Source organism: Streptomyces zagrosensis (assembly GCF_014203645.1).
Lineage (GTDB): Bacteria > Actinomycetota > Actinomycetes > Streptomycetales > Streptomycetaceae > Streptomyces > Streptomyces zagrosensis.
Genome location: NZ_JACHJL010000004.1, coordinates 402,643 through 459,058, shown reverse-complemented (window position 1 = coordinate 459,058; position 56,416 = coordinate 402,643). Strand labels below are relative to the sequence as shown.

Genomic DNA, 56,416 nt, shown 5'->3' with positions numbered 1-56,416 from the left:
CGGCCACGGCGCGGGCTCGACCGGGCCGGGGCATCCCGGCTACGGAAGCGGCGGACAAGGCGCCGAGTACGGCGGCGAGAGACTCCACGACGACGGCGGCAGCGGAAGGCAATCGGGATGACGGGAACCACGGACGGTGTCGGCGCCGCCACCGTGCCTCAGTCGGCGGGTGGCGCGGCCCCCGCACCACCACCGCACGGACTCGGCGTATCCGTACCGCCACTCGACGCCACCGCCAAGGCGCAGGGCGTCTTCCCGTACGCCGCCGACCTGTGGGCCGAGGGGCTGCTGTGGGCCGCGGTGCTGCGCTCCCCGCACCCGCATGCGCGCATCGTGTCCATCGACACGGCGGCGGCGGCCGACATGCCGGGCGTACGAGCCGTGTTGACGCACGCGGACGTGCCGGGAGATGCCGCGCACGGGCGCAGGGTCGCGGACCGGCCGGTGTTCGCCAAGACCCTGGTGCGCCACCACGGCGAGCCGATCGCCGCCGTGGCCGCCGATCACCCCGACACGGCACGGCTGGCGGCGGCGGCGATCGCCGTCGAGTACGAGGTGCTGGAGCCGGTCACCGACCCCGAGCAGGCGTTCGGCGCCGAGCCGCTGCACCCCGATGGCAACGTGATCCGGCACATCCCGCTGAGCTTCGGTGATCCGGAGGTCGTCGGCGAAGTGATCGTCGAGGGGCTCTACCGGATCGGGCGGCAGGACCCCGCGCCGATCGGCGCCGAGGCCGGGCTCGCCGTGCCGCGCCCGGACGGCGGCGTGGAGATCTACACCGCCTCCACCGACCCGCACGCTGACCGCGACCTGGCCGCCGCCTGCTTCGGCCTCCCTCCCGAGCTCGTCAAGGTCGTGGTGACCGGGGTGCCGGGCGCGATGGGCGAGCGGGAGGACTCCGGCATGCAACTGCCGCTGGGAATGCTCGCGCTGCGCACCGGGCATCCGGTCAAGCTCGCCGCGACCCGTGAGGAGTCCTTCCTCGGCCACCCGCACCGCCATCCGACGCTGCTGCGCTACCGCCACCACGCGGACAGCGAGGGCACGTTGCTCAAGGTCGAGGCGCAGATCCTGCTGGATGCCGGCGCGTACGCCGACTCATCGGCCGACGCGCTGGCCGCCGCCGTTTCCTTCGCCTGCGGCCCGTACGTGGTGCCGCACGCCTTCATCGAGGGGTGGGTGGTCCGCACCAACAACCCGCCATCGGGCCATGTGCGCGGCGAGGGTGCGATGCAGGTGTGCGCCGCGTACGAGGGCCAGATGGACAAGCTCGCGGCCAAGCTGGGCCTCGACCCGGCCGAGTTGCGGATGCGCAACGTCATGGCCACCGGTGATCTGCTGCCCACCGGCCAGACCGTGACGTGCCCGGCGCCGGTGGCCGAACTGCTCACCGCAGTACGCGAGGAACCGCTGCCGACGTTGCCCAAGGACGACGCGGACACCGACGCGAGCGAGTGGCTGCTGCCGGGCGGCCCGGACGGCGCGGGCGACCCGCAGGCGGTACGCCGCGGCGTGGGTTACGGCCTTGGCATGGTGCACATGCTGGGCGCCGAGGGCGCCGACGAGGTGTCCACGGCGACGGTGAAGGTGCAGGGTTCGGTCGCCACCGTGATCTGCGCCGCCGTCGAGACGGGGCAGGGTTTCAGCACGCTGGCCCGGCAGATCGTGCAAGAGACGCTGGGCGTGGAAGAGGTGCACGTCGCGCCCGTCGATACGGACCAGCCCCCGGCCGGGCCCACCGCGCGCGGGCGGCACACCTGGGTATCGGGCGGTGCGGTGGAGCGGGCCGCGAAGATGGTGCGTACGCAGCTTTTGCAGCCTCTCGCCCACAAGTTCGGCATGTCCACGGAGCTGCTGACCATCGCGGACGGCAAGATCACCTCGTACGACGGGGTGCTCAGCACCACCGTGGACGAGGCCCTTGAGGGCAAGGAGTTGTGGGCTACGGCGCAGTGCCGCCCGCATCCGACGGAGCCGTTGGACGACTCGGGCCAGGGCGACGCGTTCGTCGGGCTCGCGTTCTGTGCGATTAGGGCCGTGGTGGATGTGGACGCGGAGTTGGGCTCGGTACGCGTCGTGGAGCTGACGGTGGCCCAGGACGTGGGGCGGGCGCTCAACCCGCGGCAGCTCAGGGCCAGGATCGAGGCGGGCGTCACCCAGGGCATCGGCGCCGCACTCACCGAGAACCTACGCACCTCGCGCGGCATCGTGCGCCACCCCGACCTCACGGGGTACGCCCTGCCGACCGCGCTCGACGTGCCCGACATCCGGATCGTGAAGCTGGTCGAGGAGCGGGACGTGGTGGCCCCCTTCGGCGCGAAGGCGGTGAGCGCGGTCCCGGTCGTCACCTCCCCGGCGGCGATCGCAGCCGCGGTACGCGCCGCCACGGGGCGGCCCATCAACCGGCTGCCGATCCGCCCCCAGGCGGCCGTTGTACAAAGCGAGCGGCGGTAGCGGGCCGGACCTGCGGCCTCCGGCCTACGGCATTTTCGGCACCTGGGGCTGGACCGCGCGATGCGGCCCAGCCCCACGCTTGTACGCAAGCTCGGTGTGGTGGCGGTCGGGGCTGTTGCGGGTCAGCTCGTCATCGCGCGGGCGAGGCTGGCCGGACGCAGGTCCGTCCAGTGGGCCTCCACGTACGCGACGCACGCCGCGCGCGTGTCCTGCGGGTGAGCCACCGACCAGCCCGGCGGTACGGCGGCGGAGGCGGGCCACAGCGAGTGCTGGCCCTCGGCGTTGACGAGCACCAGGTAGCGGGCGTCCTCGTCGTCGAACGGATTCGTCATGAAAGGTCCTTTCGGCGCGGGTGAGTGGCGGGGGTCAGTGAGCGAGCGCGGGACGGTGCGCCGCGGCGGTGGGCACGGTGGACGCTTCGGCAGCACCCGCATCATCGGATACGCCGTACGCATCGGGTACGCCGGGCATGCCAGGGCCCGGCGCGGCTCGTCCGGCGCCCAGCGCCGCTGCCACCACAGGGCCGATGGAAGCGACGTGCTCGGGGCGCATCAGGTGGTAGTGCTGCGCCTGGACGTGGTGCACATCGAGCAGCCCGCCGACGTAGGGATGCCACGCCTGCGGGGTGTGCGCGGGGTCGCGCTGATAGCCGGGGATCGCCAGGTCGGCCGTGAACAGCAGCATGTCGCCCGCGTATCGCTCGGGCGTGAACTTCTGCATCAGCTCCAGATCGTTGCGGAAGATGTCGAGCAGCGGGAAGCTCGCCCGCCCCTCCAGGAGGTGTACGGGCAGCCCCGTATCCCGGCTCAGGTCCGCCGCCAACTCTTCCTCCGCCGGGCCTGCCAACTCCGCTGTGCCCGCTGTGTCCACTGTGCCCGCTGGTCCCTGCGGTGCCTCCGCGCCCGGTCGCGCCTCGGGCGCCGGTGCCATCAGCTCGCGCCCGCCGACGTCATCGAGCAGCAGCCCGAGCCACTGCCGCTTGCTGAGCCGCGGCAGATCGTCAAAGGTGTGCCGGTAGTCCGGGTACGCGTCGAGCACGGCCAGCAGCCCGGTCTTCTCGCCGCCGCGCTGGAGCTGGACGGCCATGGAGTGCGCGACCAGGCCGCCGAACGACCAGCCAAGGAGGTGGTACGGGCCCTGCGGCTGGATGGCACGGATCTGCGCCAGGTAGTCGGCGGCCATCTCCTCGACCCGCGAGGGATGCACGCCGGATTCGCTGAGCGCCCGCGCCTGAAGCACGTACACCGGTTGGTCGGTACCGAGATGCGGGAGCAAACCCGAGTAGAGCCAGCCGAGCCCGCCACCCGGGTGGATGCAGAACAGCGGTGGCTTCTCGCCATCGGCGCGCAGCGCGAGCAGCGGGTCCAGGCCGTGCTGCTTGGCGGGGGCGGGTCCGCCGACGAGCGCAGCATCGAGCCGCTGTGCCAGCCGCTCCGGGGTGGGCGCTGCGAACAGGTCGCGGATCGTCAGCTCCACGCCGTGCGCCGCCCGCACCTGGCTGACGAGCTGCGAGGCGAGCAGCGAGTGCCCGCCCAGCTGGAAGAAGTCGTCGTCGATGGTGGCGGCGGGCAGTCCGAGCACCTCGCCGAACATCGCGCACAGCAACTCCTCGTGCGGCGTGCGCGGGGCCCGCCCCGACGCGCTGGCCGTGACATCGGGTGCGGGCAGCGCCGCCCGGTTCACCTTGCCGTTGACGCTCAGCGGCAGCGCGTCGAGGACCACGAACGCGGCGGGCACCATGTAGTCGGGCAGGGAGCGGCCGAGCTGCTCCCGAATGGCCGGGACGTCCAACGGCGTCTCAGCTATCCCAAGCGTCTCGCCGGTGAGGTACGCGGTCAGCCGCTGGTCACCCGGGGTATCGGTGCGTACGAGCGCCACCGCCTGACCGACACCGGGCAGCGCGCGCAGCGCCGCCTCGATCTCGCCCAACTCGATGCGGAAGCCGCGCAACTTGACCTGGTGGTCGGTGCGCCCCAGATACTCCACGCTCCCGTCCGGGAGCCAGCGAACGAGGTCGCCGGTGCGGTACATGCGAGCGCCTGGAGCGCCGTAGAGCTCACCGTACGGATCGGCGACGAACCGGCCCGCCGTCAGTGCCGGCCGCCGGTGGTAGCCACGGGCCAACTGCACGCCCGCTAGATACAGCTCGCCGGGCGCACCGGGCGGGCACGGCCGCAGCCCCGCGTCCAGTACGTACAGCCGGGTGCCCGGCGCCGGCCGGCCGATCGGCACCGGGCCCGTCGCGTCCGGTTCGACCGCGTGCTGCGTGACGTCAACGGCGGCCTCGGTCGGCCCGTACAGGTTGTGCAGCTGGGCCTGTGGCAGCACCGCGTGGAAGCGCTCGGCGCTCTGGCGGGACAGCGCCTCGCCGCTACAGAACACCCGGCGCAGGTCCCGGCAGTGGGCGGCGTCGGGCTCGGCGAGGAAGACATCGAGCATCGGCGGCACGAAGTGCGCCGTGGTGATGGCCTCTTCGCGCATGACGTGCGCCAGGTAGACCGGGTCCTTGTGGCCGCCGGGGCGTGCGAGGACCAGCGTGGCGCCGGTCAGCAACGGCCAGAAGAACTCCCAGACGGAGACGTCAAAACCCGCTGTGGTCTTCTGCAACACCCGGTCATCTGCGCCTAGTTGGTAGGCGTCTTGCATCCAGCGCAGTCGATTGACGATGGCCTGGTGCGGTACGGGGACGCCCTTGGGGCGGCCGGTGGAGCCGGAGGTGTAGATGACGTACGCCGGGTGCAGCGGCAGCACGGTGTACGGCAGCGGCCGGCCGGTCGCGGGTAGGGCAGCGAGTGCCTGGCTGACAACGTTGTTGTCCAGGACGAGCGTGGGCACCGTGGACGTTGCGCGCTCGGGTGGTGTGCTGTCGGACCGGGTGACCAGCAAAGCGGGGTCCGCGTCGCCGAGTAGGTACGTGAGGCGCTCGGCCGGATGGTCAAGGTCGAGCGGCAGATACGCGGCGCCCGTCTTGAGCACGGCCAACAGCGTGATGACGAGGTCGGCCGAGCGGGGGAGCGCCACGGCGACGGTGCGTTCGGGGCCGGCGCCGCGGGCGGCGAGCAGGTGGGCGAGCCGGGTGGCCGCCGCGTCCAACTCGGCGTAACTGAGCCGGCTGTCATCGCACACGACGGCCGGTTGGTCGGGGGTGCGGGCCGCCTGCGCGGCGAGCAGGTCGGGGAGCGTGTGCGCGCTGTGATCGGCCGGGACTTCGGCTGGGGCCTCGATCGGGGCCCCAGCCGAAGCGGTGGCCGGCGCGCTGGCCGGCTCGGGGGCCGGGTGCGAGGCGGGTGCGGGGGCCTTCGTGCCGCCGCTCCACGCGAAGAAAATGCGCTCCCGCTCCTCGGCGCTGAGCAGTTCTATGCCTCCGACGGTGCGCTGCTGCGCAGCCGGGTCGGCGTCGGCGAATGCGGTCACCAGGTCGATGAAGCGGCGCCGATGGGTGGCGAGTTCTGGCTCGGTATACAGACTCGTGTTGGCGTTCAGGTCGATGCGGATGCCGGTGCCGTCAGAACGGTCATACGCCATGATCGCCAGGTCTTCGACCAATCCATTGGAGAGGTTGTGCGCGGTGACGCGGTGCCCGGCGAAGGTGAAGTCGTAACCGAAGGACATGATATTGACATGCGGTCCGTTGAATGCCCGGCCGCCGTCCGGCAGATGCAGGTCCCGTGCGAGATCGATTTTCCGATACCGCTGATGCCGCAATGCCTGCCGCACCTCGCGCGACACCTGCTTGAGCAGGTCACGTATACGCGTTTCGCCGTTTACCGAGACCCGAAGTGGCAGCAGATTGGCGAACATGCCGGGAACCGTGCGAAGTTCGGCATCGGTGCGCGCGGCAACCGGCAAGCTGAGGACGATATCCCGCTCGCCGGTAAGGCGGTGGAGATAGGCGGCCGTCGCCGCAATCATCAGCGCCGACCAGTGTGTTCCAGCGGCGCGCGCCGAGGCCCGCAACCGGACCGCTTCGGCCTCACTGAGGAATACCGTTTCGCGGATACGAGACTCGAACACGGTCGCCCGGCGTCCGGCGAGCCTGGCGGGCTCGGGATAGTCGCGGAAGCGCTCGGACCAATAGTCACGGTCCTTGCCGAAGTCGTCCGATGCGCGGTATGCCGCGTCCTTGTCGAGCAGCAGCCGCAAGGGGCCGAGGGGTGAAGGGGGGACGTCATCGCCGGCGGCGTGGGCGCTGTAGATCTCGGCGGTGCGGCGGGCGATGAGGGCTCCGCCCGCCGCGTCCGTGACGATGTGGTGCAGCCCTTGGTACCAGGCGTACCGCTCGGGCCCGAGCTTGAAGAGCGCGTAGCAAAAGAGCGGGTCACTCGACAGATCGAGGATGCGGCCGAGGTCGGCACGCATCCACTCCTCGGCCGTCGCCTGGGGGTCCGCCGCGTCGCTGACGTCGAGGAAGGGGAAGTCCCATGCGGTGAGTGGCTCGTGCACCTGCCAGGGCACCCCGCCGTCCTCACCGAATCGGGTATTGAGCGGCTCGGCCTCCGCCACGGCCTGCCGTATCGAACGTTCCATGAGCCCGGGATCGACCGGCCCGTGTATTTCTATATATTCACCGATCCGGAACTGCGTGCTCTCCGGATCGAGTTGCTGGCTGAACCAGATCTCATTCTGGCCGTTGGACAACGGGAGTCGCGATTCGCGAATCTCAGACCGCAAGACTTTCACCTCGTGCACTAGCGAAAAAAGAGGGTATCGGCTCGGCCGCTGGCCGGTGTGAGCAACCACGGCGACAGGTAAGCCGCACAGTGATCCTAGAAGCCGCATGGCACCCGCCGTGAACTCGGCAGGGGGGAACCGTCCACATGGTGGGGGTTGCCAGGTGGCGCCCCTCAACTTAAGGAGATGACGAGACAATTCCGTAACGGTCATGTGAATAGAGCTCGCACACCCGCAATGCATCGGACTTCGCTAGGGGCGGTATAGGGGGGACTTTAGGGGGAGCGCTGACCAGTGGTGACAGTTCACTTGGTGTGGGTTGGTGTTACTTCGCGTACGCCACATTTCCCGTTCTTGGCCGTAATCCGCGTGTTTCGGTCAGTGTGGTTCCTTCGCGGCACCGAAACGACCACCTGGAACGACCACGTCAGGGATGTGAGGTGCGCCTCATCGGTGCCACCGCCGCGCGATAGATGGTCAGCACCGCGGTATTTGTCGTATCTCGTGCGGAACCCGCACGGCGCGGCGCCTTCGGTTCAGTGCTGTGCGGCCGGAGCGTGCTCGCGCGCGCCAGAGTGCCTCCGAACTCGCTGTCGCACCAGCAGGCGGCCGTCACGGAATCAGAGTGTGAGGGCCTGCTGCGGGGTGTGCCCGGACCACACATCGCAGCAGGGCGAGGATGTGCTCTCGGCGAGAAGTTGCGGCGCTGATCCGAAGGGCCGTCGTCATGCGACGAGCCTGGGCAGTCGCAGGGGATTCCAAGGCGCGCCGAATGTGGCGCGATGCGGTGGCGGAAACAGACAACACCCCGAGCCGGCCCAGCGACTTACCCACCGCCTGGGTGGCGCGCTAGCGACGCTGCTTCTGGGAGGAAATCCCAGGTTGGAGGCCGTGGCGGGAATCGAACCCACGTAACTCGCTTTGCAGGCGAGCCCCTAAACCACTCGGGCACACGGCCAAGTTCAAGCGTGCTGTGCTCTTGCTGTTTTTCGCGATCCTGCTGTCCTGCTTGCTGTCCTGCTGTTCTTGCTGTGCTTCCGACTCCCTCTCGTTGTCGCTCGCGCTGCTCCGGTTAAGGATGAGCTCGGGCGGCCCGCTGAGGGTTCGTTGCGGTGGTGCTGAGATGACTAAAGCCGGTGCGGGCCGGATTGGTCAACGAACGCGCGGCCCTCGCCATACGACCGCAACATTCTCGCCATGGTCAAAGCCGACCGAGGTGTTCGACGAACCGCCCAGGTGAGCGCCGGTACACACGATCGAATGACGCCGCTCAGCGGCCCCACGAGCATGCCCGATAGGGCAACAAGACTTGCCCTATCGGTCCACTCGGTGAGGGCCGATAAGGGCCATCAGCGCCTCCCTCACGGCACCCTGCCGATTCCCCCGCGCATGCCCCTTGGGGGTGGCGGCCCGGACGAGGGACGTAAACGGCGCCCCGATCGAGTGAGCAGCCTGGCCCGCGAGGGAATTCCGGCCCCCGGGGCTGGTGGTTGGGGCCGTGGCAGGCGGCCTGGGCCCGCCGCGGGCGGCTCGGCTCGGCCCTGTGAGATGGCCGGGCCGCCAGGAGTCGCCGGAGCAACCAGGGCCCGTGGCAGGCGGGACCCGCCGGGTAACCGAGGCTCACGGCAGGCGAGGGGCCGCGAGCCGCTGAAGCGACCAAAGCCCGGGGCCGCCGAGCCGCCTAGGTAACAGGGGCCAGCGGCAAGCGACCCGCACGCGGGTCACACCCCGCGGAGAAAGTCCTCCACCACCGGGCGGAATAGTTCCGGTTCGTCCACCCACGGGTAGTGGCCCACCTCGGGCAGCGGCCGGACGCGGGACTGGGGAAAGGATTCCGCGACCACTTCCCCGGCGCGCATGCCGGTTACCCCGTCCCGGTCGCCGGTCACCACCAGCACCGGGCACTCCACCGCACGTAGCCGCTTGATCAGGGCCAGCCGCGCCGCCTCGTCCACGCCCTGCCAGAACCCGGCCCGCGGCACGGGCCCGAGTTGCCCGCCCTCGCTCTGCGCGTGGGCGCGCTGCGGTGCGTCCCACCGCCCGTACGCCATGGGCGCGGCCCGCCACAACAAATCGCGTACCTCAGCTAGGCCGGTTGCGGTCGGCAGCGCCTGCACGGCCGCGTACGCGTCCTGCCACCAGGGCTCGCCCGCTCGGGCCTCGAAGATCTCCCGGGCGTCGTCGGGAAGTTCGCCTTGCAGCCGGGCGCCGGGGCAGATCAGGAGAAGGTGGGTCAGCCGCTCGGGGTTCGCCGCCGCGTATGCCTGCGCCGTCGCCGCGGCGGCGTCGTGCGCGAGCAGCGCGAACCGCTGAAGTCCGAGGTGCCGGCGCAGCGCTTCGAGGTCCTGCGCGAGGCCGGGGAAGGCGTACTCGCGCGGGTCCGCCGCGGGCGGCGACGCCCCGGTACCTCGGCTGTCGGGGATCACCAACTGCCGGTGTGCGTCGAGTCCGCCGAGGTCACCGAGGTAGGCGGCGTTCCGCCCCGGCCCGCCGGCGAGGCAGACGAGCGGTGGCACGGCGGCACCGTCGCGCGGGGCGAGGACGCGGTAGGTGAGTTCCGTCCCGTCGTACGAGGCGTACTGGTGAGCGCCGGGACGCAGGGCATGTGGTGCGGTGTCATGCGGCATTCGTCCAGCTTGCCGCATCCGCCCCATGGGCCGTGGAGCGGCGTGCGGGGTGGCGGGCGAGCCGCGTACTGGCTGCGCACCGACTGCGTGCTGGCTGCCCACTGGCCGCTTACCGGTCGTGGGCGGGGCTGATCGGACGGTTCGGCGACGCCGAGTGCGCGGGATGACGCTGCGAGGCGTACGCACCCGGCTCGGCATCGCAGCGCGCACAACTGACGGTGGCGCACGAGCCCGACGTGCTGAGAACGGCCACAGATCCCGACGCGCTGAGGACGGCCGCACATCCCGATGCGATGAAGGTGGCCGCAAAGTCGATCCGTAAAGGCTGAGCACGGTGCGTCACCAGAGCGGGCCGCAACGCGCATTCCGTAACCGACCGTGATTTTTGATGCGTGCTGCGTCATGGTGTGCAGCGTGTGAGGTTGCGGCGATGTGTCGGCGCATTCGGGGTTCGTTGAGAGATGCCGCTTCTCCCCAACATCTGCTTATGATGCATGCGTGTTCGATTCCCGGCACATCAAGACCTTCCGCGAAGTCGTCCAAGCGGGCTCCTACTCGGGAGCCGCCCGATCGCTCGGCTATACGCAGCCCGCGATCACCCAACAGATGAAGGCTCTCGAACGCGACGTCGGCACCCCGCTGTTCACCCGGGTTGGTCGGCGGATGCGGCTGACCGAGGCGGGCGAGGCGTTGGCCCGGCACGCCGACGTCATCCTCGACAGCATCGCCGACGCCCAGCAGCAGATGGACGCCATCACTCGGCTGCGCTCGGGCCGGGTGCGGGTGTGCGCGTTCCCCAGCGCCAGCGCGACGCTGATTCCCGAGGCCATGGCCCGACTCGCCGCCGGCCACCCCGGCATCCGCATGGAGCTCCTCGAAGGGGAGCCACCCGACTCGCTGCGCCGGCTGGTGCGCGGCGAGTGCGACATCACGCTCGCCTTCACCTACCCCGGACTGGACGAGGAGGTACCGGACGAGGTGGTGGAGGTGCGGCTGTTCGAAGACCAGCTCATCGTGCTGCTCCCGACCGGGCACCCGCTGGCGCGGCGGCGCGCCGTCAAGCTCGCCGACCTTGCCGACGAGCACTGGATCGCCGGCTGCCTACGCTGTCGCGCCAACTTCCTGCACGAGTGCGCTGAACAGGGCTTCGCCCCCGACATCGCCTTCACCACGGACGACAATCTGGTGGTGCAGAGCCTGGTTGCGGCGGGTGTGGGGGTGGCGATGATGCCTGCCCTGGTGCTGTCCTTCCTGTGCCATCAAAAGGTGACGGGGCGCGCCCTGGACCCGGCCTCACGCCGCCAAGTATCGGCGTACGTACTCCGCGAGCATCTGCGCATCCCGGCCACCGCTCTCGTTCTCGACGAGCTACGGACCGCTGCCGAACGCCGCGTCGGCTGCTGACCAGGTGGCGGAACCATAAGCAGTTCCCCACACTCGGCCAACGAACTGTTGTTAGACGCAATGACTCTGGCGGCCCGACGCTTCGAGTATGCGTACTCCGACCGCTCCCACGCCCTTCCGGGCCGCTCGCACGACCACGCGTCTCAACGCACTCGTCGAGGACGTCCGCGAGGCCGTCGGCCGAGGTTTGCCGCCGGACCCGACGGCTTACCTCGTGGGCGAACGGCTCGGCCCCCATCTGACCTGTAGCGACCTCCTTACCGACGAACAGTGCGAGGGCGACACCGACCACTACCGGCAACATCTGCTGTACGCCGAGCCGGACGGCAGCTTCTCGATCGTGGCCCTGGTGTGGCTGCCCGGCCAGTTGACCTCCATCCACGACCACGTTTCCTGGTGCGTGACCGGCGTGCACGAGGGCGAGGAGAGCGAGCGCCGCTACCGCCTCGTCTCCGATGGCGCCACCTCGCGACTCGTCGCCACCCAGGACGTCATCAACCCGCGCGGCTCGGTCAGCGGCTTTGCGCCCCCCGGAGACATCCACCGAGTCAGCAACGCCGGTAACGACACGGCCATTTCCCTCCATATCTACGGAGCCAACGTCGCGCGGCTCGGCACCAGCGTGCGCCGGGTCTACGAGCTACCCGCGGACGAGCTGTGAGCCGGCCGCGTACGGCACGTCGGACGCACCTGCACGCCGTGCGCCCCCCGCACACCCCAGAGCCGACACGGCCAGCCCGCACCACGGCACGGACGGACACGCCGGGCATGCCGGGAACGATGGGGGCCGCGGCAGCGCCGGGCACGACCGACACGACGGACGCGGCGACACACACGACGGACGCGGCGAGAGCGTCCGGCACGGCGGGTCTGACGCAGGCGCGGCGAGCCGCCGAAACCATAAGCGAGGCAAAGACGCCACGCGGCGCCGATACGGCGCCGGCGACGGCCGATGGCCTGCGCACCGCCGTGCCCCCACCACCCTCCGAAGTTGCCCGATCGAGCAGTCCAGCAGGGGACAAACCGCCCCCTAAAGTTGCCCTTTCGGGCAAGGCGAACGGGCTTGCGCTCGCCGTTCTCGGCGTCGCCGTGGCCTGGTTGGCGCATCACCTGGCGCCCGCCGTACCGATGTTGACCATCGCGGTGGTGCTCGGCATCGTCGCGGCTCATCTGCCGGGCCTGCGCACGCTGGTACGGGGCAGTTGCCGCGCCGGCCTCTCGTACGCAGGAAAGCGGCTGATGCGGCTTGGCATCGTGCTGCTCGGCCTCAAACTCAGCTTGGACGATGTCCTTGACCTGGGATGGGCGACGGTGGGCATGGTGTTCGCCGTGGTTGCGGCCACCTTCTTCGGCACCCTGTGGCTCGGCCGCAAGCTCGGTCTGAACGGCGACCAGCCCCTGTTGATCGCCACCGGCTACTCGATCTGCGGCGCGTCGGCCATCGGCGCGGTCAGCGAGGCATCCGAGAGCGACGAGCGTGACGTGGCCACCTCGGTGGCCCTGGTCACCCTGTGCGGCACCCTCGCCATCGTCGTACTGCCGCTACTCCAACACCCCCTCGGCCTCAGCGACGCCGAGTTCGGCCGCTGGGCTGGGGCGAGCGTGCACGACGTGGGCCAGGTGGTGGCCACCGCGCAGACCGCCGGTTCCGGCGCGCTGAGCGATGCGGTCCTGGTCAAGCTGATGCGCGTGGCGATGCTCGCCCCCCTGGTGGCGGCCGTCGCCCTGTCCGTACGCGCACGGTCTCGCTCTCGTACGGCCCCCCGAGAAGCCGGGGTTGACGCGACGTCCACCGCATCCGCGAACCAGGCCGGTACGGCTGCGGGCGCCACCGATGCCACCGATGCCGCCGCGCCGGCGGCCCGACCCAGCGCCGGGCCCGGGGCGCGGCGCCCGCCCCTGGTACCGCTGTTCGTCCTCGGCTTTTTGGCGATGGTCGCGCTGCGCAGCACCGGGTGGCTGTCCGGCGGCGCCATCGACACGGCCGATCATGCGCAGGAACTCCTGCTCGCCGCGGCGCTCTTCGGCCTCGGCAGTGCGGTGCACCTGCCGTCGCTGGCGCGCACGGGCGGCCGGGTCGCGGCGCTCGGCCTGTGCTCATGGCTGGTAATCGCCGGTGCGTCGTACGCGGGCGTCCTGCTGACGACCTAGCCTCCCACTGCCTCCACTGCCTCCACTGCCTCCACTGCCTCCACTGCCTCCACTGCCTCCACTGGCACCACCACCACCTCCCCAGCCGGTCCGCCCGGTTCCGGGCCCACCACCCCCGGGCCCGGGGCCGGCGCGCGGGCCCTGCCGCCGCCGCGGGACCCTCAGCCGCTCCCTACGGAGCCGTTACCCCGACCTCCCGCAGAGCCGTAAGCGTCCTCCTAACAGCCGTGATTCAGCCCCCAACGCGGCAGCACAGCCGGTACTCCGACCCCGAGACGTAGGCCGGATGGACGAGGCGAAGCCCATCGTGCGACAGGGGTGTACACGGCTCATGGCCCTTACGCTGACGCCATGACCGACCTCGATCCGCACGGTGTGGACACGGCCGGGGCCCCGGCCCACGCCGTCGGCGCGGGTGCGGCTCCCGCCGCCCCCGACATATCCGGCTCCGCACCCGGCCCCACCGCCGTAACCCTTCCCAGCCCCGCCACCGAAGCACCACCCGCCACCTCCGCCACTGCTGCCTCCGCTGCCACCGCCGCTGTGGCCATCGAATCGGCCCCCACCGTGCCCGGTCCCGACCTCATCGCCACCCCTGGTCCCGTGCCCGGCCCCGACCTCACCCCCACCCCCACCCCCACCCCCGGTCCCGACCTCTCCGCCGAGCCGGCTGCCGACGAACGCACCGTGCTCAGCCGGGCCTACCGCGCGCTCACCCTCGGCATCATCTCCGTCGTCTCGCTCATCGCCTTCGAGGCCAGCGCGGTCAACACGGCGATGCCGGTGGCCGCGGAGAGCCTGAACGGCGTGGAGTTGTACGCCTTCGCCTTCTCCGGCTACTTCACCGCCAGCCTGTTCGCGATGGCGCTCTCCGGCGAGTGGTGTGACCGCAAGGGCCCGCTCGCGCCGCTGTTCGCGGGGATCGCCGCGTTCGGGGCCGGCCTGGTGGTCGCGGGCTCGGCCCAGCAGATGTGGATGTTCGTGGCCGGTCGTGGCGTCCAGGGCGTTGGCGGCGGCCTGGTCATCGTGGCGCTGTACGTGGTGGTCGGCCGCGCCTATCCCGGGCGGCTCCAGCCCAATGTGATGGCCGCCTTCTCGGCCGCCTGGGTGCTGCCGGTGATCGTCGGCCCGGTGGTGGCCGGGACGATCACCGAGCACATCGGCTGGCGCTGGGTCTTCCTCGCCATCCCCCTGCTGATACTGCTGCCGCTCGCGGTGATGCTGCCCGCGCTGCGCGGGCTCCCGCCGGGTGAGCGCAGCCCGGCGATGAACCGCCGCCGCATCCTGCTGGCCCTCACGGCCGCTGCGGGGGCGGGGCTGCTCCAGTACGCGGTGCAGGACCTGCACTGGCTCTCCCTCATACCTGGCATCGTCGGAGCGGCGCTGCTGGTGCCGTGCATCCTGCGGCTGCTGCCAGCCGGCACCTTTCGCGCCGCGCGCGGGCTGCCATCGGTGGTGCTGCTGCGCGGCCTGGCCGCCGGAACCTTCCTCGGCGCCGAGAGCTTCGTTCCGCTGATGCTGGTCACCGAGCGCGGCCTGTCGCCCACGGCGGCCGGTCTCTCGCTCACCGGCGGCGGCCTGACCTGGGCCCTTGGCTCGTACACCCAAAGCCGTCCACGCCTTGAGGCGCACCGAGAGCGGTTGATGGTCCTTGGCATGTTGCTGATCGCGATGTCCATCGGTCTTGTCGCGACCGCGCTGATCGACGGGGTGAGCCCCTGGGTCGTTGCAGTGGCCTGGGTCATCGGCGGCATGGGCATGGGCATGACGATCTCCGGCGGCAGCGTGCTGCTGCTCAAGCTCTCTGGCCCGCAGGACGCGGGCTCCAATGCCTCGTCCCTCCAGGTCTCCGACGCGCTCGGCAACATCACGCTGGTCGGGGCGAGCGGTGTGCTCTTCGTCGCCTTCGGCGGCGGTTCGGCGACCGGGACGCACGACGCGTCGGCCGCCGCCGGATCGTCCAGCCACCCGGCCGCGTTCGTGGCCGTCTTCCTGGGCATGGCCGCGATGGCGGTGGTGGGGGCGGCGGTGGCGACGAGGTTGCGGCCAGGAAAGGAGTAGTACCGCGTGGTACTACGCGGTACTGTTAGGCCATGGCTGGTCTGAATCTGAGATTCACAGAAGAAGAGCTAGACGCCCTACGAGAGCGCGCGGAGGCGGAGGGGCGCAGCATGCAGTCGTTCGCCCACGACGCCGTGGTATCCGCGATCAACGAGCATTCCCGTCTCTTCAACGAGGCGGCCGACCACGTGCTGAAGGTGAGCGCCGAGCTCAATCGGAGGCTCGCCTGATGCGTTACCTGGCACTGCCGCAGTTGCTGGGCCTCGCGGAGCGTCTGGGGGCGAGCGAGGTACGCGACTACGGGCTGTTGGAGTCCGCGCTGGCTCGCCCCCAGGCCAGCGTGTTCGGCCAAGACGCCTACCCCGATGTGTGGCAGAAGGCCGCCGCACTCATGGAGTCCTTGGCCCGTAACCACGCCATGGTGGATGGCAACAAGCGCCTCGCCTGGTACGCGACCTGGGTCTTTCTCCACATCAACGGCCACCCGCTGGCCGAGGGCTTTGACGTGGACGAGGCCGAGCGTTTCGTACTGAGCGTGTGCCAAGGCGAGCTGGACGTACCCAAGACCGCGGAGTCGCTGCCGCGGTTCGCCGCAGCCGAGCAGTAGGTCGCTCACGTCACGACAAGCCGGACCGGGACCGGGGGAGTGTGAGCTGAGTCCCACCCTCAGCCACCCTCCCCCCATCCGTCCGTGCCGGGCCCGGCGGCACAGGTAGGCTGACGCGGTTGCCGATCCCGAGTCCAGCCCGACGGAGACCGTGACTACCACAGCGAATCACCACCTCTCACCTGCCTTTCCCGGCCGGGCCCCCTGGGGTACCGCGAACAAGCTGCGAGCCTGGCAGCAGCGGGCGATGGAGAAGTATCTCCAGGACCAGCCGCGCGACTTCCTGGCCGTCGCGACTCCTGGCGCAGGCAAGACCACCTTCGCCCTGACGCTGGCCTCCTGGCTGCTGCATCACCACGTCGTGCAGCAGATCACCGTGGTCGCCCCGACCGAGCACCTGAAGAAGCAGTGGGCGGAGGCCGCGGCCCGGGTCGGGATCAAGCTCGACCCGGAGTATTCGGCGGGCCCGCTCAGCCGCGAGTACCACGGCATCGCCGTGACGTACGCGGGTGTCGGCGTGCGCCACATGCTGCACCGCAACCGCTGCGAGCAGCGCAAGACGCTGGTCATCCTCGATGAGATCCACCACGCGGGCGACTCCAAGTCCTGGGGCGAGGCGTGCTTGGAGGCGTTCGACCCGGCGACCCGCAGGCTCGCGCTGACCGGTACGCCGTTTCGCTCCGACACCAACCCGATTCCGTTCGTGGTGTACGAGGAGGGCAACGACGGCATCCGCCGCTCATCGGCCGACTACACCTACGGCTACGGCAACGCGCTCGGCGACGGCGTCGTCCGCCCGGTGATCTTCCTGTCGTACAGCGGCAACATGCGCTGGCGGACCAAGGCGGGCGACGAGATCGCCGCCCGGCTCGGCGAGCCGATGACCAAGGACGCCATCTCGCAGGCGTGGCGCACCGCGCTCGACCCGCGCGGCGAGTGGATGCCCAATGTGCTGGCCGCCGCCGACCGCCGGCTGACCGAGGTCCGCAAGGGCATCCCGGACGCCGGCGGCCTGGTGATCGCCAGCGACCAGGAGCAGGCCCGCGCGTACGCGAAGCTGCTGCGCGGCATCACCGGCGAGGGGCCGACGGTCGTGCTCTCCGACGAGACGGCCGCCTCACAGCGGATCGATGACTTCAGCGCGTCCGACAGCCGCTGGATGGTCGCCGTCCGGATGGTGTCCGAAGGCGTGGACGTGCCCAGGCTCGCGGTCGGCGTGTACGCCACGACCGTCTCGACGCCGCTGTTCTTCGCGCAGGCCGTGGGCCGTTTCGTACGCTCGCGGCGGCGCGGCGAGACCGCGTCCGTCTTCCTGCCGACCATCCCGACGCTGCTCGACTTCGCGAACGAGATGGAGGTCGAGCGCGACCACGTCCTCGACAAGCCCAAGAAGCAGAACGAAGAGAACCCGTACGCGGAGGAGGACAAGCTCCTCCAGGAGGCCGAGAAGCAGCAGGACGAGGACACCGGTGAGCAGGACCAACTCTCCTTCGAGGCGCTGGAGTCGGACGCGGTCTTCGACCGGGTGCTCTACGACGGCGCCGAGTTCGGCATGCAGGCCCACCCCGGCAGTGAGGAAGAGCAGGACTACCTGGGCATCCCGGGACTCCTGGAGCCTGACCAGGTGCAGCTGCTGCTCCAGCGCCGGCAGGCGCGGCAGATCGCGCACAGCCGAAAGAAGCCCGACGAGGAGGCCGACCTCCTCGAAATCCCCGCCGAGCGCCGCCCCGTCGTCAGCCACAAGGAACTCCTCGCCCTGCGCAAGGAACTCAACGGCCTGGTCGGCGCGTACGTCCACCAGAGCGGCAAGCCGCACGGCGTGATCCACACCGAACTGCGCCGCGTGTGCGGCGGCCCCCCCAGCGCGGAGGCCACGGCCGGCCAACTCCGCGAGCGGATCATCAAGGTCCGCGAGTGGGCCACGCGCATGCGCTGACGCCCGTGCTGCGGCAACTCCCGCGGCGGAGGGACCGGCCGGTCGCTAGGTTTCCGCGGTCGTACGGAACACCGTCGCGGGGCCGCGGGGGTGCCGGCGGCGGTGGGCGGCTCGGCGGCGTGGGGGAGCGGATTCCCGTACGTGTACGACCTCTCGGCAGCGACGCCGACGTACGGCTGCCGGACCGCAACCGGCCACCGCCCCGGTCAACGGCCCCACGGCGTGCCCACTAACCCGGCCCATCGCCTCAAAACGGGGCGGGCGTGGGGCGCGGAGCGGAACGGGTTGACCGGATTGTGGACGAACTCTTCCGCTGAGCGGACTCGCTCGCTAGCGTTCCCCCACGCACACGCCCCGTGGCAGCGCCGCCGCGGAGCGCGGCCGGTACGTGCGAACCGCGACCGGTGGCCTCTTCCGCGCGCTGCCGATGGGACCGGTGGCGCTGGCACGGATGCAGCCGCCACTCACCCGAGGAGGGGCGTCGTGACCGCGGAGACCTCTCAGACGCTCGATCGAGGACTACGTGTCCTCAAATTGCTCGCCGACACCGACCACGGCCTGACCGTGACCGAACTGTCCAACAAGCTCGGTGTCAACCGCACCGTTGTCTACCGTCTACTCGCCACACTCGAACAGCACGCGCTCGTCCGCCGGGACATCGGCGGCCGGGCACGCGTGGGCCTGGGGGTGCTCCGGCTCGGCCGCCAGGTGCATCCGCTCGTCCGCGAGGCGGCCATGCCCGCATTACGCTCACTCGCCGAGGACATAGGCGCCACCGCCCACCTCACCTTGGTGGACGGCGCCGAAGCGCTCGCCGTTGCTGTCGTCGAGCCGACCTGGACCGATTACCACGTCGCCTACCGCGCCGGCTTCCGGCACCCGCTGGATCGGGGTGCTGCCGGGCGGGCCATCCTCGCCGCGCGCAAGGCCCCGGCCGACACCGGCTACGCCTTCACACACGGCGAGCTTGAGGCGGGCGCAAGCGGCGCGGCGGCACCACTGCTCGGAGTGACGGGCATCGAGGGCAGCGTCGGCGTGGTCATGCTCGCTGACTCGGTGCCCGAACGCGTGGGCCCCCGCGTAGTAGAGGCCGCGAAGGAGGTGTCGGACGCCCTGCGCTGAAGCCGGTCCTTAGCTGTCCGGGGTCCGCTGGCTCCGCACCGGCCGGGAGCCGCCGGCTCCCGGCACCGGCGCCGAGCACACCTACCAGTTCGCCGTGGGCCGCCCTGCGCGAGGGGGGCGGCGCGCGGGTCCTTTAGGGTGGCGGACGTGTCCCTTCGCGCTCGTATCCTCGCGGTCTGCTCCGCGCTCGTGCTCGCCCTGCTTGCGGCCGTGGCGTTCGCGCCGTTGCCGTTCTCGATCGCCTATCCCGGGCTGACCGCCAATGTGCTCGGTTCCGACAAGGGCGAGCAGGTGATCACCATTTCCGGTGCGGAGACCCGCAAGACCACCGGGCAGTTGCGGATGACGGCCATCGTCGCGACCGGGCCCACGGTGGACGTACGGCTCAAGGACGTGATCAGCGGCTGGTTCGACACCGGACGCGCGGTCATGCCGCGCGACTCGGTCTACCCGGTCGGCGACTCTCCCGAAGAGGTGGACAAGCACAACCTCAAGGAGATGAAGGAGTCGCAAGACACCGCCGTCCAGGCCGCGTTGAGCTACCTGCACCGCTCGCCGGAGAAGGTACGGATCACGCTGCGGCTCGGCAAGGTCGGCGGCCCGAGCGCAGGGCTGATGTTCTCGCTGGGCATCATCGACAAGCTGGACGGCGACGGCCGCGGCGGCGACCTCACCGGCGGGCGCATCATCTCCGGTACGGGGACGATCGACGCCGATGGCAAGGTCGGCCCGGTGGGCGGCGTGGGCCTCAAGCCGAAGGCCGCCAAGCGCGACGGGGCCAGCGTCTTCCTCGTACCCAAGGAACAGTGCTCCGACGTGACGGAGGAACTACCCAAGGGGCTGAAGCTCATTCCGGTCAAGGAATTGAAGGACGCGGTGTCGTCCCTCCAGGCCCTCGCGGCCGGTAAAGAGGTCCCGAGCTGCTGAGCGGCCGGCTGACGATCCGCAGACCGATCCCGACCAGGGCCCAGCCGAATCGGTCCCGTACGAGGCTGCGCGGAGTGCGCCGATGGCCGTGCCGCGTGGCCTGCGCCCGGCCGTGGGCCAGTCGCCAGACGTCGGCCTCTGTCTGCAACTGCGTCGCGCGGTAGCCGTGCGAGAGCGCGTGGATGTCCGAGTGCATTACGTGGCTTCCTCTCTGGGCTCGTCGTGGTCTCGCTCTTTCGGCTCGTCGTGGTCCCGCGCTGCGCGCTGCTGGCCGCCTTCGCGCGGGAAGGCGTGCAGGTGCAGCCGGACGGAGGCGGCGCCATCGGCATCGGCCGGCACCTGGCCTTGGTACTCCTCGATGACCTCCCGTAGCCGCCCATCGAGCTCGCTCATCAGCTCCGGCGTGAGCCACAGCGTGTGGTCGCTGATGTTCCCGCGGCTGCGCCACTCCTGCGGCCAGGTGTGCAGCGAGCCGAGCCAGGTGGACAACTCGCTGGTGTGGATGCTGGCGATCTCGTGCAGCAGCAGGTCAACGGCGCCGCGTACCTCGGGGTCGGCGTGGCGCAGGAACGTCTCTGGGTCGTCGACCTGGATGCCCTCGTGCATCGCCTTCCACCACCGCTCACGCGCCGTACCGCGCCCGGTCTCTTCCTCGACAAAGCCGTAGGAGGCGAGTTGCCGCAGGTGGTAGCTGGTGGCGCCGCTGGACTCGCCGAGCCGGTCGGCGAGCTGCGACGCGGTCGCCGAACCGTTCTGCCGCAGCAGTTCGAGTAGCCGTATCCGCAGCGGATGGGCCAGACCGCGCAGCGAGCGAGCATCGAGCTGCCGCACGGAGCGCGGCGCCTTCTTGGGGGAGGCCGCTGCGGGTGGATTGGGTGGCGGCGCCTCGGGCGGATTCTCTTCGGTGGCCATACGGCAAGCGTAAGCATGCAAAGAAACCCTTGCAAGGGTTTCTTTGCATTGAATGCTTTGCATTGCTTGCTTTGTAAGGTTCGCTGCTCGGCGCAGTCGTTCTCACCGGCAGTCGTTCTCACCGGCACCAGCCATCCCGATGGCCCCACGGCCTACCCGATGGCAAGCCGGCGGAAGAAGGTCCTGATGTCCGCGACCAGCAGCTCCGGCTGCTCCACGGCGGCGAAGTGCCCGCCCCGCTCGTACGACGTCCACTGCACGATGTGGTTGGTCCGCTCGACGATGTGCCGCAGGGGGATGAAGTTGTCCTGGGGGAAGTCGGCTACGGCGGTGGGCGCGGTGGACGGCGCAGGGGCTGTGCCCCAGGAGTCGGCGTGGGCCCGCTCGTAGTAGATGCGCGCGGCGGAATTGGCGGTACCGGTCAGCCAGTACAGCATCACGTTGGTCAGCAGCAGATCGCGGTCCACAGCCCCCTCCGGACGATCTCTCGAATCGGTCCACTCCACGAACTTCTCCGCGATCCACGCCAGTTGGCCGACCGGCGAGTCCGTGAGCCCGTAGGCCAGGGTCTGCGGCCGGGTGGACTGGATGTCCGCGTACCCTTGCCGTTCGCGCATCCACTGCTGGTTACGTTCCCAGGAGGCCAGCGTGCGCTGCCGCTCCGCGGGGCTCAGCGCGGCCAGCTCGGCGGCGGTGGGCTCGTGCGCCGCCGCCCCGGGCACCAGATTGAGGTGAACGCCGATGACGGCGTCGGGATGCGTCCGGCCGAGCTCGCGCGAGATGCCCGCTCCCCAGTCGCCGCCCTGCACTCCGTACCGCTCGTACCCCAGCCGCCGCATCAGTTCAGCGAAGGCGGCGGCGACCCGGCCCAACTCCCAGCCGGTCTGTGTCGTGGGCCCGGACAGACCGAACCCGGGAATGCTGGGCAGCACGAGGTGAAAGGCCTCAGACGGGTCGCCACCATGGGCCCTCGGGTCGGTCAACGGCCCCGCGACCCGCGCAAACTCAACGATGGAGCCCGGCCAGCCATGCGTCATCAGCAGCGGCGTCGCACCGGGCTCCGGGGACCGGATATGGGCGAAGTGAACGCGCGCCCCGTCGATCGTGGTGACGAACTGCGGCCACTCGTTGAGCCGGGCCTCGGCACCGCGCCAGTCGTAACTGTGCCGCCAGTAGTGCGCCAACTCCTGGAGATATCCGAGAGGCACCCCGTACGCCCACCCGACCCCGGGCAACTCGTCGGGCCACCGAGTGCGGTCAAGCCGCTCGTGGAGATCGTCCAGATCTGCTTGCGGGAAGTCGATACGGAATGGATGCAGGTCTACGGGATGTGTCATGGCCGCCGATGCTAGGGCCGCTGGGCCGCGGCTGGCGAACGGCATTGACCACATGCGGCGGGAGGTCAGCGGCGGGCGGCGGGCCCTCGGCGGCCCTCGGGGGCGAGGCGGCAGGCTCCTGCGGAAGAGTCAGACTCTCGCGGAAGAGGTGGGGGCGCTGGAGTGCTCCCGCACGTACGAAGCCCCGCCACTCTCCGAGTGACGGGGCAGTTTGCGCTGGCGGGTCAGACGCCGAACTCTTCCGCCTTGACTCCGGCGACGAACGCCGACCAGGCTGACGCGGTGAAGGCGAGGGCGGGGCCGCTGGGGTTCTTGGAGTCGCGAACGGGGACGACACCGGTTGTGGCCGAGTGTGCAGGGGCCCACTCGATGCACTCGCCACCGTTGGACTGGCTGTAGGACGACTTCAACCAGATATCTTCAGGGATGGTCATTTCGGTGGTCATTGATAAACCTCCAGCACGTGCCGGATGAATTGCGCGGGCTCAGTCGTTGAACTCGCCTGTTTTAATGCTGGTGATGAATGCGTTCCAGGCGGCTGGTTCGAAGGTGAGGGTGGAGCCGTGGGGGTCCTTGGAGTCGCGGACGGGAACGGTGGTCGGTATCCCTGCGCCGACCTCTACGCACTGGCCGCCGTTGCTGCTGCTGTAGCTGGAGGTGCGCCACGTGACGACCATTTCCAGGCTGTCAGTTGTCACTGCTCAATCTCCTCAATATGCGCGCGAATCAGTTCAGCGGAGCTGTCAGGGGATGCCGCGAGCCCTAGAAGTAGATCGTACGCGTGTCGCGCGTCAACCACTTCTTCGCGCGACAGCGCAGCCCGGCCCTGCGAGAACCCGTCGACGTAGAGCACGTCACCACCTCCGTCGAAGCTGAGCAGCGTGAAGGGGCCTTCGATGCCGGGATGCGCCGCAACCTGGCGCGGGATGATCTGGACGACGCACAGAGGGTTCCGTGCGGCATCAAGCAGCCGATGAAGTTGTTCGCGCATCACATCGCGACCGCCGATGTGCCGCATTAAGGCCATCTCATCAAGTACCACCCACAAGCGTGGGGGGTTCTCGCGCTCGAGAACTTGCTGCCGGGTCATCCGAGCGGCCACCAGGTCATCGAGCTGGGCCGGGCGCCGTGCGGCGAGAACGCTTCGCGCGTATGCCTCGGTCTGGAGCAGTCCGGATACGAGTTGCGAGTCAAAGATCCGGATAGCCGTGGCTTGGCACTCAAGTTCGGCGTACGGACGAAACCAATCCGGGTACACGTATTCGAGCACTAGCGAGTGCATCTCGCTGAAGAGGTCAGTCTCAAAGGCGACGTCGAGATCTTGAGCCAATTGCTCCGTAGGGATGCGCTTGGCGTTCTCGATGTAACTAATCATGGCGTTCGTGCTGTGCGCCTTCAGTGCTGTCACTTCCTGTGACCAGCCCATATCCTTCCGGACCTTGCGCAGTCTTCCGCCGAAGAACTGCAACATGCTGCCGCTTTCGGAAGTATGACCACGGTCGTCGGTCTCCATGGGCATGGGCGTTCGACCTCCCTTTAACTTCGCGGGTTTAAGGCCTAGGTACTTACAGCCTACGCACACCTAGCGGATGCTGTAAGTGCTTGATCACACTCAGTGGCCAAGCCGACTCCCTCATTATCTACGTGATTATCTGACGTGCAGTCAAGTCGCTTGCGCGCGAGGGAGGTTGTCGCACACTTCCTGGAGTAAAAGTCATGACGACGATGACCATCAAGGTCTACCGCCGACGCCCCGGCGAGGACCCGCCTCGGATCAGTCGGGCCGCGACGGTTTTCACCATCGAACCCGACGACGTGACGCCCCGGTGGCTGAGAGAGCACTACCCGGCCCGGTGGCCGGACTGCGCTTGCCCCAGCTGCCGCCACCGTGACGGTGGTTGATCCCCATGCAGAAGCCTGAACACTGGCCGCCAGCCCCGGAACCAATCGACGCCAAGCTGTCTCAACTACTAGCGCTCAACGATCAGTTGGCGTCTGACGTACCCCTGGTGGAAGACGCCGACGCCGACGCCAAGCCCAGCACTCAGCCCTGCGCCACGTGCCGGGCGGTGGCCATCGTCCGGGACCGGGCTCGCGCGTTGCGGGATTGGCCGCAGTACCGAGAAGCCGTGGACGCGCTGCACGCGCACCGGGGCGCGGGGCACCGGCGTGAGAACAGTGGGCCGCCCGTGAGCAGTCCGGGTAAGCGGAGCTTGGTGCTGACCGGGCAGCACACCGTACGAACGGTCCAGGGAACCGTCTTGCGGTTCTTCCTCGCCAACGCCAACGCCAACACTGACCGGTCCGACCCCGTAAACGGGTGGGAGCCCGCTACAGACGTAGAGTTTCAACAAGCTTACGAGGGCGCGCTGTTCGACCCGAAAGCTCTAGCGGAAGGCGAGCTGCGTACCAACCCCCACCGCATCCAACTGCCGCTGGACGCGCTCGCCGGGGCGGGCGGATTCTTCTGGTCGGATGGCGCGGATGCTGCCGGGATCATGACCACCAACGGCAAGACACCCAGCGACTGCGGGCTCGACCACCTCGCCGACACCCCCGCCACCCCAGACAGCACCCCATGAGCGCCCGGCAACTTCGCGTAGCCCTGCTGATCTGGAAACCCCGCAACCCCCACGCACCAGGCGATGTGACCGGCGGTCTGCCGCAGGTTCTCCTCGTGCACGAGGGTGCGCCGCCGTGGTATCTGCCTGGTGTCATCCTGCGCCCTGGTGAGTTGTTGCTGTCCGCAGCCGCACGCACCGCATGCGCACTCGGGCTGCAACTGCCACCTCGCCATCGCGTCCTGGCCACGGACTTCCGCCGCCCCGAGCGCATGACCCTGGTCGTCGATGGCGGATGGACCTCCGGCACCGACGCCCAGGTGGCGGCCGGGGAATTTAGCCTTTGTCACTGCCACCCCACACCCCACCGCCGTCGCTGGGTCGCAAGCGAGGGCTTGGACGACGTCATCACCCGCGCCCTACACGCCGCCCTCACCACCCCACCCCGAAAGGAAACCCGACCATGATCCCCCTGCCCCGCCACTGGCAGACCCACCGGCACGGCTACGCCGCGTTTTGCCTGGGAGACGGCGACGAGTGCGAAGCCGAGGCAGACGACAGGCTCACCATCGCCGAGGTAGACGTGTGGATGGCCACTCACCGTGCCCACAGCGGCCACGCCCGCTTCCACGTCTCTACCTTCGGCACCGCCGACCTCTGCGAAAACGAACCACCACTCCGCCTACCCACCGCCACCCCCGCACTCCAACTCCTCGCCACCACCGCACTCACCCACATCAACCACCTCTGGACCCACCACTACACCCGCACCCTCGCCCACCTGAACCAGCGAACACCACGACGCACAGGCAGCAGGCGATCGGGCAGGTAGCGGACACCCGCACGGGCCCCGATTCGCGGCTGGGGCCCATGCGAAACACCACTGCCGGGAAGGTTTCGATCAGCGAGTTGGACCGCCACCTCCGTACGAACCGGAGACCACTGCCTCCGGCGGCCCGGCCGGGATGGCGCTCGCGCACACGCTGTTCCACACGGACAGTACCGGCGTACTCGGCGGCTAAGGCCGTGCGCCCCCACCTCGCCTGGGTGCTGGCCGTCACAACTGCCCGGCGAGATCGCGCACCTCCGCACCGCCGTGACCGTCGTTCTCGCGGGAGCCGCATGGCACAACGAAAAACGGAATGTTCAGCACCAAGCTTCGGGCGAAGTCGCGGCCATCGCAGTCCCTACCCGGCACCAATCCAGCGCAAGTCCAACCAGCACGTCCCCAGCACGTCCCCAACACGCGCCCGCCGCTAAGCGGGGCCGTCCACCGCCATGGTCTGTTGTGTACACATGGGTCACTCGGTACGCTTGAGCGCATGACGCAGCCTCTGCCCATAGAGTCCATCCGCGATGTGCGCGCCCACCTTGCCGAGGTGGTGGAGCGCGCTGATCGCGACGACGTGCCCACTGTCATCACGCGCCGCGGCAAGGAGGTCGCAGCGGTGGTCTCCATCGAGGTGCTGCGCAGGTACCAGGAATGGGAAGAGCGCGAGATCAACCGCATCATCGACGAGCGCATGGCCAATTCGGCACCCGGCATCCCGATCGAGGAGATCATGAGGGAGACGCTGGCGCGCAGTGAGTGAGTACCGCACCGTCTTCCGACCCGACGCCCAAGCCGAGCTTCGCAAGATCCCGCGCGACATGGCCCTCCGTGTCCTGGCCAAGCTGACCGAGCTGGAGACCGACCCGATGGGGCTCAAATCCACCGCTCTGGTCTCCCAGCCCGACCGCCGCCGCCTACGGGTGGGCGGCTATCGGGTGCTCTACACGATCGACAACGGCGAGCTGGTGGTGTGGGTGGTACACGTCGGGCACCGCCCCACCGTCTATGACACCTGAACGCCCCTACACGAAGTCAGGTCCCGCACCGATCCAGCACGGGATCGCCGCTGGGGTGGTCGGGCTCACCAGAGCCCGACCACGTGCCCCGCGGACCTCGACGCGCGCCACCTCAGCCCTCCAAGCCTCAGCCCCCTCCAAGCCTCAGCCCCTCCAGGAACCAACCCGCCCCCGAATCAGCCCTCCTTCACGAACCCCTCGTCCACCAGCCAGTCAAGCGCCACGTCGTGCGGGTCATCGCCGTCCACGTCCACCTTCGCGTTGAGCCGCTGCGCTACCGCGTTGGTCAGCTTCTTGGTGATCGGGTTGAGCACGTCCGCGATCTCGGGGTGCTTCTTGAGCGCCTTGCCGTTGATCTCCGGGGCGGCGTTGTAGTTGGGGAAGAAGTGCTTGTCGTCCTTCATCACCACCAGGTTCATCGCCTGAATGCGCCCATCGGTGGCCGTGACCTCGCCGAAGGTGCAGGCCGAGCCCTTGCTCACCTCGCGGTAGATGACCCCGGCGTCCATCTTCCGCACCCGTGAGCCGGGGAGCTTCATCCCGTACGCCTTACGCATCCCGGGCAGGCCGTCATCGCGCACCGAGAACTCGGTCTCCACACACAGCGTCGGCGGCGAATCCCGTTTGGTCGCCGCGGCCACGTCCGAGAGGTTCTTGGTGCCGTACTTCTTGGCGTTCGCCTCGTTCGTCGTCAGCGTGTACGTGTTGTTGAGCTGGCCGGGCTGTAGCCATTCGATGCCGCTCTTGTGGTCCGCGTCGCGTACCGCGAGCCACTGCTCGTGCGGATCGGTGATCGGCTTCTCGTTGCCCTGGTAGGTGATCCAGGCGGTGCCCGTGTACTCGTACATCGCGTCCGCGTCACCGGACTTGATCGCCTCCCGGGCCCCGATCGAGCCCTGGATTCCCGTGCGGTCAAGCACCTTCGCCCCGGCCGCCTGGAAGGCGATGCCCATGATCTGGCCCAGAATGATCTGCTCGGTGAACTCCTTTGACGTCACGGTCAGGTCGGCGCCCTTGAGCGGCTTACCTTGGCCTATCGTGCCCGGCTCCACATCGTCGGCCATGATGCTTCCGCTGTGCAGCCCGCAGCCGCTCAGCAGCGCCGGGGCCAGCAGCGCCGCCGCGAGTCCCGCGCCGAGCACCGTCCGACTCCGCCGCGGGGCACCCATGCGGGCGCTCACCCGGGCACTTATTCGGGCGCCCAACCGGGTGCGCCCCTGGGCAGCCCCCTGGGGCGGGCTCGTATCAGGTGTCCTCATGCGTCCCCCTCAAGCCCGCGCGGGCGCAGCAGCAGTTCGACCACAGACGCCAGCCAGTCCACCAGCAGCGCGAGCGCCACCGTGAGGATGGACCCGAGCACCAGGACCGGCATGCGCTGGTTGTTGATGCCGGTGGCGATCAGGTCGCCGAGGCCGCCGGCGCCGCCGAAGTACGCCAGCGTCGCCGTGCCGACGTTGAGCACCAGGGCGGTGCGTACGCCAGCCAGGATCAGCGGCACGGCCAGCGGCAACTCCACCCGCCCCAGCACCCCAAGTGCCGACATGCCGATGCCGCGTGCGGCCTCTACCAGTGTGGGATCGATGGCGCGTAGGCCCGCGACCGTGTTGGAGAGTACGGGTAGTACGGCGTACGCGACGATGCCGAACAGCGCCGCTTTGGTGCCGATGCCCATCCAGATCACCAGCAGCGCCAGCAGCCCGATGGCGGGGGTGGCCTGGCCGATGTTGGCGATGGCCATCACCACCGGGACCGCGGACCGCAGCTTGCGCCGGGTGAGTGCGATGCCCAGCGGAATGGCGATGATCAGCACAAAGAACGTGGAGATCACGGTGAGTTCGATGTGCTGCCGCAGCCGCAGCCACACATTGCCGTCCGCGATGGCGTTGCGCGCGATGGAGTCGAGATCGGCGCCTTGGAACCATAACCAGGTGGCCAGCAGTCCGACCGCGACGGTGACGGGCAAGAATGTGAGCTTTTGCCAGGTCAGCCGGGGTGCCGGGGCGATTGCCGGGGCGAGCGGCTGCCGTTCGGGTTCCTCGACGCGTAGGTCGTCCCGGAAGGCCAGGCCGCGCACCTCGTGCTCACCGGCCGGCCGGCCTCCCTGCATCGGCTCGGGCCGCACGCGTTCGCTTCGGCCGCGTTCCACCCGGTCCGGGCTGTGGTGCCTGCCACGGTCGTGACTCGACCCAGCGCCTGACCTGGCGCTTGACCCACTCCCCGATCCATTCCCCGCCCCGCCGCCCGATCGGCCGGGTTCGTCGTCGCCGTTGCGCTTCATCCGGCTCATGCGTCGTCCTCCTGGCCCGGCACGCGCGTCGCGCCGCCGCCGGGGGCGCCCTCCTGCTCCGCGTGCGTTTGGTGGGCGCGCGCCTCTTGCAGCTGGTGTTGGTGCTCTACGGCGTCCAACCGGTCCGCCTCAAGAAGCTCGTGTACGGAGTTCATCAGCGTCTCCATGTCCACCACGCCGGTGTACTCGCCGCGCCGCCCCGTCACCGGCACCCGACCGGCGTTGTCGGTCAGCACGGCCTCCAGCGCATCGCGGAGCGTGGCATCGCGGGTCACCGTGTCGTGCACCAGCGTGCCGGCGCGGGCGAGTGAGCCCTTGGCGCGGCTGAGGTCGCCGCGGCGCAGCCACTTGTACGGGCGCCGGTGTCGGTCGAGCAGCAGCACCTCGTTGATCGAGGCCGAGCGGAACAGGTCGAAGATGGACTGCAACGGGTCGTCGATGCCGGCGGTCGGGATGTCCTCCACCTCCACATCCCGCACCCGGGTCAGGTTCAGCCGCTTGAGTGCGGCTCCCGCGCCGACGAAGCCGGAGACGAAGTCGTCGGCCGGGTTGGTGAGGATCGCCTCCGGGGTGTCGAACTGGGCGATGTGCGAGTGGTCGCGTAGCACGGCGATCCGATCGCCCAGCTTGATCGCCTCGTCGAAGTCGTGGGTGACGAAGACGATGGTCTTGTGCAGCTCGTGCTGGAGCCGGATCAGCTCGTCCTGGAGGTGGTCGCGAGTGATCGGGTCGACCGCGCCGAAGGGTTCGTCCATGAGCAGTACCGGGGGATCGGCGGCCAGCGCCCGCGCCACTCCCACCCGCTGTTGTTGGCCGCCCGAGAGCTGGCGCGGGTAGCGGTGGTGGAACTCCCGCGGATCGAGCCCGACGAGGTCGAGCATCTCCTCGACCCGGGCCTTGATGCGGCCCTTGGGCCAGCCGGCCATCTTGGGCACCAGGGCGATGTTTTGCCCGACCGTCATGTGGGGGAAAAGTCCCGATGACTGGATGGCGTAGCCCACCTTGCGGCGTAGCTTGACCGGGTCGATGCCGGTGACGTCCTCGTCGCCGATGCGTATACGGCCCGAGGACGGCTCTATCAGCCGGTTGATCATCTTCAGTGTGGTGGATTTTCCGCACCCGGACGGGCCCACGAAGATCACGGTCTCGCCCGCCTTGATCTCCATGTTCACGTTGTCCACGGCAGCCGCTTCACTGCCTGGATAGCGCTTGGTGAGGTTCTCCAGCTCAATGGTGGCGCCGGTGGTGGGGCCGCGCTCGGGGGCGTTGCCGATGCGCTGGCCTTCGGTGGTGTCAGGCACGAATCCCCCTGGATATGGTCAGGCGTCCAATCAGTACGTACACGGCGTCGAAGATCAGCGCCAGCAGGACGATGCCCAGCGTCCCCGCGAGGACCTTGTTCTCCGCGTTGGCGCTGCCGAGCGAGGCGACGCCGCGGAAGATCTCGTTGCCAAGGCCGGGCCCTGAGGCGTACGCGGCGATCGCGGCGATGCCCATCAGCATCTGCGTGGAGACCCGGATGCCGGTGAGGATGGGCGGCCAGGCCAGCGGCAGCTCCACCCTGATCAGCCGGGCCAGGCGCGACATGCCGAGCCCCTTCGCGGCGTCCACCAGATCGGGGTCCACACCGCGTAGCCCGACGATCGCGTTTCGCACGATGGGCAGCAGCCCGTACAGCACCAGCGCGGTCACCGTGGGCGCGACGCCCAGCCCGGTGAGAGGGATGAGCAGGCCGATCATGGCCAGGGACGGCACGGTGAGGATGGTCGCGGTGACGGTGATGGCGAGGTTGCCCGCCCACTCGCTGCGGTAGGTCAGCACGCCGATGAGCACCCCGAGGACGGTGGCAAGCACCATGCACTGAAAAACGGCGCTGGCGTGCTGGTAGGTGTCTAACAGCAACTGGGCGCGCCGGTTGCCGACGTACTCCCAGAAACTCATGGTGTCTCTCCTCGTTCTGCGGACGGATCAGTCATCTGCTGCCTGTTTCACCAGCGGAATGATCCGCAGCGGGACGGGGTTCTCCATCACGATCGCCGTCGAGGCCCGCACGATGCCATCAAAGCCCACAACCCGGTCGATCACCCGCTGGAGATCGGCGTTCGAGCGCGCCACCAGTCGGCACAGCATGTCACCGTGGCCGGTTGTCGTATGCAACTCCAGCACTTCGGGCACCGTCGACAGGTGGCTGCGCACGTCCGCGCCCTGTCCCTGCTTGATCTCCAGCGTCGCGAACGCCGTCACCGGGTAGCCGAGGGCCGCCGGGTCCACTTGCGGCCCGAACCCCTTGATCACTCCGCCTGCCTGCAACCGGTCAAGCCGCGCCTGCGCTGTCCCACGCGCCACCCCCAGTCGTCGCGACGCCTCCAGGATGCCGATGCGAGGCTCCTCCGCGAGAAGTTCGATCAATCGACCGTCCAGTCGGTCAATGCTCATCGCGGCCCTTTCCGTCCCCATTTCCCTCACCCCGTTTTATGCCCATGCGGCCTGGCCACCTCCGTGATAGTCATCCTGTACAGATCGTCCGGCGAAACTCGGAAACCACTAGTCATGTTGCCCAGTAGATGCACAAACTATTGCGCACCTTGTGGATCGGAGAGAGCCTGCCAATATGACAGAGACCATGGATCAGACCCCCGAGACGGCCAAGCAGGCCGACTCCTTCCCGGTCAAGGGAATGGACGCGGTCGTCTTCGCCGTAGGCAACGCCAAGCAGGCCGCTCACTTCTACGCGACGGCTTTCGGCATGAAGCTCGTCGCCTACTCCGGACCGGAGAACGGCAGCCGCGAGACCGCCAGTTACGTCCTGGTGTCGGGCGGCGCCCGATTCGTGCTGACCTCCGTCATCAAGCCCGCCACCGACTACGGGCGCTTCCTCGCCGACCATGTCGCCGAGCACGGCGACGGTGTCATCGACCTCGCCATCGAGGTCCCGGACGCCCGCGCGGCATACGCCTACGCCATCGAGCACGGCGCCACCGGCCTGGATGAGCCGCACGAGGTGAAGGACGACCACGGCACGGTAGTGCTGGCCGCCATCGCCACGTATGGCAAAACCCGACACACGCTCGTCGAACGCTCCGGCTACGACGGTCCGTACCTGCCCGGTTTCGCGCCTGCCAACCCCATCGTCGAGCCGCCCGCCAAGCGCAACTTCCAGGCCATCGACCACTGCGTGGGCAATGTCGAGCTCGGCAAGATGGACGAGTGGGTCGGCTTCTACAACAAGGTCATGGGCTTCACCAACATGAAGGAGTTCGTTGGCGACGACATCGCCACCGAATACTCCGCGCTCATGTCCAAGGTCGTCGCGGACGGCACCCGCAAGGTGAAGTTCCCGCTCAACGAGCCCGCGGTCGCGAAGAAGAAGTCGCAGATCGACGAGTACCTGGAGTTCTACAACGGCCCCGGCGTACAGCACATCGCGCTCGCCACCAACGACATCGTCGCCACGGTACGGGCCATGCGCGCGGCGGGAGTCCAGTTCCTGGACACCCCCGACTCGTACTACGACACTCTCGGCGAGTGGGTCGGCGAGACCCGGGTGCCGCTCGACACGCTGCGCGAGCTGAAGATTCTCGCCGACCGTGACGAGGACGGCTACCTGCTACAGATCTTCACCAAGCCCGTTCAGGACCGTCCGACCGTCTTCTTCGAGATGATCGAGCGGCACGGCTCGCTGGGCTTTGGCAAGGGCAACTTCAAGGCCCTCTTCCAGGCCATCGAGCGCGAGCAGGACCTCCGCGGCAACCTGTAACCCAGGCGCCGGCTCCCGACGGGGGCCGGCACACCACCGCGAAGCAGCGTCGCGCCGGTCGGCATCTTGCCGACCGGCGCGAGACACTCGCGAGACACTGACGCGACCCGCCCCGTCTGTTGCGGGGCGGTGCGGTGCTATGCGGGGCGGTGCGGTGCTATGCGGTGTGAACATGGAGAAGGCCCCAAGGCCCGTGAAGTAATTCCACGGGACCCGGGGCCATTCTTCCCGGAAAGAAATCTTCCGGAGGGAACAGCGCTGGCGGCTCAGCGCTGTCAGTTAACGGCGGAGCCCAGCAGCCCGATGGGCAGGCCCGGGGCGTCCGAGTTGTCGATCTGCGCCGCCTTGTCGTGGATCGTGTTGCACTGGTTGGCGCGCGCTTCGTCCAGCACCTCGATGGTGATGACGTCGATGTCCTGAATGGTCGGGCACAGGTCGTCGATGATCTGGATGTTCTGCTCGAACCGGCCGGAGTCCTTGCTCTCGGCGGCCATCGCCGGAGTGACGGCGAAGCCGGTGGCGGCGAGGCTGAGCATCGAGCCGGCGAGCACCTTCTTGGCGTTCATGCGGTGACCTTCCTAGGTATGCGTTGGGCACTAGGCGCCGTGGAGGCGTCCAGACACAGTCACTAACTGCGGTGCTCGCCAACGGTTGCCGTCGAAGTCGCCCGTTCATCCCAACGCACCGTTTCTGGCCGCCAACCGGGTGCGGGAGCGTGACCTTTTCGCCGCTGCTGCGTATACGTGCCCAGCTTTGTCCTCGTCCCTTGCCACCCGCTTTCGACAGGCCGCGCGCCTTGGGTCCCGACGCACCAGTCCTTCCCCGCACCGCCGGCCGTCATGCCGCCGTCCCACTACCGGGCGTCGCAGAGGGCGTCGAAGCGGGCACCACAGTGGGCGCAGTGGGCCCCCGCCGCGGGGATCGCAGTGGGCCCCCGGCACGAGGCGCCGGGCCGTCTGCGCCGTGGCCGGCGCCGCGTGGCGGTGGGACCTTCCACCCTGGAGAAACCGGTGCCAGGCTGGAGGTATGACCGATCTCGTGGCGCGACTGCGCGCAGGACTTCCCGCGGACGCGGTGCTCACCGACCCCGGCGTCGCCCGTTCGTACGCCAACGACATGGCGAGCTTTTGCGCGGCGGGCAGCCCCGCCGTCGTCGTCCTGCCGCGCACCGTCGAGCAGGTCCAGCACGTCATGCGCACCGCCACCGCCCTGCGGGTCCCGGTCGTTCCGCAAGGTGCTCGTACGGGCCTGTCCGGCGCGGCCAACGCGTCCGATGGCTGCGTGGTGCTCTCCCTGGTCAAGATGGACCGCATCGTGGAGATCAACGCCGTGGATCGGATCGCCATCGTCGAACCCGGTGTCATCAACGCCGTGCTCTCGCGCGCCGTCGCCGAGCAGGGCTTGTACTACCCGCCGGACCCTTCCAGTTGGGAGGAGTGCACCATCGGCGGGAACATCGGCACCGCATCGGGCGGCCTGTGTTGCGTCAAGTACGGGGTGACCGCCGAATACGTGCTCGGTCTAGAGGTCGTCCTCGCGGACGGGCGCTTGTTGAGCACCGGCCGCCGCACCGCCAAGGGAGTCGCCGGCTACGACCTGACCAGGCTCTTCGTCGGCTCCGAGGGCACCCTGGGGATCGTCGTACGCGCCGTTCTCGCGCTGCGACCGGCGCCACCGGAGCAACTGGCACTGGCCGCGGAGTTCCCCTCGACGGCCGCCGCCTGCGCGGCCGTCTGCACGATCATGGAGCGTGGCCACGCGCCCGCGCTGCTTGAACTCATGGACCGCACCAGCGTCCGCGCCGTCAACGCGCTGACCCACATGGGCCTCCCGGAATCCACCGAGGCGCTGCTCCTTGCCGCGTTCGACACGCCCGACCCCAGCGCGGACCTCGCCGTCGTGGGGCAGATCTGCACCGAGGCCGGGGCCACCGAGGTCGTGCCCGCCGACGACGCCGCCGAGTCCGAACTGCTGCTCCAAGCCCGACGGCAGACGCTTCCCGCCCTGGAGGCCATCAGGCCGGCGACGATGATCGACGATGTCTGCGTGCCCAGATCACGGCTGGCCGACATGATCGACGGCACGGCCGCCATCGCCGACAAGTACGACCTGACCATCGGGGTCTGCGCCCACGCGGGAGATGGCAACACCCACCCCGTCGTCTGCTTCGACGCCGCCGACCCCGACGAATCCCGGCGGGCCCGCGAATCCTTCGACGAGATCATGGCCCTCGGCTTGGAGCTGGGGGGAACGATCACCGGTGAGCACGGTGTGGGCGTACTGAAGAAGGAGTGGCTGGCGCGCGAACTCGGGCCGGTAGGAGTGGAGTTGCAGCGAGGCATCAAAAGCGTCTTCGACCCGCTGGGCCTGCTCAACCCCGGAAAGCTCTTCTAATGCGCCCTTTGCCCACCACCCGAGGTGCCCGGCGAGTTGCCACGCCCGAGGCGCCCGCCGAGGTCCGTATCGCCGGTCGCGGGAAGGCGATCGGCCGAGCCGGGCCGAATATCACAACTATGGTCCATCCGGGCGCAAGTTGGGACATACGCGGTGTCGTGCGTGTTTATCGCCCCTAGTGACTGTTTAGTTGGCCTGGTTCCGTCAACACCTCGCATCACCAGGAGCAGTAAATGCGCATTCGTCACATTCTTGCCACCGCCGCCACCGCCGCGGCCCTCGTCGCCGGCGCCGGCGCCATGACGACGGCCTCGGCCGACATCATCACCGGCGACTCGGAGCGCACGAAGACGGTCACCAACATCGACGACGTGATCCACGACACCAAGGTCAACGCTCCGACCATCTTCGATGACATCAACACCCACGTGCACAACAAGACCCAGACCAACACCAAGAACCACACCCAGAACAACATCAAGCACAACAAGGTGCACCTGTCTGACCACGGCCGCTGATCTGGCGCGCACCTAAAGCCCAGTGCTCACTGCGATGTGAGCACTGGGCTTTTTCCTGTGCCGGCGCCGCGCCACCACGCCATGCTGCCTACGGGCCCGGGTGCTCCGCCGGGCCGGATGCTCCCCAAACGTCCACACGCTCGCGTGGGGTCGGCCTCCGCCCAGGGGCTGGGGACAACGGGCCGCTGGTCGTACGGCGAAAGCCCGATTCCCGGGTGGCAGTCACCGACCTACCGTCAAAGGAGGCCAAAGACCCACCCTCGTAAGGGCATTCAGCAGCACAGGAGGCACCGTGCCAGCGCGTTTGGACCACACCATCATGCACAGCACCGACAGCGCCGTCTCCGCCCACTTCCTTACCGACCTGCTCGGCGCGCCCGAGCCCAAGCCACAGGGCCCCTTCGTCGCCGTGCCCGTCGAAGGCGGCCTGACCATCGACTACGCGGACTTCATCGTCGAGCCGGACCACATCGTCCTGCAACACCTGGCCTTCCTCGTCTCCGAGGAAGAGTTCGACCAGATCTACTCCCGCGTCCAGGGCCGGGAGCTGCCCTACTGGTCCGAGCCAGGGCACGAGGGCCCCCAGCAGCTCAACCACCGCTCGGGCGGTCGCGGCTTGTACGTGGACGACCCCGACGGGCACGCCATCGAATTCCTCACCGTCAGTGAGACCCAGGCAAGCTGACGCCGGCTCGCGCACCGTTACGCCCCGTGGCCCTCCGGCGAATCGTCGGAGGGCCACGGGCCGTGCAACCACACATCGTCGCCCGGGATCGGCGTCAGCAACTCGTTGAGCGCGTCGTCGATCCCGAGCAGTTCACTTTCCGAGCCCGGCACCACCACCCGCAGCGTCCGCTCAAGCCAGGCCGACACGATCGTCGCCGGCGCCTCAAGCAGCGCATCACCATCGGGCGAACTCAGCGCCACGCACACCACGCTGCGACCGTCCACCTTCGTCGGCCACGCCCGCACATCACCGTGCCCACACGGCCGAAACACCCCCTCCACCAGCAGTTCACGCGCGAACGTCCAGTTGACGGGGGAGTCGGAGCCAAGGTGAAAGGTGATGTGGACGGCGTACGGGTCGTCCGTACGGTAGATCAGCTTGGCCGGTACGGGGATGCTGCGCTCGGGCGACAGCACCAGGTTCAGTTCCAGTTCTCGCTCCACCACGGTATGCATGCGGTGCGCCCTCTCTGCTCTGCGTTCTCGCTCGCTCTGCTTCGCTCACTGCGGGACGCGCTACGGCGGCCCACACAGGTGAGAGCGCGCTACCCCCCGCACCATTACGCGACTTCACGCATTCAGTCAGAATTTCTCCGGAACCCGGGCGCGTGAGGGTGGTCGCTGGGTATGCGGGCCCCAGTGGGACGGGCCGTCTGGTAGACCTAGGAGCCGCGCTGCGGCTTGCGCGGCCAGCCCAACGGGTCGCGGAGCGCCTGTTCACCGCGCCACGCCAGTGCGGCAGACTGCGTAGCGCTACTCACCGCACAGACCGCACGGCTGGACCGGCCGAGCAGATACGGGACATCGGAGACCATGAGCGCGCCCGGCGACAGCGGCCCCACGCAGGGCTACTACCCTGATCCGTCCATCCCTGGGTACATCCGGTACTGGAACGGCGCCGCCTGGGTGCCCGGCACCAGCCGGCCCGCACCGAACGACGGTGAGGCCCTGCCCGCCCCGCCGGCCGGCGGCGGCGACCCTGACCCGTACCTGGCCCCCACCGAGGAACCGCCGATCGCCTCGACCCAGCAAGCAGGGGTCATCCCGGACGAGACCGGCCCGATGTTCTTCGACGAACAGCCAGCCGCGGGCAGCCACCGCGACGCGCTGCCCGAACTGCGCCCGCGCGGCGAGGTAGGCGTCTCGGGCGCGGGCGACGCAGGGCCCACGATGGCCCCCGCGGGCTCGGCCGACGTACTGGACTGGGACGAGGCCCAGCAGTTGCACGGCGCGCGCCCCGAACCGGGCGGCGGTTGGCACGCCGACGCCTCCCGGCAGGCCGGGTTCGGTGGCGAGAGCGACCAGCGCATCTCCTGGGGCGCCGACGACGTGACCCCCTTCCGCCCCGCCGCCGCGTCGGCCTGGGGCGACGCTCCCGCCTGGGGCGACCCCCCGGCCGACCCGCGCGTGGTGCCCCCAACGGGCATGGGCCCGGCCCCTGCCGGCGCCAGGACCGGCGCTGGCACACCGCCGGCCCAACCCCAATCAGCGGCGCACTCCCCAGCACCAGCACAGTCGCTCACACAGTCGCCAGCACAGCCACCGGCTCTCACCACCGAGCCTTCGTCGCGGTCCCAGGGCCGCGAGCTCGACGCGGGCGCCACACCCCGCGCGGCCCTGCCCGCGGGTGCCACCCCCTCGGTACCTCGCCAGGGCGGCGCGCCGAACGACTCGGCGGCCACGGCACAGCCGGCCGGGTCCGGCGTCGCAGGCGAGCGGGCACAGCCAGGAAGCGCCGGTGTTCCGGCGCAGGCCGGCGGCGATGGCACCTTGACGATCCGGGCCGTCCCGCGCGGCCGTGGCGGCCAGGACGCCGGGCACAGCGGTTCGGCCGCGCCGGACAGTGGCCAACAGCCGACGAGCGACGGCGCCTTGGGAGACCAAGGCACCAGCGGCGGGCGGGACGGCACGCTCACCATCCGGGCCCTGGGCCGCACCGGCGCGCTCGGCGGCGCGGACGCGGCCACCACACCCGCGGCCACCGCGCCAACTGCCCCGTCTGTGCACTCGCCGTCTGTGCAATCACCGCCTGTGCAATCAGTGCCTGTGCGAACCCCGGCTGCGCAAGCACCGGCTGCACAAACCCCGGCTGTGCAGGCACCGTCCGCGCAAGCATCAGCCGCGCTCCCGTACGCCGCGCCCCACGACGGCGCGTATCCGCAGCCGGTGCCAGGCACTCAGATTCCCACGCAGAGCGGCCCACCGCCGGGCCCCGCAGGGCCGCCCGCACCGCCACCGGCCCAGCCCGCGATGCCGGGCGGTGGCGGCGCTGGGGCGGGCGCCGGTGCGAGGGTAGGCGCCGGTCAGGCCGACTGGGCGCGGCGCGTGCACGACCTCGCACAGCCGCCCGGGCCAAGCCCGGCCTACGGCAACCAGCTTGATGACGTCATGCCGTGGAAGCCCCCGGTGGACGACCCGTTCTTGCGCGCCGCCCAGGCGCAGGGCAGGCCCGCCGCACTCGGCAAGCGGCTCGGCGCCCGGCTCATCGACACGGTCGCCCTCGGCGGCCTCCTCGCCACCATCGCGCTGCCGCTGTGGGCGAAGGCGAAGGACCACATCGACGAGAAGGTGGACAGCGCCAAGCAGAGCGGCGAGACCGTCACGGTCTATCTGCTCGACGGCACCACCGGCACCTACCTCGCCATCATCCTCGCCGCGCTTCTGCTGCTCGGCGTGGTGTACGAGGTGCTCCCCACCGCCAAGTGGGGCCGCACGCTGGGCAAGCGCCTGTGCGGGGTACGGGTGCTCGACATCGAGGACCACGCCACTCCCACCTTCGCCACGGCGTTGCGCCGATGGCTGGTGTATGGGGTGCTCGGGCTGCTGGTGGTCGGCGTGGCGAACGTGGTGTGGTGTCTGTTCGACCGGCCGTGGCGGCAGTGCTGGCATGACAAGGCGGCCCGTACGTTCGTGGCGTCGAACGAGCGGTAGGGCGCGCGGCGAGGGCTGCTCCTGAGTGGCCCGCCCCCTTCCCTGCACCCGGATGGGCCAGTGCGGTCGCCCGAACGGCGCTCGCCGGATGCGCCGGGCCGGGCGCCGGGTTCGACTCGGGCCATGAGCACCGACCAGCCCAGGCCCGGCTCCGGCGAACCGCCCGAGAACGACCCGTTGTCAAAGGAGCCGCAGCAGCCCCCGCACGAGGCGTCATCCCCGCCGCCGTACGGGAGCGGCGGCACGGGCGACCCGTACGGCGGCGCCGGCACCCCGTCAGGCGGCGGTGGGCAAGGCGCTGGCCTGCCCCCCGGCGCTGGCCCGCCTCCCGGCGCAGGTCCGCCCCCCGGCGCTGGCCAGGGGCCCGGTGGCGGCGGCCCGTACAACGGCTCGCCGGGCGGCGGCTCGCCCTACGGTGGCTCGTACGGGGATCAACCGGGTGGCCCGCCAGGCGGTGGCCACGGCGTTCCGCCGTACGGTGGCGGTCCCTATGACGGTGACCCCTATGGCGGGGCCGCCGATCCGCTTGCCGGGATGCCGCCGCTCGGGGGGCTCGGACGACGGTTGATGGCGCGGATCATTGACGCGCTCATCGTCGCCATCCCGGTCAGCGCGATCATGCTGCTCTCGCTCGGCAGCTATGACCCGACCGACGCCGACGACTCCGGCAAGTCCTCCGCCACGCAGATCGTCTTCGCCCTCGTGTACTTCATCTACGAGGGGCTGATGCTCACCACCCAGGGCCAGACGGTCGGCAAGAAGCTGATGAAGTTGCGGGTGGCGATGCTCGATAATGGCTCGAATCCGACGGGGCAACCTGGGTGGTTCCGCGCCGGTGCGTACGCATTGCCGCAGATCGTCCCGTGTTGCGGCTTTGTCTATTGGTTGGTCAACATCCTGTGGTGCACCTGGGATAGGCCGTATCGGCAGTGCCTGCACGACAAGGCGGGGAAGACGGTTGTCGTCTCGACCGAGTGAGTCGGGCCGGGCGGGTGCGCTGGGTGTGCCGGTGTGCCGGATGGGCAGGGGCGTGGCGCCGGGCCTGCCGGGGGACGCGCGTTTCCGTAGCGGCACCTGTTTGACCCGTCTGAAAACTCACCCCCCGTGAGGGCGCAGCGCCCCGGCGCGTGTACGCCCCCTGCGCGCCGGCGCACATCCCGTCTGGATAACGACCTGGTGGGGATTTCCCGGCCCGATAGGGGCGACTGGGGCGTGCGCTGATGTAATCGGGGCATGAGCGCCCACCAGCCGCCGCCCCCGTTCGGGCAGCCGCACTCCCCGTACCCGATGTCGAAGCCCACTGGTATCCCGGAGGGGATGGCCCCGCTGGCCACCGCGGGTCAGCGGTTCCTGGCGCGGCTGCTCGACACGTTGATCCTGGGCGTCATCTGGACGCTGGCGCTGGCCTCCACGGGCGCCCTACAGTCCGCGATGGATGATCCGGATAGCCCGGACATCGGCAAGTCCATTCTCAGCGCGATCGTGACGTTCATCGTCTACTTCGTCTACGAGGGGGCCATGCTCGCGCGGGACGGCCAGACCCTGGGCAAGAAGGCGGCGGGCATCCGGGTGGCGATGCTCGCGGATGGTGATGTTCCGCGTGGCAGGGGTTGGACGCGGGCCGCGGTGTACGCCCTGCCCGGCGTGGCCCAGCCGATCGGAGTGGGGATGCTGTTTTGGCTGCTCAACTCGCTGTGGCAGTCGTGGGACAAGCCCTTCCGGCAGTGCCTGCACGACAAGGTGGCGAAGACGGTGGTCGTGGAGGCACGCTGACCGAGGCACCGTGAGCCGAAGCGCGGTGACAGCGACGCGCGGCAGCTGACGCCCATTCGCGGTACGGCAACACCGCTTGCCGCGGTACTGCTGACCGCAGTACCCGCTCAGCGCAGCACCGCCCAGCACGGGCCGTAGTCCGCCAGACATGATTTCGAAAATGGCCCAACACACCGAAACCGGCCCGTAGTTACGGGCCGGTTTCGGTGTGTACCGGTGAGCGAACGCAGGCGCGCCACCGATCGCTGTGCTTGGGTGAGCCGCCGATTAACTGTGGAGGGAGTGCTCGCTCGGCCTGGGCTCGGAGTGCTGGAACGGAAGCCGGGTGAGCGGGGACGGGCCTGCTGCATCACGCGCGGGGGACGACGCGGCGGGCCGGGGGATGGGAACGGTGACCGCGACGAGGAGCCCGAGAGCGAGACCGGCCACCGAGATGACCGCCACACCCATTCCTGATCGCGCTTCGGAGAGCAGCAACATGGCGAGAGTCGATAAGACGACGGTCGCCGAACCGTAAGCGAACTGAGCTGGAGTCGGACGCGGCATGGCGGTATCCGTCCTCAAGAAGACGATTTGGGAGAACTTCAGGGGATGTGGGGGAGTAAGTCATACGGGTGCGTACCAGCAAAAACACTCTACGGTGCTGAATGCCCCAGAGGAGCGTCCAGTAAGCGTGACCTAACCCACGGTGCAGGTGCACAAGGGGCGCACGGAATCATTCGGCCAATCAAGGGCCGGCACTAGCGCGACCGTTGGCGTCCGTTATCCGTAATTTTGAAACCGAGAAACGTACGTGCCTGGCGTGTTCAAGTCAAGGTCTGTTTTTTCTCCATTAACTCCGGTCAAATAGCGACACTCAGCTTGACCGGGGAGGCAGTTCTAAAGTGAAGATTCAACGGAGGGCGATGAGATCCATCGCCGTGGCCACGGTGATCGGAGCGCTCGGCGCGGGCGCGCTCGCGGTGGGATCGGCTCAGGCCGACGACCGCAGCAGCGCTCCCAGCGCGGCGACAGATACGAAGAGCCACGATCCCGCGGCGCCGAACGATCACGTCGAGCACAACTTGGCGGGCCCGTTCAGTGAGCAGCAGGAGGCGCAGCGCGAGGACGCGCTGCGCCAAGTTATTTCCGGCGACGCGAAGACCGAACAGCGTGGCGCGTCGAAGGTGGTCAAGCTCGACAAGGGCAAGTATGTCGAGTTGGGCCGGGAGAAGACCGACAAGATCTTTACGATTCTGGTCGAGTTCGGCGATAAAGTTGACAACGAGACCATGCACGACCCGGACGGCCCGGACGGGCCCGAGCCGCCAGTCAAGAAGTACGGCGGCGACGCCGGCCCCGCGCACAACAAGATAGCCAAGCCAGACCGTGCCAAGGACAACAGCACGGCCTGGCAAGCGGACTACAACCGCAAGCACTTCACTGACCTGTACTTCTCGAAGGACAAGAACAAGGAGTCCCTCAAGAAGTACTACGAGAAGCAGTCTTCGGGCCGCTACTCGGTGGACGGCGAGGTCTCCGACTGGGTCAAGGTCGAGAGCAACGAGGCCCGTTACGGGTCCAACTTCTGCGGCTCCACCAACTGTGCCAACGCCTGGGACCTGATCCGCGACGGGGTCAACCAGTGGGCCAAGGACCAAAAGGCCGCGGGCCGTACCGACGCGCAGATCAAGGCGGACCTGTCCAAGTACGACCAGTGGGACCGCTACGACCACGACGCGGACGGCAACTTCAACGAGCCTGACGGCTACATCGACCACTTCCAGATCGTGCACGCCGGCGAGGACGAGTCGGCCGGTGGTGGCGCTCAGGGGACCAACGCGCTGTGGGCGCACCGCTGGTACGCGTACGGCAGTGACGCCGGCAAGACCGGCCCGGCCGACAACAAGGCTGGCGGCTCCGAGATCGGCGGCAGCGGCATCTGGGTCGGCGACTACACGATGCAGCCGGAGAACGGCGGACTCGGCGTCTTCGCCCACGAGTACGGCCACGACCTCGGTCTGCCGGACGAGTACGACACCACGAACAAGGCCGAGTCCTCGGTCGCCTTCTGGTCCTTGATGTCCACCGGCTCCTGGCTCGGCCGGGGCAAGGACAGCATCGGCGACCTGCCGGGCGACATGAACGCCTGGGACAAGCTCCAGCTGGGCTGGCTCAACTACGACAAGGCCAAGGCGGCCACGAAGTCCACGCACAAGCTGGGCGTGGCCGAGTACAACACCAAGAACAAGCAGGCCTTGCTGGTCGATCTGCCCGCCAAGACCAGCACCACGAAGATCGTGAAGCCCGCCGCTGGCAGCAAGCAGTGGTGGAGCGGCATGGGCAACGACCTCAAGAACACCCTCTCGCGCCCCGTGGACCTCACCGGCAAGGCCAAGGCATCCCTTGACCTCCAGGGCTGGTGGGACATCGAGGAGAACTACGACTACCTCTACGCGGAGGTCTCCACCGACGGTGGCGCCAACTGGACGCCCATCGACGGCACCGCGGACGGCAAGCCGGTCCCGCGCGACGGCGGCAACAAGCCGGCGCTGCACGGCGTTTCGAACGCGTACAAGAAGCTCTCGTACTCGCTGGACGCCTACGCGGGCAAGAAGATCGACCTGCGCTTCCGCTACCAGACCGATGGTGGCGCCGCGCAGAACGGCTTCGCGGCCGACGCCATCGTGGTCACCGCTGACGGCACGCCGCTGTTCGAGGATGGCGCCGAGGGCGACGACAACGGCTGGGCCAGCAAGGGCTTTTCGCGTATCGGTGAGTCCTTCACCAAGGAGTACCCGCAGTATTACATCGCGGAGAACCGGCAGTACGTCTCGTACGACAAGACCCTCAAGGTCGGCCCGTACAACTTCGGTTGGGCCTCCAGCAAGCCCGACTGGGTCGAGCACTACCCCTACCAGAACGGCCTGTTGGTGTGGCTGTGGGACACCTCGCAGCCGGACAACAACGTGAGCGATCACCCGGGTTCGGGGCAGATCCTGCCGGTTGACGCGCACGCCAAGCCCGAAAAGTGGTCGGACGGCAGCCTGATGCGCAACCGCTTCCAGGCGTACGACTCGCCGTTCAGCCACTTCCGTACCGATGGCTACACCGTCCACAAGGACGGCAAGGCCGCGAAGGTGCAGTCGAAGCGCGGCGTGTCCGTCTTCGATGACCGCAAGGGCACCTACTGGTACGACACCAACCCGACCGGCGCCGTTAAGGTTCCTGACACCAACACCCAGATCAAGATCCTCCAGGAGGCCTGGGACGGGTCCACCATGACCCTCCGCGTCGGCCCTTCTGGTCGGAAGTAGCATAATCGCAGGTCAAAGAGTTATCGGCCGTCGCCCCTAGCGGGCGGCGGCCGATTCGCGTTTAGATGCCCCTGCACAGTTCTTATTGACACGACGTCTCACGGGGGCGATCTCGAACATGGCAGGTGGCGGATTCATCAAGCTTCCGGGCGGCGATGTGGTGGTAGCGGTATCGCTGCCAAGCCCGTTCGGCCACCCGGCGGCCACGGCGACTGGCGGCACGCTGGGTCACGGATTCGGTACGGCTGGTGGTGGCGGTTCTAGTGGGTCCCTTGGGGTCAGAGGGAAGCCTGGGGCGGCTGATACGGAAAGCGCTTTCATTCGCACGGGAGCGCTCAGCGGCACCGCCGCCATGGGCCCTCGGGTGCGCATCTTGGTGCATGCCGCAAACCGGCAGCGCGCGCTTACCCGGCTACGCAACCTGGGACTGCGCGCGGTCTACCTGCGCGGCAATGCGGAACCGCCGACCCCGGATGAGATCACGGCCGTGCTGCACCACCCGGACGGCCTGGTCTGGCGCGCGGCCCCGGACGACGACACGGAGTCCTGGCACCCGATCAGGGCCCTGCTGCGCAGCACGCTGCGCTCACGGGCCGTCTCGGGCTGAGCCGGACTCACGGGCGCCCGCCGGCGGCTGGACGGCCGGCGGACGGACGGTGGCTGGGCGGTCGGCGGACGGACGGTGGCTGGACGGCGGCCCGGTGCCGGGCCGCCCGCCGATGCCGGCCGCCCGGGAAGGTCAGGCCGAGCGGAGCAGGGGCGTACCCGTCAGCCGCACCGACGCCGCGCGCATCTCCTTCAGCGCCCGCTCCGTCGTGTGCTCGGCCACGCCCGCGGTCAGGTCGAGCAGAACATGCGTGTCGAAGCCCTCGCGCCGGGCGTCCAGGGCGGTGGCCCGGATGCAGTGGTCGGTTGCGATGCCCACCAGGTCCACCTCGCTCACCTGGCGCTCGTTGAGCCAGCGGGCGAGCGGCGTGCCGTTCTCGTCCGCGCCCTCGAAGCCGCTGTACGCGGCTGAGTAGGCGCCCTTGTCGAAGACCGTGTCGATCGACCCGGCTGCGACCGCCGGCGCGAAGTTGGGATGGAAGCCACTGCCCTCGGTGCCCGCCAGACAGTGCACCGGCCACGAGTGCTCGTAATCGGGGTGGTCGGAAAAGTGGCTGCCAGGGTCTATGTGGTAGTCGCGTGTCGCCACGATGTGCCGGTAGCCGGGCGCGGCCTGACCGATCAGGTCCGTGACGGCGGCGGCGACGTCGGAACCGCCCTGGACGGCTAGGCTGCCGCCTTCGCAGAAGTCGTTCTGCACGTCAATGACGATCAGTGCCCGGTGCATGGCGCGTGCCTTCCGGCTGAGGAGGAGGGATCGGTGTGCACCCCGACCCGGTGTTACCGAGAGTAGACACTGGGCAGGCCGTAGGGGAGTACCTACGCCGCGCGATGATGCGTGCGCACCTGGTCTTCCCGGGAGCACCCCCCGTCACACGTATGGGTGCCGCCCGTCCTTCGTACGGGATGGCCGCGCGGCCCGTGCGTCCGGCAGCGGCGCCTTTGTGCGGGTCCCAGCTGTTACGGGCCCCAGCCCGCGCACGCCAGGCAGCCGCCGTGCCTCACACGTACTCCGTTGGGAGCACCGGCTCGCCGCGGGAGAGCTGGGTCGCCGACAGGGGCAGGCCGGCACGGGCCCTGATGTGCCGGTCGCGGGCCGCGTCGAGGGGCTCGCGGGCCACGACCTCGCCGCCGCGGACCAACTCCACCTGGAGCCTGCGGTCCGCCAACTCGGGCGGCACCGGACCAGTGCCCACAACCTCGGCTTCGGCAACACCGTCCGCGTCCAGGCGGCGCGCGGCCCACTTGCGCCCGCCAACGGAGGTCTTGCCGCCCATCGATTTCTTCGCGACCGGCACCAAGGGCGCCCCGGGGGCGTCGGACTCGGCACGGGCGACCAGCTTGTAGACCATGGAGCACGTCGGGTGCCCGCTGCCGGTGACCAACTGGGTTCCGACCCCGTACGCGTCCACCGGCGCCGCGGCCAGCGAGGCGATGGCGTACTCGTCCAAATCGCTGGTGACCACGATCCTGGTCTTGTCGGCGCCCAGCTCATCGAGTTGCTGGCGCACCCGGTGGGCCAGCAACAGCAGATCCCCGGAGTCGATGCGTACGGCACCAAGACCGGGCCCGGCGACCTCGACCGCGGTACGCACCGCATCGGCCACGTCGTAGGTGTCCACGAGCAGCGTGGTGCCGCTGCCCAGCGACGCCACCTGTGCGGTGAAGGCGTCCCGCTCGCTGTCGTGCAGCAAGGTGAAGGCGTGCGCGCTGGTGCCCACGGTGGGGATGTTGTAGCGAAATCCCGCCGCGAGATCGGACGTGGTCGCGAAGCCGCCGACGTAGGCGGCCCGCGCCGCGGCGACGGCGGCCAGCTCATGGGTGCGCCGGGCACCCATCTCGATCAGCGGACGCTCCCCGGCGGCGACCGACATCCGCGACGCGGCGGCGGCGACGGCCGAGTCATGGTTGAAGATCGACAGGATCACCGTCTCCAAAAGCACCGCTTCAGCGAACGTCCCCTCCACCCGCATCAGCGGAGAGCCGGGGAAGTACACCTCTCCCTCGGGGTAACCCCAGATGTCGCCGGAGAAGCGATAGTCGGCCAGCCAGTTCAGCGTGGTCTCGTCAACGATCCGTTGGTCGGACAGAAAGCTGAGGACGCCGCTGTCGAAGCGGAAGTTCTCCACGGCGTCCAGCACGCGCCCAGTGCCCGCGACCACACCGTAGCGGCGGCCCTCGGGCAGGCGCCGGGTGAAGACCTCGAAGACCGAGCGACGCCCCGCGGTGCCGCCGCGCAGCGCCGCTTGCAGCATGGTGAATTCATACCGATCGGTAAAGAGCGCCGTCGATGGCACATCGACCGGCAGCCCAAGGTCCCCGGCGTTTCCGGCGCCCGCAGCAGTTGCGGCCTTTCCAGTGCTTGCAGGCTTTCCAGCGTTTGCGGCGCTCCCAGCGGTCGCGGCGTTCACAGCGTTCACAGCGTTCACGACGGGGGTCTACCTCGCATCTCGGGTGGAACGGTTGGGGGGATGCTACCCCCGATATTCGTCAGAGTGACGATTTCTAGGGCCGTTTGTGCGCCAGACCACGCCGGGTGGCAGCATGGGGGAGGTGAGAGCCCATTTCCGTCCATCCGCTGTCGCCGTACGCACCGTGCCGCATCCGATGCTCAGCGTCGCTCCGACCGAGATCGAGCGCACCGACGCGAGCGAGTCGCCCGTCGAGGTGCCGGAGCCGGATGTCCCCTGGGTCACCGTGGTGCACAACGACCCGGTGAATCTCATGAGTTATGTGACGTATGTCTTTCAAAGTTACTTCGGATATCCCAAGGACAAGGCGCACCAGCTGATGATGGATGTCCACCACAAGGGACGGGCGATCGTCTCCAGCGGTAGCCGCGAGGAGATGGAGCGCGACGTGCAGGCCATGCACGGCTTCGGCCTGTGGGCGACCCTTCAGCAGGACCGCTGATGGCGGGGCACTTCGAGCCGCTTCCGGGCGGCGGCGCTGCCGTCGCGCTGGACGAGGTGGAGATCTCCATCCTGCGTAGCCTCGCCGTCCAGCTCCTGGAGCTGATCGGCCCCGGCGACCAGGCGGCCGACGATGATGACCCGCTGGCGGCGCTGTTCGCCGAAGGGCCCAGCAGTCCGCCATCCGACCCGGCGCTCGCCAGGCTCTTTCCTGATGCGTACGGCGGCCCCGGCGCGGCCGACGACGAGAAGACTCGCGAGGCGGCGGGTGAGTTTCGCCGTTTCACGGAGAACGATCTGCGGGCCCGTAAGCGGGAGGACGCGCTGGCGATGGTGCACGCCCTGGACGCGCTGGGCAAGGGCGGGGCGGTCCTTGAGCTGAACCCGGAGACCTCCCGGCAGTGGCTCGGCGCCCTGAACGATCTGCGGCTGGCGATCGGTGCCCGGTTGGAGGTCTCCGACGATGACGAGGAGGCCGGCGAGCTGTACACGCTGCCGGACTCCGACTCTCGCAAGCCCATGGTGATGGCGTACCTGTGGCTGGGTGGCATGCAGGAGTCCCTGATCGAAACGCTGATGCCGTAGTCGGCGCACCCGGTCGTACGAAGGCCGCACGCGGGCCCGCCGGGAGCGGGGTGCGGGCCATCACGGGCCGGGTGCGGGACGGCGTGAGTGGGGGACGGCGCGGAGGGGGTGCGGGCCACCGGAGGCGAGCCTTCCGCCGGGGTGGCGGTGCGGTGTTCCCCGCCGAATGGGTGGTGTGGGCCCGTCGATGGGTGGGGACGCGCGAGGACGTGATGGGCGCCATATCGGGACACTTGCCGACATGGTGTTCGCTCAACGGACTCTCAAATCCGCATAACGATCCCATCACCGAGCAGGTAGGTATCGACCAGCGTCTCGTTGTTTGTCCTATTTTTCTCGTGACCTACGCCGCAGCCATCTCTACTGATCACCCGTCGGCTCGTGATAAATCTTCACGACCTGCCGCCCGCGACGCCACCCCTGTCGCGGCGGGAGCGCTGTGCCGACCGACCGTCGGCGTGCAGGACTCCATCCGGGGGGATCGGGACCCGATCCGGATCATCCGGGTCGCAATGGAGAAAGGCGCACCACTCATGACCTCAGCGCAGGTCGATACGCGGAACGACGACAGCGGCGAGGCCACTGGGGTCGCGCCCAACGAGGGCTACCAGCGCGGGCTGGGAAGCCGTCAAATTCAGATGATCGCCATTGGTGGCGCCATCGGCACGGGGCTGTTCCTCGGCGCTGGAAAGGCAATCACCAAGGCGGGCCCCAGCCTCATTCTCGCCTACGCCGTCGCAGGCTTGGTCATCTTCTTCATCATGCGGGCACTGGGCGAACTGCTGATGTATCGCCCCGTTTCCGGCAGTTTCTCTGAGTACGCCCGGGAGTTCCTGGGCCCATTCTTTGGTTTTGTGACCGGGTGGACCTACTGGCTCTTTTGGGTTGTCACCGGCATTACGGAAGTTACCGCCGCAGCGAAGTACACGCAGTACTGGTGGGAGGACATCCCGCAATGGGTGTCCGCACTGGTCTTCACGGTCGTGTTGTTCGGCGCGAACCTGATCTCGGTCAAGCTCTTCGGCGAGCTTGAGTTCTGGTTCTCCATGATTAAGGTCACCGCCATTCTCGGCATGATCCTGATCGGCTTCGGCGTGATCACCCTCGGCTTCTCCGACGCCGGTGACACCGCATCCTTCACCCTCCTGTGGTCGGACGGCGGCTTCTTCCCCAAGGGCATCGGCGGCACGCTGATGACCTTGCAGATCGTGATGTTCGCCTTCCTCGCCGTCGAACTCGTCGGCGTCACAGCAGGCGAGTCGGTCAACCCGAAGAAGACCCTGCCCAAGGCCATCAACACCGTGCCCTGGCGCATCGCCGTCTTCTACCTCGGCGCCCTGATCATCATCCTTTCGGTGGTGAGCTGGACCGAGTTCGTCCCCGACACCAGTCCCTTCGTGGCCGCCTTCGCGAAGATCGGCCTGCCGGCGGGCGCGGGCATCGTCAACTTCGTGGTGCTCACCGCGGCGCTGTCCTCGTGCAACTCCGGCATGTACTCCACCGGCCGAATGCTGCGGGACCTGGCGCTCAACGGTCAGGGCCCCAAGTTCTTCAGCAGGCTCACCAAGAACGGCCTGCCGCTCCTTGGTACCAGCGTCTCGGCCGCGCTCATGATGGTCGGCGTCTGGATCAACTACGAGTGGCCATCGAAGGCATTCGACTACGTCGTTTCCTTCGCGACCATCTCCGGCATGTGGGCCTGGATCATGATCCTTTGCTCGCAGCTTCGCTATCGGGCCAAGGCCGACCGCGGGGAGCTGCCGCAGTCCACCTTCCGGGCCCCCGGCGCCCCGTACACCAGCATCTTCGCTCTGTGCTTCATCGGCATGGTCATCGTGCTGATGGGCTTCGACGAGGACTCGCGGGTGTCGCTGTACGCCGCTCCGGTCTGGGCCGCCGTGCTGATCATCGGCTACTTCGTGCTGAAGGCCCGCAACCCGCAGGCGTTCGCCCGCAAGGACTACTCCATGGCCGCAGCCACCGCGGACTGGGGCGACGAGGAGCCGCCACTGTCCCTCGGCAAGACGGACAAGGCCACTGAGGCCGCTGAGGCCGCTGCCGCACCTGGGTCCACTAAGCCCGACGGGCCGACTGGCTCTGCTGGGTCCGCTGGGTCCGCTGGCGACAGCGACTCCCAGGGCACCAAGGACTGATCGGTTCCCCCTGCGCCCGTGCCGCGGCTCCGCGCACGAGCGCAGGGGCACGCACCGCACCAACACGCCGGGCCCGCCTCGTACCGCGACAAGCGATACAGGTGGGCCCGGCGTGCTGCGTGAGGCTCCAGCGCACGGCACGGCAGGCCAGCCCGCTGCCGGGCGGCCAGGGCCACTTCCGTAGCGACGAATCCGCCGCACTTGGGCCCGGCTCGCTGCCCCGTACGCAGGCGCTCGCCGGGCCTCCTTATGCTGTCGCCATGCTGACCATCACCCAGGCCCTCCACGACCAGATCGTTGCGCACGCCCGCGCCGACCACCCCGACGAGGCGTGCGGCGTGGTCGCGGGCCCGGAGGGCAGCGACCGTCCCGAGCGGTTCATCCCGATGCTCAACGCGGCCCGCTCGCCCACCTTCTACGAGTTCGACTCCGGTGATCTGCTCAAGCTCTACCGCGAGCTGGACGACCGGGACGAGGAGCCCGTGGTCATCTACCATTCGCACACCGCGACCGAGGCCTACCCGTCCCGTACGGACATCTCGTACGCGAACGAGCCCGGCGCTCACTATGTGCTCGTCTCCACCGCCGACACCGACACCGACACCGACACCGGCGACGCCAGCTGCTTCCCATTCCGCTCGTTCCGCATCGTGGACGGCGTGGTCACCGAGGAAGACGTACGGGTCGTCGAGGCGTACTAAAGGCGTACTCACAGTCGTCCGCGCGACCGCCGGCCGTCTGGGGCGGGGTGCTGGTGTGGCGGGCGAGGGCTCACGGGCCCGCCCCGCGTCTCACATCGTGCGACCGAAAATCCCGGCATTCGAGACGGGCTACCGAGAGCGTGAGCGGGAATCGATACGATGAGCGCATGGTTGTCGATGACGTGAATGCCGCGACGTGCCCGGGGGTGAGCCCCGCGGACCCAGCCAGGACGCCGGGCTCCCTGCTCGTGGCGCGGCTGCACGTCGATTTGTGCCGCCTCGCCAGCGCCATCTGTCCGTCGCGCCCCGCCGCCTGACCATCGCGGCTACGCCCGTCCGCACCCCCGCGCAGCACGACCACGCGCAGCCGCGTGCCGTTCAGTCGTCATCCCGCAGTTCCGCACTCCGACAGGAGCACTCAGCCATGGCCATCGAGGTCCGCATCCCCACCATCCTCCGCACCTACACGGCCGACCAGAAGAAGGTCGAAGGCAGCGGGGACACCATCGAAGCGCTCTTCGCCGACCTCGAAACCCGTCACCCGGGCATCCTCGACCGCCTCGTGGACGGCGGCGAACTGCGCCGCTTCATCAACGTCTACCTCAACGACGAGGACGTCCGATTCCTGGGCGGCATCAAGACCTCGCTCACCGATGGCGACAGCGTCACCATCCTGCCGGCCGTCGCCGGCGGCGCCCCCAGCGGAAACGACGCCGTCTGATGCGGTACGACAGTGCCCTGGCCGCCGTGGGCAACACCCCCCTGGTGGGGCTGCCCCGGCTCTCGCCCTCCGCGCAGGTGCGGGTCTGGGCCAAGCTGGAGGATCGCAACCCCACCGGTTCGACCAAGGACCGCCCCGCGCTCCACATGATCGAACAGGCCGAGAAGAACGGCCGGTTGACCCCGGGCTGCACCATCCTGGAGCCCACATCGGGCAACACCGGCATCTCGCTCGCCATGGCGGCCAGGCTCAAGGGCTACCGCATCGTGTGCGTCATGCCGGAGAACACCAGCGAGGAACGCCGTCAACTGCTGGCCATGTGGGGCGCTGAGATCATTTCGTCGCCGGCAGCGGGTGGCTCCAACACGGCCGTGCGGATCGCCAAGGAACTGGCCACCGAGCACCCCGACTGGGTCATGCTCTACCAGTACGGCAACGCGGACAACGCGGGCGCGCACTACGCCACCACGGGACCCGAGATCCTCGCCGACCTGCCCTCCATCACCCACTTCGTCGCGGGACTCGGCACCACCGGCACCCTGATGGGCGTCGGCCGCTATCTGCGCGAGCACGTCCCGGACGTACGGATCGTCGCCGCCGAACCGCGCTACGACGACGTGGTCTACGGCCTGCGTAACCTTGACGAGGGCTTCGTACCGGAGCTCTACGACGAGTCCGTACTGACCACCCGGTTCTCGGTGGGCAGCGAGGACGCGGTGACCCGTACGCGTGAACTCCTCGCCCAAGAAGGCATCTTCGCGGGCGTCTCCACCGGTGCGGCCCTGCATGCCGCGCTCGGCGTCGCCCGCAAGGCCGAGCGCGCGGGCGAAAGCGCGGACATCGTGTTCATCGTCGCGGACGGTGGCTGGAAATACCTGTCCACCGGCGTCTACACGGCGGCGACGACGGAGGAAGCCATCGCCACGCTGCAAGGCCAGCTCTGGGCCTAACGGCTTCGGCAACCCTGAGTAGCAGGGACACGAGGAAGTTCGGCGGGGCGGCCCCCGGTTAGTGCGCCAGGTGTCGCACCTGGTCCCACAGTGCCGGGTCCGCCCGGCCCACCCGGCGCCGAAAGTCGGCCAGCCGCACCTCGCGCAGCGCGGCCGTCTCCACGAAGCTCGGCCGCCCCTGCGCCTCACCCACCGCGCCGGGCGGCAGCGGAATCGCCCCTGGCCGCTCCTCGTGAGACCCGCTGCCGATCCGCACGACCAGGGCGCGCCGCTCGCCAACCGCCAGGACCAGGCAGGGCCGGTCGTACGGGCCAAGCCCCTCCGCGGCGGGGACGCCGTCGTCGTCGTGGTCCTCCACAAGCACCGCCCACCAGATCTCACCCGGAGCGGGCCCACGCCCGGCCGCTGCTCCCGGCCCGGGCGGCTGACCGCTGGCCCGCGATCGCACCTTGATACGGCCCAGCCCGTCACTGACCGTGGCGATCAGCGCGAGCACCACCACCGCGGCCCCCGCGAGCCACCATGAGACGTCCACACCGGCTCCCTCCGGTCAGCTCGCGGCATACGGCACTGCGACGTGCTGCGCTGCTGCGCTGCTGGGTTGCTGCATTGCTGGGCTGCTGCGCTGCTGGGCTAACGAGCATCGCTTCGACCGTACCGGCGCCCGACGTCAGCCGCTCACCGTATGCGGCTGTCCAGCCCGGTCGGTGTCGCCCCATAGACCCCTCGGCGCGCGCGAGTTCCCCCCTGAGCGTCGTAGCCGTCCCGGCCGTCAGGTGCCGGCGCACCAGGCGTCCGAGTGACCGAGATCCGGCCGCGCTTTCCCACCGAAGCTCTAACCGGTGACATCGCCCACAACGCGCGTTGGCGGAGGAGCGACCAGCCCTTTCGCGCCTTACGCTCGTGGGCACCGCATGACCCCCCGGTCTCGCCCCCTGGGGTTCCCCATGCCGAGGGCTGGGAACTTCGGCATGGCGTACCCCCAAGGAGGTTCCTGCTTCATGAAGCTCACCGTCGTCGGATGCTCGGGGTCGTTCCCCTCCGCGGAATCGGCCTGTTCGAGTTACCTCGTTGAGGCCGACGGCTACCGGCTGCTGCTCGACATGGGCAATGGTGCCCTCGGCGAGTTGCAGCGCCACTGCGGTCTTTACGACCTCGACGCCGTCGTCCTCTCGCATCTGCACGCCGACCACTGCGTCGATATGTGCGGCTACTTTGTGGCGCGCTACTACCGGCACGACGGCGGCCGGGCGGACGCCATCCCCGTATACGGGCCCGAAGGCACCGAGCGGCGGCTGGTCACCGCGTACGACGATGTACCGGACGAGAAGTGCATGCGGGAAGTTTTCGACTTCCGGACGCTGACCCCCGGCACCTTCACCGCAGGTCCCTTCACCGTGCACACCGCGCGGGTCTGCCACCCGGTCGAGGCGTTCGGATTCCGCATCGAGTACGGCGGCAGGTCGCTCACGTACTCCGGCGACACCGGCCCGTGCAAGGCGCTACACCGGCTGGCCCGCGGCTGTGACCTCTTCTTGTGCGAGGCCGCATTCACGCACGGCAAGGAGGACATCCCCGAGCTGCACCTCAACGGGCGGCAGGCGGGCGAGCACGCCGAGCGCGCGGGGGTGGGACGGCTGCTGCTCACCCACATTCCGCCGTGGACCGACCCGCAGGTCAACCTGCGCGATGCGCAGGGGGCATTCGATGGCCCGGTCGAACTGGCCAAGGCGGGCGCTACGTACGAGGTCTGACGCGCCAGCGCACGCCAGTACGCGTCAGTGCACGTCAGTACGTGCCCGTACGCGCCCATGCAGGTCAGTTCACGCCCGTACGAGCGGTGAGTACGGCGAAGGTCCCCGAACCGGGGGTTCGGGGACCTTCGGGTGACGCGGTGGCCTCGCGGGTTTACGGGTGCCGCGATGGCCTCGCGAATCCGCGCGTGCCGTTGCCGTGTTCGGCGGGGCGGGGGGTGGCCGCTACGTCGTGCTCTTGCCCCGTGGATCGTCGGCCGCCGGTTCCGCGGAGGTGGCTTGGGCCGGTGCCTCCGCTGCGACCTCGGCGGTCCGCGCCGCCTTCCGCGCCTGCTTGTGCTCCTCGGCCTGGGCCTCGGCGGCGGCGTCGTCGAGGGAGTCCTCCGGTTCGCGGCCTGGCGTAGGAATGTTGAACTTCAAGATCGCGTAGCGGAAGACCACGTAGTAGACGGCCGCGAAGGCTAGGCCGATCGGAATCAGCAGCCACGCCTTCTCGCTGTGCGACCAGCCGAGGAGGTAGTCGAAGAGGCCACCGGAGAAGGTGAAGCCGCTGCGGATGCCAAGAGCCCAGGTCAGCGCCATGGAGACACCGGTGAGAACGGCGTGGATGCCGTACAGGACCGGGGCCAAGAACATGAAGGAGAACTCAAGCGGCTCGGTGACACCGGTGACGAACGCGGTCAGCGAGATCGAGATCATCATGCCCATCACGGCCTTGCGGCGCTCGGGGCGGGCGCAGTGCGCGATGGCCAACGCGGCGGCGGGCAGCGCGAACATCATGATCGGGAAGAAGCCGGTCATGAACATTCCGGCCGACGGGTCGTCGTGGAAGTACCGTGCGATGTCGCCGTTGTAGGTCTGACCGTCCGACGCGGTGTAATCACCGAACTGGAACCACGCGAACGAGTTGATCAGCATGTGCATGCCGATGGGGATCAGCAGTCGGTTGACGACACCGAAGATGCCAGAGCCCAGCGCGCCGTTCTCCGAGAGCCACTGGGCGAAGTCGTTGAGACCGTCGCCGATCGGGGCCCACGCGTAGCCGAATATCACGCCGTAGCCCAGGCCCGCGAAGGACATCAGGATCGGGATGAGGCGGCGACCGCTGAAGAAGCCGAGCCAGTCAGGCAGCCGGGTGCGGTGGTACTTCTGCCACAGCACGGCGGCGGTGATGCCGACCACGATGCCGCCGAGCACGCCCGGGTCCTGCGGCTTGTCGGTGACGTCGCTGACGAAGCCGCTCAGCACGCTCTTGTACACGAGGAAGCCGACGAGGGCGGCGAACGCCGTGGTGCCGTCAGCCTTCTTGGCGAAGCCGATCGCGACGCCGACGCAGAACAGCAGCGCGAGGTTCTCGAAGAGGCTGTTGCCGGCGTGCGCGAAGATCTCGGCGAGCTTGTTCCAGCCGAGCCCGTCCTTGCCGAAGACATCGTCTTGGCCGAGCCGGTTAAGGATGCCGGCGGCGGGCAGAGCGGCCACCGGAAGCTGAAGGCTGCGGCCGATCTTCTGCATGCCCTGGATGGCGCCTGCGCCCCGCTTTTTCGCGGGGGCCGCCTTGGCGGTGGCCGTACTCATGGGATTCCTCCTGCGTGAGGCGGGCTCTCAGGGGAAATTGCCCGCTTCCTGGCTGCTCCACCTCAGTGGTTTAGACCATTTTTAGCACGGACATACCGGGAAGGGAATCACCAGTTTTCAGTGGACTGGACCACTGTGTGTGACGGGTGTCCACCGCTG

53 protein-coding genes, 1 tRNA gene and 1 pseudogene (1 of these 55 cut by a window edge) are annotated in these 56,416 nt (G+C 68.9%); 33 read left to right on the top strand and 22 right to left on the bottom strand.

Translation table 11 applies throughout. The features are described 5' to 3' along the window. Both FHS42_RS39365 and FHS42_RS11015 read left to right on the top strand, forming a co-directional pair. A pseudogene (locus FHS42_RS39365) lies at positions 1-121 on the top strand ((2Fe-2S)-binding protein) (its annotated part extends 845 nt beyond the left edge of the window); the annotation flags it as partial. Then, positions 118-2,454 carry a xanthine dehydrogenase family protein molybdopterin-binding subunit gene (locus tag FHS42_RS11015; protein ID WP_184571476.1) on the top strand — a complete coding sequence of 779 codons (2,337 nt, stop codon included), beginning with the start codon at positions 118-120 and terminating at the stop codon, positions 2,452-2,454. The pseudogene FHS42_RS39365 and the gene FHS42_RS11015, both read left to right, overlap by 4 nt. 122 nt (positions 2,455-2,576) lie before the next feature. On the opposite strand, the gene FHS42_RS11010 is transcribed toward FHS42_RS11015, so the two are convergent. The 4 genes from FHS42_RS11010 to FHS42_RS10995 form a co-directional block, all read right to left on the bottom strand. Continuing rightward, positions 2,577-2,786 carry an MbtH family protein gene (locus FHS42_RS11010; RefSeq protein WP_184571474.1) on the bottom strand — a complete coding sequence of 70 codons (210 nt, stop codon included), beginning with the start codon at positions 2,784-2,786 and terminating at the stop codon, positions 2,577-2,579. Positions 2,787-2,820: 34 nt separating this feature from the next. Further along, complete coding sequence (locus tag FHS42_RS11005) at positions 2,821-7,125, bottom strand: non-ribosomal peptide synthetase (protein ID WP_246494469.1); 4,305 nt, start codon at positions 7,123-7,125, stop codon at positions 2,821-2,823. Between the two features lie 883 nt (positions 7,126-8,008). Then, a tRNA-Cys gene (locus tag FHS42_RS11000) sits at positions 8,009-8,083 on the bottom strand. A 763-nt stretch (positions 8,084-8,846) separates the two neighbouring features. Further along, positions 8,847-9,752, bottom strand: a complete 906-nt coding sequence (locus tag FHS42_RS10995; protein ID WP_184571470.1) for an alpha/beta fold hydrolase — start codon at positions 9,750-9,752, stop codon at positions 8,847-8,849. Positions 9,753-10,250: 498 nt separating this feature from the next. Between FHS42_RS10995 and FHS42_RS10990 the strand changes: the two genes are divergently transcribed. From FHS42_RS10990 to FHS42_RS10950, 9 genes are all read left to right on the top strand, one after another. Next, positions 10,251-11,156 carry a LysR family transcriptional regulator gene (locus FHS42_RS10990; protein ID WP_184571468.1) on the top strand — a complete coding sequence of 302 codons (906 nt, stop codon included), beginning with the start codon at positions 10,251-10,253 and terminating at the stop codon, positions 11,154-11,156. A gap of 88 nt (positions 11,157-11,244) precedes the next feature. Continuing rightward, a complete protein-coding gene (locus FHS42_RS10985) occupies positions 11,245-11,817 on the top strand; it encodes a cysteine dioxygenase family protein (protein WP_184571466.1) in 573 nt (190 codons plus the stop codon). Positions 11,818-11,924: 107 nt separating this feature from the next. Beyond that, the gene (locus FHS42_RS10980) at positions 11,925-13,307 is read left to right on the top strand and encodes a YeiH family protein (RefSeq protein ID WP_246494468.1); all 1,383 of its coding nucleotides are present in this window, start codon (positions 11,925-11,927) and stop codon (positions 13,305-13,307) included. Between the two features lie 351 nt (positions 13,308-13,658). Further along, positions 13,659-15,368 (top strand): MFS transporter, encoded by a 1,710-nt coding sequence (locus tag FHS42_RS10975; protein ID WP_246494467.1) that lies wholly within the window; start codon positions 13,659-13,661, stop codon positions 15,366-15,368. Positions 15,369-15,400: 32 nt separating this feature from the next. After that, a complete protein-coding gene (locus FHS42_RS10970) occupies positions 15,401-15,598 on the top strand; it encodes an Arc family DNA-binding protein (RefSeq protein ID WP_184571464.1) in 198 nt (65 codons plus the stop codon). Continuing rightward, complete coding sequence (locus tag FHS42_RS10965) at positions 15,598-15,975, top strand: type II toxin-antitoxin system death-on-curing family toxin (protein WP_184571462.1); 378 nt, start codon at positions 15,598-15,600, stop codon at positions 15,973-15,975. Before FHS42_RS10970 ends, FHS42_RS10965 begins: the two co-directional genes overlap by 1 nt. Positions 15,976-16,126: 151 nt before the next feature. Next, positions 16,127-17,911 carry a DEAD/DEAH box helicase gene (locus tag FHS42_RS10960; protein WP_184571461.1) on the top strand — a complete coding sequence of 595 codons (1,785 nt, stop codon included), beginning with the start codon at positions 16,127-16,129 and terminating at the stop codon, positions 17,909-17,911. Positions 17,912-18,394: 483 nt separating this feature from the next. Continuing rightward, positions 18,395-19,033 (top strand): IclR family transcriptional regulator, encoded by a 639-nt coding sequence (locus tag FHS42_RS10955; protein ID WP_184571459.1) that lies wholly within the window; start codon positions 18,395-18,397, stop codon positions 19,031-19,033. A 147-nt stretch (positions 19,034-19,180) separates the two neighbouring features. Next, positions 19,181-19,960, top strand: a complete 780-nt coding sequence (locus FHS42_RS10950; protein ID WP_184571457.1) for a S16 family serine protease — start codon at positions 19,181-19,183, stop codon at positions 19,958-19,960. Between the two features lie 195 nt (positions 19,961-20,155). Here FHS42_RS10950 and FHS42_RS10945 read toward each other — a convergent pair whose 3' ends face one another. The 5 genes from FHS42_RS10945 to FHS42_RS10925 all read right to left on the bottom strand — a co-directional run bounded on the left by FHS42_RS10945 (position 20,156) and on the right by FHS42_RS10925 (position 23,728). After that, positions 20,156-20,872, bottom strand: a complete 717-nt coding sequence (locus tag FHS42_RS10945) for a winged helix-turn-helix domain-containing protein (RefSeq protein WP_184571455.1) — start codon at positions 20,870-20,872, stop codon at positions 20,156-20,158. Between the two features lie 152 nt (positions 20,873-21,024). Then, on the bottom strand, positions 21,025-22,209 hold the full coding sequence (locus tag FHS42_RS10940) for an epoxide hydrolase family protein (RefSeq protein ID WP_184571453.1): 1,185 nt from the start codon (positions 22,207-22,209) through the stop codon (positions 21,025-21,027). Between the two features lie 224 nt (positions 22,210-22,433). Then, positions 22,434-22,655, bottom strand: coding sequence for a DUF397 domain-containing protein (locus tag FHS42_RS10935; protein WP_184571451.1), 222 nt, complete (start codon positions 22,653-22,655; stop codon positions 22,434-22,436). A gap of 39 nt (positions 22,656-22,694) precedes the next feature. Continuing rightward, on the bottom strand, positions 22,695-22,907 hold the full coding sequence (locus FHS42_RS10930; protein WP_312866822.1) for a DUF397 domain-containing protein: 213 nt from the start codon (positions 22,905-22,907) through the stop codon (positions 22,695-22,697). Then, positions 22,904-23,728: a helix-turn-helix domain-containing protein gene (locus FHS42_RS10925; protein WP_246494466.1), complete on the bottom strand. Its 825-nt coding sequence runs from the start codon at positions 23,726-23,728 to the stop codon at positions 22,904-22,906. Before FHS42_RS10925 ends, FHS42_RS10930 begins: the two co-directional genes overlap by 4 nt. A gap of 388 nt (positions 23,729-24,116) precedes the next feature. On the opposite strand from FHS42_RS10925, the gene FHS42_RS10920 reads away from it, so the two are divergent. From FHS42_RS10920 to FHS42_RS10900, 5 genes are all read left to right on the top strand, one after another. Beyond that, positions 24,117-24,791, top strand: coding sequence for a hypothetical protein (locus tag FHS42_RS10920; RefSeq protein ID WP_184571449.1), 675 nt, complete (start codon positions 24,117-24,119; stop codon positions 24,789-24,791). Next, entirely contained in the window at positions 24,788-25,237 is a 450-nt protein-coding gene (locus tag FHS42_RS10915) for an NUDIX hydrolase (protein WP_184571447.1), read from the top strand. The genes FHS42_RS10920 and FHS42_RS10915 overlap by 4 nt, the downstream gene beginning before the upstream one ends. Next, positions 25,234-25,602 carry a hypothetical protein gene (locus FHS42_RS10910; RefSeq protein WP_184571445.1) on the top strand — a complete coding sequence of 123 codons (369 nt, stop codon included), beginning with the start codon at positions 25,234-25,236 and terminating at the stop codon, positions 25,600-25,602. Before FHS42_RS10915 ends, FHS42_RS10910 begins: the two co-directional genes overlap by 4 nt. Before the next feature lie 490 nt (positions 25,603-26,092). Continuing rightward, entirely contained in the window at positions 26,093-26,362 is a 270-nt protein-coding gene (locus FHS42_RS10905) for a type II toxin-antitoxin system Phd/YefM family antitoxin (protein WP_184571443.1), read from the top strand. Continuing rightward, entirely contained in the window at positions 26,355-26,618 is a 264-nt protein-coding gene (locus FHS42_RS10900; RefSeq protein WP_184571441.1) for a type II toxin-antitoxin system RelE family toxin, read from the top strand. Before FHS42_RS10905 ends, FHS42_RS10900 begins: the two co-directional genes overlap by 8 nt. A 176-nt stretch (positions 26,619-26,794) precedes the next feature. Here the strand turns inward: FHS42_RS10900 and FHS42_RS10895 are convergent, their stop codons facing one another. The 5 genes from FHS42_RS10895 to FHS42_RS10875 form a co-directional block, all read right to left on the bottom strand. Next, positions 26,795-27,787 carry a glycine betaine ABC transporter substrate-binding protein gene (locus FHS42_RS10895; RefSeq protein WP_184571673.1) on the bottom strand — a complete coding sequence of 331 codons (993 nt, stop codon included), beginning with the start codon at positions 27,785-27,787 and terminating at the stop codon, positions 26,795-26,797. Positions 27,788-27,873: 86 nt separating this feature from the next. Continuing rightward, complete coding sequence (locus tag FHS42_RS10890) at positions 27,874-28,725, bottom strand: ABC transporter permease (RefSeq protein WP_184571671.1); 852 nt, start codon at positions 28,723-28,725, stop codon at positions 27,874-27,876. Positions 28,726-28,901: 176 nt separating this feature from the next. Further along, a complete protein-coding gene (locus FHS42_RS10885; RefSeq protein WP_312866821.1) occupies positions 28,902-30,206 on the bottom strand; it encodes a betaine/proline/choline family ABC transporter ATP-binding protein in 1,305 nt (434 codons plus the stop codon). Continuing rightward, a complete protein-coding gene (locus FHS42_RS10880; protein ID WP_184571439.1) occupies positions 30,199-30,846 on the bottom strand; it encodes an ABC transporter permease in 648 nt (215 codons plus the stop codon). The genes FHS42_RS10885 and FHS42_RS10880 overlap by 8 nt, the downstream gene beginning before the upstream one ends. Positions 30,847-30,873: 27 nt before the next feature. Further along, positions 30,874-31,341 (bottom strand): Lrp/AsnC family transcriptional regulator, encoded by a 468-nt coding sequence (locus FHS42_RS10875; RefSeq protein ID WP_184571437.1) that lies wholly within the window; start codon positions 31,339-31,341, stop codon positions 30,874-30,876. Positions 31,342-31,516: 175 nt separating this feature from the next. On the opposite strand from FHS42_RS10875, the gene hppD reads away from it, so the two are divergent. Next, positions 31,517-32,662 (top strand): 4-hydroxyphenylpyruvate dioxygenase, encoded by a 1,146-nt coding sequence (gene hppD, locus FHS42_RS10870; RefSeq protein ID WP_184571435.1) that lies wholly within the window; start codon positions 31,517-31,519, stop codon positions 32,660-32,662. A gap of 275 nt (positions 32,663-32,937) precedes the next feature. On the opposite strand, the gene FHS42_RS10865 is transcribed toward hppD, so the two are convergent. After that, the gene (locus tag FHS42_RS10865) at positions 32,938-33,228 is read right to left on the bottom strand and encodes a hypothetical protein (RefSeq protein WP_184571433.1); all 291 of its coding nucleotides are present in this window, start codon (positions 33,226-33,228) and stop codon (positions 32,938-32,940) included. Between the two features lie 460 nt (positions 33,229-33,688). On the opposite strand from FHS42_RS10865, the gene FHS42_RS10860 reads away from it, so the two are divergent. The 3 genes from FHS42_RS10860 to FHS42_RS10850 all read left to right on the top strand — a co-directional run bounded on the left by FHS42_RS10860 (position 33,689) and on the right by FHS42_RS10850 (position 36,259). Next, positions 33,689-35,056, top strand: a complete 1,368-nt coding sequence (locus FHS42_RS10860; RefSeq protein ID WP_184571431.1) for an FAD-binding oxidoreductase — start codon at positions 33,689-33,691, stop codon at positions 35,054-35,056. Between the two features lie 233 nt (positions 35,057-35,289). After that, positions 35,290-35,574, top strand: a complete 285-nt coding sequence (locus tag FHS42_RS10855; protein WP_184571423.1) for a hypothetical protein — start codon at positions 35,290-35,292, stop codon at positions 35,572-35,574. Positions 35,575-35,866: 292 nt separating this feature from the next. Further along, a complete protein-coding gene (locus FHS42_RS10850) occupies positions 35,867-36,259 on the top strand; it encodes a VOC family protein (protein ID WP_184571421.1) in 393 nt (130 codons plus the stop codon). 17 nt (positions 36,260-36,276) lie between these two features. On the opposite strand, the gene FHS42_RS10845 is transcribed toward FHS42_RS10850, so the two are convergent. Together FHS42_RS10845 and FHS42_RS10840 are read right to left on the bottom strand one after the other, a co-directional pair. Further along, positions 36,277-36,756 (bottom strand): SsgA family sporulation/cell division regulator, encoded by a 480-nt coding sequence (locus tag FHS42_RS10845; RefSeq protein ID WP_184571419.1) that lies wholly within the window; start codon positions 36,754-36,756, stop codon positions 36,277-36,279. A gap of 206 nt (positions 36,757-36,962) precedes the next feature. After that, on the bottom strand, positions 36,963-37,115 hold the full coding sequence (locus FHS42_RS10840; RefSeq protein WP_184571417.1) for a hypothetical protein: 153 nt from the start codon (positions 37,113-37,115) through the stop codon (positions 36,963-36,965). Between FHS42_RS10840 and FHS42_RS10830 the strand changes: the two genes are divergently transcribed. The 3 genes from FHS42_RS10830 to FHS42_RS10820 all read left to right on the top strand — a co-directional run bounded on the left by FHS42_RS10830 (position 37,114) and on the right by FHS42_RS10820 (position 41,004). Then, positions 37,114-39,231 carry an RDD family protein gene (locus tag FHS42_RS10830; protein WP_246494465.1) on the top strand — a complete coding sequence of 706 codons (2,118 nt, stop codon included), beginning with the start codon at positions 37,114-37,116 and terminating at the stop codon, positions 39,229-39,231. The two genes, FHS42_RS10840 and FHS42_RS10830, sit on opposite strands and share 2 nt — an antisense overlap. Before the next feature lie 123 nt (positions 39,232-39,354). After that, positions 39,355-40,209 carry an RDD family protein gene (locus tag FHS42_RS10825; RefSeq protein ID WP_184571415.1) on the top strand — a complete coding sequence of 285 codons (855 nt, stop codon included), beginning with the start codon at positions 39,355-39,357 and terminating at the stop codon, positions 40,207-40,209. A gap of 255 nt (positions 40,210-40,464) precedes the next feature. After that, complete coding sequence (locus tag FHS42_RS10820; protein ID WP_246494464.1) at positions 40,465-41,004, top strand: RDD family protein; 540 nt, start codon at positions 40,465-40,467, stop codon at positions 41,002-41,004. Positions 41,005-41,271: 267 nt separating this feature from the next. Here FHS42_RS10820 and FHS42_RS36890 read toward each other — a convergent pair whose 3' ends face one another. Then, positions 41,272-41,550 (bottom strand): hypothetical protein, encoded by a 279-nt coding sequence (locus FHS42_RS36890; RefSeq protein WP_246494463.1) that lies wholly within the window; start codon positions 41,548-41,550, stop codon positions 41,272-41,274. A 338-nt stretch (positions 41,551-41,888) separates the two neighbouring features. Here FHS42_RS36890 and FHS42_RS10815 point away from each other — a divergent pair, with 338 nt between their 5' ends. Both FHS42_RS10815 and FHS42_RS36885 read left to right on the top strand, forming a co-directional pair. Beyond that, positions 41,889-44,300, top strand: a complete 2,412-nt coding sequence (locus FHS42_RS10815; RefSeq protein ID WP_512700938.1) for an immune inhibitor A domain-containing protein — start codon at positions 41,889-41,891, stop codon at positions 44,298-44,300. Positions 44,301-44,652: 352 nt separating this feature from the next. Then, a complete protein-coding gene (locus tag FHS42_RS36885; RefSeq protein ID WP_376772567.1) occupies positions 44,653-44,907 on the top strand; it encodes a hypothetical protein in 255 nt (84 codons plus the stop codon). A 132-nt stretch (positions 44,908-45,039) separates the two neighbouring features. Here FHS42_RS36885 and FHS42_RS10805 read toward each other — a convergent pair whose 3' ends face one another. Beyond that, a complete protein-coding gene (locus FHS42_RS10805; RefSeq protein ID WP_184571405.1) occupies positions 45,040-45,633 on the bottom strand; it encodes an isochorismatase family protein in 594 nt (197 codons plus the stop codon). A 274-nt stretch (positions 45,634-45,907) separates the two neighbouring features. Next, a complete protein-coding gene (locus FHS42_RS10800) occupies positions 45,908-47,215 on the bottom strand; it encodes a nicotinate phosphoribosyltransferase (RefSeq protein ID WP_184571664.1) in 1,308 nt (435 codons plus the stop codon). 298 nt (positions 47,216-47,513) lie between these two features. On the opposite strand from FHS42_RS10800, the gene clpS reads away from it, so the two are divergent. The 7 genes from clpS to FHS42_RS10770 all read left to right on the top strand — a co-directional run bounded on the left by clpS (position 47,514) and on the right by FHS42_RS10770 (position 52,928). After that, entirely contained in the window at positions 47,514-47,819 is a 306-nt protein-coding gene (gene clpS, locus FHS42_RS10795; protein WP_246494552.1) for an ATP-dependent Clp protease adapter ClpS, read from the top strand. After that, complete coding sequence (locus tag FHS42_RS10790; protein ID WP_184571401.1) at positions 47,819-48,403, top strand: DUF2017 domain-containing protein; 585 nt, start codon at positions 47,819-47,821, stop codon at positions 48,401-48,403. Before clpS ends, FHS42_RS10790 begins: the two co-directional genes overlap by 1 nt. A 533-nt stretch (positions 48,404-48,936) precedes the next feature. Further along, complete coding sequence (locus tag FHS42_RS10785) at positions 48,937-50,556, top strand: amino acid permease (protein ID WP_246494462.1); 1,620 nt, start codon at positions 48,937-48,939, stop codon at positions 50,554-50,556. A 260-nt stretch (positions 50,557-50,816) separates the two neighbouring features. Next, positions 50,817-51,257, top strand: a complete 441-nt coding sequence (locus FHS42_RS10780) for a M67 family metallopeptidase (protein WP_184571399.1) — start codon at positions 50,817-50,819, stop codon at positions 51,255-51,257. A 167-nt stretch (positions 51,258-51,424) separates the two neighbouring features. Beyond that, the gene (locus FHS42_RS38580) at positions 51,425-51,574 is read left to right on the top strand and encodes a putative leader peptide (RefSeq protein ID WP_376772562.1); all 150 of its coding nucleotides are present in this window, start codon (positions 51,425-51,427) and stop codon (positions 51,572-51,574) included. Between the two features lie 107 nt (positions 51,575-51,681). Next, entirely contained in the window at positions 51,682-51,978 is a 297-nt protein-coding gene (locus FHS42_RS10775; RefSeq protein WP_184571397.1) for a MoaD/ThiS family protein, read from the top strand. Continuing rightward, entirely contained in the window at positions 51,978-52,928 is a 951-nt protein-coding gene (locus FHS42_RS10770) for a PLP-dependent cysteine synthase family protein (RefSeq protein WP_184571395.1), read from the top strand. The genes FHS42_RS10775 and FHS42_RS10770 overlap by 1 nt, the downstream gene beginning before the upstream one ends. A 58-nt stretch (positions 52,929-52,986) precedes the next feature. Here FHS42_RS10770 and FHS42_RS10765 read toward each other — a convergent pair whose 3' ends face one another. Then, positions 52,987-53,463, bottom strand: coding sequence for a type II toxin-antitoxin system PemK/MazF family toxin (locus tag FHS42_RS10765; protein ID WP_184571393.1), 477 nt, complete (start codon positions 53,461-53,463; stop codon positions 52,987-52,989). A gap of 466 nt (positions 53,464-53,929) precedes the next feature. On the opposite strand from FHS42_RS10765, the gene FHS42_RS10760 reads away from it, so the two are divergent. Continuing rightward, positions 53,930-54,682 (top strand): MBL fold metallo-hydrolase, encoded by a 753-nt coding sequence (locus tag FHS42_RS10760; protein ID WP_184571391.1) that lies wholly within the window; start codon positions 53,930-53,932, stop codon positions 54,680-54,682. Positions 54,683-54,907: 225 nt separating this feature from the next. Here the strand turns inward: FHS42_RS10760 and FHS42_RS10755 are convergent, their stop codons facing one another. Further along, positions 54,908-56,257, bottom strand: a complete 1,350-nt coding sequence (locus FHS42_RS10755; RefSeq protein WP_184571389.1) for a PTS transporter subunit EIIC — start codon at positions 56,255-56,257, stop codon at positions 54,908-54,910. Positions 56,258-56,416 lie beyond the last annotated feature (159 nt).

Excerpts from the sequence above, each read along its gene's own strand:
- FHS42_RS11015 (WP_184571476.1), top strand. The coding sequence starts at position 118 with ATGACGGGAACCACGGACGGTGTCGGCGCCGCCACCGTGCCTCAGTCG.
- FHS42_RS11010 (WP_184571474.1), bottom strand. The coding sequence starts at position 2,786 with ATGACGAATCCGTTCGACGACGAGGACGCCCGCTACCTGGTGCTCGTC.
- FHS42_RS10995 (WP_184571470.1), bottom strand. The coding sequence starts at position 9,752 with ATGCCGCATGACACCGCACCACATGCCCTGCGTCCCGGCGCTCACCAG.
- FHS42_RS10985 (WP_184571466.1), top strand. The coding sequence starts at position 11,245 with ATGCGTACTCCGACCGCTCCCACGCCCTTCCGGGCCGCTCGCACGACC.
- FHS42_RS10980 (WP_246494468.1), top strand. The coding sequence starts at position 11,925 with ATGCCGGGAACGATGGGGGCCGCGGCAGCGCCGGGCACGACCGACACG.
- FHS42_RS10975 (WP_246494467.1), top strand. The coding sequence starts at position 13,659 with ATGACCGACCTCGATCCGCACGGTGTGGACACGGCCGGGGCCCCGGCC.
- FHS42_RS10970 (WP_184571464.1), top strand. The coding sequence starts at position 15,401 with ATGGCTGGTCTGAATCTGAGATTCACAGAAGAAGAGCTAGACGCCCTA.
- FHS42_RS10965 (WP_184571462.1), top strand. The coding sequence starts at position 15,598 with ATGCGTTACCTGGCACTGCCGCAGTTGCTGGGCCTCGCGGAGCGTCTG.
- FHS42_RS10945 (WP_184571455.1), bottom strand. The coding sequence starts at position 20,872 with ATGGCCACCGAAGAGAATCCGCCCGAGGCGCCGCCACCCAATCCACCC.
- FHS42_RS10940 (WP_184571453.1), bottom strand. The coding sequence starts at position 22,209 with ATGACACATCCCGTAGACCTGCATCCATTCCGTATCGACTTCCCGCAA.
- FHS42_RS10935 (WP_184571451.1), bottom strand. The coding sequence starts at position 22,655 with ATGACCACCGAAATGACCATCCCTGAAGATATCTGGTTGAAGTCGTCC.
- FHS42_RS10925 (WP_246494466.1), bottom strand. The coding sequence starts at position 23,728 with ATGCCCATGGAGACCGACGACCGTGGTCATACTTCCGAAAGCGGCAGC.
- FHS42_RS10920 (WP_184571449.1), top strand. The coding sequence starts at position 24,117 with ATGCAGAAGCCTGAACACTGGCCGCCAGCCCCGGAACCAATCGACGCC.
- FHS42_RS10915 (WP_184571447.1), top strand. The coding sequence starts at position 24,788 with ATGAGCGCCCGGCAACTTCGCGTAGCCCTGCTGATCTGGAAACCCCGC.
- FHS42_RS10910 (WP_184571445.1), top strand. The coding sequence starts at position 25,234 with ATGATCCCCCTGCCCCGCCACTGGCAGACCCACCGGCACGGCTACGCC.
- FHS42_RS10905 (WP_184571443.1), top strand. The coding sequence starts at position 26,093 with ATGACGCAGCCTCTGCCCATAGAGTCCATCCGCGATGTGCGCGCCCAC.
- FHS42_RS10895 (WP_184571673.1), bottom strand. The coding sequence starts at position 27,787 with ATGGGTGCCCCGCGGCGGAGTCGGACGGTGCTCGGCGCGGGACTCGCG.
- FHS42_RS10890 (WP_184571671.1), bottom strand. The coding sequence starts at position 28,725 with ATGCAGGGAGGCCGGCCGGCCGGTGAGCACGAGGTGCGCGGCCTGGCC.
- FHS42_RS10880 (WP_184571439.1), bottom strand. The coding sequence starts at position 30,846 with ATGAGTTTCTGGGAGTACGTCGGCAACCGGCGCGCCCAGTTGCTGTTA.
- FHS42_RS10875 (WP_184571437.1), bottom strand. The coding sequence starts at position 31,341 with ATGAGCATTGACCGACTGGACGGTCGATTGATCGAACTTCTCGCGGAG.
- hppD (WP_184571435.1), top strand. The coding sequence starts at position 31,517 with ATGACAGAGACCATGGATCAGACCCCCGAGACGGCCAAGCAGGCCGAC.
- FHS42_RS10865 (WP_184571433.1), bottom strand. The coding sequence starts at position 33,228 with ATGAACGCCAAGAAGGTGCTCGCCGGCTCGATGCTCAGCCTCGCCGCC.
- FHS42_RS10860 (WP_184571431.1), top strand. The coding sequence starts at position 33,689 with ATGACCGATCTCGTGGCGCGACTGCGCGCAGGACTTCCCGCGGACGCG.
- FHS42_RS10855 (WP_184571423.1), top strand. The coding sequence starts at position 35,290 with ATGCGCATTCGTCACATTCTTGCCACCGCCGCCACCGCCGCGGCCCTC.
- FHS42_RS10845 (WP_184571419.1), bottom strand. The coding sequence starts at position 36,756 with ATGCATACCGTGGTGGAGCGAGAACTGGAACTGAACCTGGTGCTGTCG.
- FHS42_RS10830 (WP_246494465.1), top strand. The coding sequence starts at position 37,114 with ATGAGCGCGCCCGGCGACAGCGGCCCCACGCAGGGCTACTACCCTGAT.
- FHS42_RS10840 (WP_184571417.1), bottom strand. The coding sequence starts at position 37,115 with ATGGTCTCCGATGTCCCGTATCTGCTCGGCCGGTCCAGCCGTGCGGTC.
- FHS42_RS10825 (WP_184571415.1), top strand. The coding sequence starts at position 39,355 with ATGAGCACCGACCAGCCCAGGCCCGGCTCCGGCGAACCGCCCGAGAAC.
- FHS42_RS10820 (WP_246494464.1), top strand. The coding sequence starts at position 40,465 with ATGAGCGCCCACCAGCCGCCGCCCCCGTTCGGGCAGCCGCACTCCCCG.
- FHS42_RS36890 (WP_246494463.1), bottom strand. The coding sequence starts at position 41,550 with ATGCCGCGTCCGACTCCAGCTCAGTTCGCTTACGGTTCGGCGACCGTC.
- FHS42_RS36885 (WP_376772567.1), top strand. The coding sequence starts at position 44,653 with ATGGGCCCTCGGGTGCGCATCTTGGTGCATGCCGCAAACCGGCAGCGC.
- FHS42_RS10805 (WP_184571405.1), bottom strand. The coding sequence starts at position 45,633 with ATGCACCGGGCACTGATCGTCATTGACGTGCAGAACGACTTCTGCGAA.
- clpS (WP_246494552.1), top strand. The coding sequence starts at position 47,514 with ATGCTCAGCGTCGCTCCGACCGAGATCGAGCGCACCGACGCGAGCGAG.
- FHS42_RS10790 (WP_184571401.1), top strand. The coding sequence starts at position 47,819 with ATGGCGGGGCACTTCGAGCCGCTTCCGGGCGGCGGCGCTGCCGTCGCG.
- FHS42_RS10785 (WP_246494462.1), top strand. The coding sequence starts at position 48,937 with ATGACCTCAGCGCAGGTCGATACGCGGAACGACGACAGCGGCGAGGCC.
- FHS42_RS10780 (WP_184571399.1), top strand. The coding sequence starts at position 50,817 with ATGCTGACCATCACCCAGGCCCTCCACGACCAGATCGTTGCGCACGCC.
- FHS42_RS38580 (WP_376772562.1), top strand. The coding sequence starts at position 51,425 with ATGGTTGTCGATGACGTGAATGCCGCGACGTGCCCGGGGGTGAGCCCC.
- FHS42_RS10775 (WP_184571397.1), top strand. The coding sequence starts at position 51,682 with ATGGCCATCGAGGTCCGCATCCCCACCATCCTCCGCACCTACACGGCC.
- FHS42_RS10770 (WP_184571395.1), top strand. The coding sequence starts at position 51,978 with ATGCGGTACGACAGTGCCCTGGCCGCCGTGGGCAACACCCCCCTGGTG.
- FHS42_RS10760 (WP_184571391.1), top strand. The coding sequence starts at position 53,930 with ATGAAGCTCACCGTCGTCGGATGCTCGGGGTCGTTCCCCTCCGCGGAA.
- FHS42_RS10755 (WP_184571389.1), bottom strand. The coding sequence starts at position 56,257 with ATGAGTACGGCCACCGCCAAGGCGGCCCCCGCGAAAAAGCGGGGCGCA.